Annotated in this window: 46 protein-coding genes and 2 pseudogenes (2 of these 48 running past the window's edge); 24 read left to right on the plus strand and 24 right to left on the minus strand. The window is 39.6% G+C overall.

Annotated elements, in window-relative coordinates:
* Positions 1-7,116, minus strand: partial view of a putative Ig domain-containing protein gene (locus ACN222_RS27440; protein ID WP_419756917.1) — the 5' portion only. Its footprint begins 2,136 nt before the window's first position; only the first 7,116 of its 9,252 coding nucleotides appear in the window; its start codon is at positions 7,114-7,116; its stop codon lies off the left edge, out of view.
* Positions 7,117-7,327: 211 nt separating this feature from the next.
* Here ACN222_RS27440 and ACN222_RS27445 point away from each other — a divergent pair, with 211 nt between their 5' ends.
* Positions 7,328-10,897 (plus strand): NB-ARC domain-containing protein, encoded by a 3,570-nt coding sequence (locus ACN222_RS27445; RefSeq protein ID WP_010999686.1) that lies wholly within the window; start codon positions 7,328-7,330, stop codon positions 10,895-10,897.
* 137 nt (positions 10,898-11,034) lie between these two features.
* Here ACN222_RS27445 and ACN222_RS27450 read toward each other — a convergent pair whose 3' ends face one another.
* Positions 11,035-17,928: a P-loop NTPase fold protein gene (locus ACN222_RS27450; protein ID WP_010999687.1), complete on the minus strand. Its 6,894-nt coding sequence runs from the start codon at positions 17,926-17,928 to the stop codon at positions 11,035-11,037.
* Positions 17,929-18,171: 243 nt separating this feature from the next.
* Positions 18,172-18,585: a hypothetical protein gene (locus ACN222_RS27455; RefSeq protein ID WP_010999688.1), complete on the minus strand. Its 414-nt coding sequence runs from the start codon at positions 18,583-18,585 to the stop codon at positions 18,172-18,174.
* 194 nt (positions 18,586-18,779) lie between these two features.
* Between ACN222_RS27455 and ACN222_RS27460 the strand changes: the two genes are divergently transcribed.
* The gene (locus ACN222_RS27460) at positions 18,780-19,697 is read left to right on the plus strand and encodes a restriction endonuclease (RefSeq protein WP_010999689.1); all 918 of its coding nucleotides are present in this window, start codon (positions 18,780-18,782) and stop codon (positions 19,695-19,697) included.
* A gap of 36 nt (positions 19,698-19,733) precedes the next feature.
* On the opposite strand, the gene ACN222_RS27465 is transcribed toward ACN222_RS27460, so the two are convergent.
* The 6 genes from ACN222_RS27465 to ACN222_RS27490 all read right to left on the minus strand — a co-directional run bounded on the left by ACN222_RS27465 (position 19,734) and on the right by ACN222_RS27490 (position 26,379).
* Complete coding sequence (locus tag ACN222_RS27465; protein WP_010999690.1) at positions 19,734-21,854, minus strand: KAP family NTPase; 2,121 nt, start codon at positions 21,852-21,854, stop codon at positions 19,734-19,736.
* Between the two features lie 219 nt (positions 21,855-22,073).
* Positions 22,074-22,232: a hypothetical protein gene (locus tag ACN222_RS27470; RefSeq protein WP_158303730.1), complete on the minus strand. Its 159-nt coding sequence runs from the start codon at positions 22,230-22,232 to the stop codon at positions 22,074-22,076.
* Positions 22,198-23,301 carry a hypothetical protein gene (locus tag ACN222_RS27475; protein ID WP_010999691.1) on the minus strand — a complete coding sequence of 368 codons (1,104 nt, stop codon included), beginning with the start codon at positions 23,299-23,301 and terminating at the stop codon, positions 22,198-22,200. The genes ACN222_RS27470 and ACN222_RS27475 overlap by 35 nt, the downstream gene beginning before the upstream one ends.
* Before the next feature lie 31 nt (positions 23,302-23,332).
* Entirely contained in the window at positions 23,333-24,133 is an 801-nt protein-coding gene (locus tag ACN222_RS27480) for a BRO family protein (RefSeq protein WP_010999692.1), read from the minus strand.
* A 105-nt stretch (positions 24,134-24,238) separates the two neighbouring features.
* A complete protein-coding gene (locus ACN222_RS27485) occupies positions 24,239-25,873 on the minus strand; it encodes a hypothetical protein (protein ID WP_010999693.1) in 1,635 nt (544 codons plus the stop codon).
* A 173-nt stretch (positions 25,874-26,046) separates the two neighbouring features.
* On the minus strand, positions 26,047-26,379 hold the full coding sequence (locus ACN222_RS27490; RefSeq protein ID WP_044523605.1) for a helix-turn-helix domain-containing protein: 333 nt from the start codon (positions 26,377-26,379) through the stop codon (positions 26,047-26,049).
* Between the two features lie 382 nt (positions 26,380-26,761).
* Between ACN222_RS27490 and ACN222_RS27495 the strand changes: the two genes are divergently transcribed.
* The 9 genes and pseudogenes from ACN222_RS27495 to ACN222_RS27535 all read left to right on the plus strand — a co-directional run bounded on the left by ACN222_RS27495 (position 26,762) and on the right by ACN222_RS27535 (position 32,747).
* Positions 26,762-27,763: a hypothetical protein gene (locus ACN222_RS27495; RefSeq protein WP_010999695.1), complete on the plus strand. Its 1,002-nt coding sequence runs from the start codon at positions 26,762-26,764 to the stop codon at positions 27,761-27,763.
* A 77-nt stretch (positions 27,764-27,840) separates the two neighbouring features.
* Positions 27,841-28,167, plus strand: coding sequence for a hypothetical protein (locus ACN222_RS27500; protein WP_010999696.1), 327 nt, complete (start codon positions 27,841-27,843; stop codon positions 28,165-28,167).
* 384 nt (positions 28,168-28,551) lie between these two features.
* Positions 28,552-28,758, plus strand: a complete 207-nt coding sequence (locus ACN222_RS27505; RefSeq protein WP_010999697.1) for a hypothetical protein — start codon at positions 28,552-28,554, stop codon at positions 28,756-28,758.
* Positions 28,759-28,867: 109 nt separating this feature from the next.
* Entirely contained in the window at positions 28,868-29,680 is an 813-nt protein-coding gene (locus tag ACN222_RS27510) for a hypothetical protein (protein WP_010999698.1), read from the plus strand.
* A gap of 74 nt (positions 29,681-29,754) precedes the next feature.
* Positions 29,755-29,949, plus strand: a complete 195-nt coding sequence (locus ACN222_RS27515; protein WP_010999699.1) for a hypothetical protein — start codon at positions 29,755-29,757, stop codon at positions 29,947-29,949.
* A gap of 6 nt (positions 29,950-29,955) precedes the next feature.
* Positions 29,956-30,210, plus strand: coding sequence for a hypothetical protein (locus ACN222_RS27520; RefSeq protein ID WP_010999700.1), 255 nt, complete (start codon positions 29,956-29,958; stop codon positions 30,208-30,210).
* Positions 30,207-30,665 (plus strand): DUF1392 domain-containing protein, encoded by a 459-nt coding sequence (locus ACN222_RS27525; RefSeq protein WP_010999701.1) that lies wholly within the window; start codon positions 30,207-30,209, stop codon positions 30,663-30,665. Before ACN222_RS27520 ends, ACN222_RS27525 begins: the two co-directional genes overlap by 4 nt.
* 296 nt (positions 30,666-30,961) lie before the next feature.
* Positions 30,962-31,597: pseudogene (locus ACN222_RS27530) on the plus strand (IS607 family transposase).
* A complete protein-coding gene (locus ACN222_RS27535) occupies positions 31,572-32,747 on the plus strand; it encodes an RNA-guided endonuclease InsQ/TnpB family protein (protein ID WP_231865606.1) in 1,176 nt (391 codons plus the stop codon). Before ACN222_RS27530 ends, ACN222_RS27535 begins: the two are co-directional and overlap by 26 nt.
* A 218-nt stretch (positions 32,748-32,965) precedes the next feature.
* On the opposite strand, the gene ACN222_RS27540 is transcribed toward ACN222_RS27535, so the two are convergent.
* The gene (locus tag ACN222_RS27540) at positions 32,966-34,177 is read right to left on the minus strand and encodes an RNA-guided endonuclease InsQ/TnpB family protein (protein WP_044523722.1); all 1,212 of its coding nucleotides are present in this window, start codon (positions 34,175-34,177) and stop codon (positions 32,966-32,968) included.
* A gap of 104 nt (positions 34,178-34,281) precedes the next feature.
* Here ACN222_RS27540 and tnpA (ACN222_RS27545) point away from each other — a divergent pair, with 104 nt between their 5' ends.
* The gene (tnpA, locus tag ACN222_RS27545) at positions 34,282-34,686 is read left to right on the plus strand and encodes an IS200/IS605 family transposase (RefSeq protein WP_010999706.1); all 405 of its coding nucleotides are present in this window, start codon (positions 34,282-34,284) and stop codon (positions 34,684-34,686) included.
* Positions 34,687-34,792: 106 nt separating this feature from the next.
* Here the strand turns inward: tnpA (ACN222_RS27545) and ACN222_RS27550 are convergent, their stop codons facing one another.
* Entirely contained in the window at positions 34,793-35,380 is a 588-nt protein-coding gene (locus tag ACN222_RS27550; RefSeq protein ID WP_010999707.1) for a PEP-CTERM sorting domain-containing protein, read from the minus strand.
* Between the two features lie 96 nt (positions 35,381-35,476).
* Positions 35,477-35,821, minus strand: coding sequence for a hypothetical protein (locus ACN222_RS27555; RefSeq protein ID WP_044523611.1), 345 nt, complete (start codon positions 35,819-35,821; stop codon positions 35,477-35,479).
* Between the two features lie 35 nt (positions 35,822-35,856).
* Between ACN222_RS27555 and ACN222_RS27560 the strand changes: the two genes are divergently transcribed.
* From ACN222_RS27560 to ACN222_RS27575, 4 genes are all read left to right on the plus strand, one after another.
* Positions 35,857-36,171, plus strand: a complete 315-nt coding sequence (locus tag ACN222_RS27560) for an alpha-ketoglutarate-dependent dioxygenase AlkB (RefSeq protein ID WP_231865599.1) — start codon at positions 35,857-35,859, stop codon at positions 36,169-36,171.
* Between the two features lie 318 nt (positions 36,172-36,489).
* Positions 36,490-36,693, plus strand: coding sequence for a recombinase family protein (locus ACN222_RS27565; protein WP_084789150.1), 204 nt, complete (start codon positions 36,490-36,492; stop codon positions 36,691-36,693).
* Positions 36,690-37,916, plus strand: coding sequence for an RNA-guided endonuclease InsQ/TnpB family protein (locus tag ACN222_RS27570; RefSeq protein ID WP_010999710.1), 1,227 nt, complete (start codon positions 36,690-36,692; stop codon positions 37,914-37,916). Before ACN222_RS27565 ends, ACN222_RS27570 begins: the two co-directional genes overlap by 4 nt.
* 162 nt (positions 37,917-38,078) lie before the next feature.
* The gene (locus tag ACN222_RS27575) at positions 38,079-38,240 is read left to right on the plus strand and encodes a hypothetical protein (protein WP_231865600.1); all 162 of its coding nucleotides are present in this window, start codon (positions 38,079-38,081) and stop codon (positions 38,238-38,240) included.
* A gap of 14 nt (positions 38,241-38,254) precedes the next feature.
* On the opposite strand, the gene ACN222_RS27580 is transcribed toward ACN222_RS27575, so the two are convergent.
* Both ACN222_RS27580 and ACN222_RS27585 read right to left on the minus strand, forming a co-directional pair.
* On the minus strand, positions 38,255-38,587 hold the full coding sequence (locus ACN222_RS27580; RefSeq protein ID WP_044523613.1) for a type II toxin-antitoxin system RelE/ParE family toxin: 333 nt from the start codon (positions 38,585-38,587) through the stop codon (positions 38,255-38,257).
* Positions 38,587-38,844, minus strand: a complete 258-nt coding sequence (locus ACN222_RS27585) for a ribbon-helix-helix domain-containing protein (protein WP_010999713.1) — start codon at positions 38,842-38,844, stop codon at positions 38,587-38,589. The genes ACN222_RS27580 and ACN222_RS27585 overlap by 1 nt, the downstream gene beginning before the upstream one ends.
* A 340-nt stretch (positions 38,845-39,184) precedes the next feature.
* Between ACN222_RS27585 and ACN222_RS27590 the strand changes: the two genes are divergently transcribed.
* On the plus strand, positions 39,185-41,074 hold the full coding sequence (locus tag ACN222_RS27590) for a DEAD/DEAH box helicase (RefSeq protein ID WP_010999714.1): 1,890 nt from the start codon (positions 39,185-39,187) through the stop codon (positions 41,072-41,074).
* 257 nt (positions 41,075-41,331) lie between these two features.
* Here ACN222_RS27590 and ACN222_RS27595 read toward each other — a convergent pair whose 3' ends face one another.
* From ACN222_RS27595 to ACN222_RS27605, 3 genes are all read right to left on the minus strand, one after another.
* Positions 41,332-42,555, minus strand: coding sequence for an RNA-guided endonuclease InsQ/TnpB family protein (locus ACN222_RS27595; RefSeq protein WP_010999715.1), 1,224 nt, complete (start codon positions 42,553-42,555; stop codon positions 41,332-41,334).
* Between the two features lie 250 nt (positions 42,556-42,805).
* Entirely contained in the window at positions 42,806-43,534 is a 729-nt protein-coding gene (locus ACN222_RS27600; protein WP_096637288.1) for a Bax inhibitor-1 family protein, read from the minus strand.
* A gap of 219 nt (positions 43,535-43,753) precedes the next feature.
* On the minus strand, positions 43,754-44,974 hold the full coding sequence (locus tag ACN222_RS27605; protein ID WP_010999718.1) for an ISL3 family transposase: 1,221 nt from the start codon (positions 44,972-44,974) through the stop codon (positions 43,754-43,756).
* A 577-nt stretch (positions 44,975-45,551) separates the two neighbouring features.
* Here ACN222_RS27605 and ACN222_RS27610 point away from each other — a divergent pair.
* The 3 genes and pseudogenes from ACN222_RS27610 (at position 45,552) to ACN222_RS27620 (ending at position 47,209) form a co-directional block, all read left to right on the plus strand.
* Positions 45,552-46,358, plus strand: coding sequence for a fatty acid desaturase (locus tag ACN222_RS27610; RefSeq protein WP_010999719.1), 807 nt, complete (start codon positions 45,552-45,554; stop codon positions 46,356-46,358).
* A gap of 16 nt (positions 46,359-46,374) precedes the next feature.
* Positions 46,375-46,593 (plus strand): annotated as a pseudogene (locus ACN222_RS27615) (dihydroxy-acid dehydratase); the annotation flags it as partial.
* Between the two features lie 166 nt (positions 46,594-46,759).
* Complete coding sequence (locus ACN222_RS27620) at positions 46,760-47,209, plus strand: VOC family protein (RefSeq protein ID WP_010999720.1); 450 nt, start codon at positions 46,760-46,762, stop codon at positions 47,207-47,209.
* Positions 47,210-47,298: 89 nt separating this feature from the next.
* Here the strand turns inward: ACN222_RS27620 and ACN222_RS27625 are convergent, their stop codons facing one another.
* Positions 47,299-47,754 (minus strand): hypothetical protein, encoded by a 456-nt coding sequence (locus tag ACN222_RS27625; protein ID WP_191036600.1) that lies wholly within the window; start codon positions 47,752-47,754, stop codon positions 47,299-47,301.
* An 83-nt stretch (positions 47,755-47,837) separates the two neighbouring features.
* Between ACN222_RS27625 and tnpA (ACN222_RS27630) the strand changes: the two genes are divergently transcribed.
* Entirely contained in the window at positions 47,838-48,242 is a 405-nt protein-coding gene (tnpA, locus tag ACN222_RS27630) for an IS200/IS605 family transposase (RefSeq protein ID WP_096637282.1), read from the plus strand.
* On the plus strand, positions 48,226-49,449 hold the full coding sequence (gene tnpB, locus ACN222_RS27635) for an IS200/IS605 family element RNA-guided endonuclease TnpB (protein WP_010999798.1): 1,224 nt from the start codon (positions 48,226-48,228) through the stop codon (positions 49,447-49,449). The genes tnpA (ACN222_RS27630) and tnpB overlap by 17 nt, the downstream gene beginning before the upstream one ends.
* Before the next feature lie 33 nt (positions 49,450-49,482).
* On the opposite strand, the gene ACN222_RS27640 is transcribed toward tnpB, so the two are convergent.
* The 3 genes from ACN222_RS27640 to ACN222_RS27650 all read right to left on the minus strand — a co-directional run bounded on the left by ACN222_RS27640 (position 49,483) and on the right by ACN222_RS27650 (position 51,186).
* Positions 49,483-50,034: a DUF1349 domain-containing protein gene (locus ACN222_RS27640; protein ID WP_010999722.1), complete on the minus strand. Its 552-nt coding sequence runs from the start codon at positions 50,032-50,034 to the stop codon at positions 49,483-49,485.
* A gap of 125 nt (positions 50,035-50,159) precedes the next feature.
* Positions 50,160-50,633 (minus strand): DMT family transporter, encoded by a 474-nt coding sequence (locus ACN222_RS27645; RefSeq protein ID WP_010999723.1) that lies wholly within the window; start codon positions 50,631-50,633, stop codon positions 50,160-50,162.
* 19 nt (positions 50,634-50,652) lie between these two features.
* Positions 50,653-51,186: a DMT family transporter gene (locus tag ACN222_RS27650; RefSeq protein ID WP_010999724.1), complete on the minus strand. Its 534-nt coding sequence runs from the start codon at positions 51,184-51,186 to the stop codon at positions 50,653-50,655.
* A gap of 69 nt (positions 51,187-51,255) precedes the next feature.
* Here ACN222_RS27650 and ACN222_RS27655 point away from each other — a divergent pair, with 69 nt between their 5' ends.
* Complete coding sequence (locus ACN222_RS27655) at positions 51,256-51,765, plus strand: MarR family winged helix-turn-helix transcriptional regulator (RefSeq protein WP_010999725.1); 510 nt, start codon at positions 51,256-51,258, stop codon at positions 51,763-51,765.
* A gap of 211 nt (positions 51,766-51,976) precedes the next feature.
* Positions 51,977-53,191 (plus strand): flavin monoamine oxidase family protein, encoded by a 1,215-nt coding sequence (locus ACN222_RS27660; protein WP_044523614.1) that lies wholly within the window; start codon positions 51,977-51,979, stop codon positions 53,189-53,191.
* A gap of 344 nt (positions 53,192-53,535) precedes the next feature.
* Here the strand turns inward: ACN222_RS27660 and ACN222_RS27665 are convergent, their stop codons facing one another.
* From ACN222_RS27665 to ACN222_RS27675, 3 genes are all read right to left on the minus strand, one after another.
* The gene (locus tag ACN222_RS27665) at positions 53,536-53,994 is read right to left on the minus strand and encodes a GNAT family N-acetyltransferase (RefSeq protein ID WP_010999727.1); all 459 of its coding nucleotides are present in this window, start codon (positions 53,992-53,994) and stop codon (positions 53,536-53,538) included.
* A gap of 165 nt (positions 53,995-54,159) precedes the next feature.
* Positions 54,160-54,999: an SWIM zinc finger family protein gene (locus ACN222_RS27670; protein ID WP_010999728.1), complete on the minus strand. Its 840-nt coding sequence runs from the start codon at positions 54,997-54,999 to the stop codon at positions 54,160-54,162.
* A 5-nt stretch (positions 55,000-55,004) separates the two neighbouring features.
* Positions 55,005-57,671: the 3' portion of a DEAD/DEAH box helicase gene (locus tag ACN222_RS27675; protein ID WP_010999729.1), read on the minus strand. It continues 501 nt past the right edge of the window; the window shows 2,667 of its 3,168 coding nt (coding positions 502-3,168); its start codon lies beyond the right edge, outside the window — the gene reads right to left on this strand; its stop codon occupies positions 55,005-55,007.

Here is a 57,671-nt window from a genome sequence, read left to right on the forward strand (position 1 = left end):
GTCATTAGTATCACTATTAGCCACCGTCAGGGTGAAGACATCACTTACACTTGCACCAGCATTGTCAGTTGCGGTAACTCTGATATTGACTGTGCCAACTGAGTTGTTAGTGGGTGTACCAATAAATGTGCGGGTGCTGGGATTGAAGCTTAACCAATTTGGTAAATTTGCACCGTCTGCTAATGTTGCGCTGTAAGTTAGGGCATCACCTGCATCTACATCAGTAAAGGTATTAGCTGGGATAGTGAAGGTAAAGGCTGTGTCTTCGGTTGCAGTTTGATTGGCGATCGCATTTGCTAGAGTTGGTGCATCATTAACAGCCGTAATCTCTAAAGTAATAGTTTGAGATGCTGTACCACCTTTGCCGTCACTGACGGTGTAACTGAAACTTCCAGCACTGCCATTGGCGTTGACAACTGAGACAAAAACTAAGCTTGTCAGTTGTTGAGTAGTTAGGGTTGTGTTAACAGTGACAACTGTGTTATCAGGTAAGCGAATTATGCCTTTGCTTGCTTCTGGAACGGCGGTTATAGTGATAGTTAAGAGATCGTTATCTGTATCAGTTGGGGTTGCGATCGCTAAAGGAGTAGTTACAGAATCTTCTGCAACTGGCAAAACTTTATTTGCCTGGGTTACAGGAGCCTGATTTGCGGAATTACCAAACAGTTTGTTTAAAATATCAGTACCAGAAAGGTTATCAACCTTTTCAATAAATCCTGTACCTGCACTACTGGAATTGAAGAAATTTATTATACTTAAATCACTTTCTGGGGTTGTGATACCATCTTGATTTAAGTCAATGAGTAGCGTGGTTCCAAGTCTTTGTATTCCGGCCGTACCAATAGTTGGTGTAGATAGCGAGAGATTGATATCTGTAAGGTCGAGAGTATCGTTTTCTCCGTCATCTTCAATTTTGCTGCCTCCAGCAGTTTGGGCTGCCAAGATATAAGTATCATTGCCTAAACCAGCTTTGAGAGTATCTGCACCGCCGCCACCTGTGAGTTTATCATCAAGATTGCCACCTAATAATTCATCACCGTAGCGAGTTCCAGTAATATCAAAACGTTCGATATTACTGTAGCGAACATGACTTGGCCCCCAAGTAGAAATTTCACCACTTCCGGTGGCTAAGTCTAAAGAGTTATAGCGAACGCCGATATCAACGTAAGAAGACAGAGCAAGGGAACCGTAAAGCCCGTGATTGCTTGTTTCATCACGATTAACTGTAGTAACGAGAGTTGCTTGTCCAGTTTTATAAGGATCTGCGACGTATAAGCCGTATGAACCATAACCTTGATTATCTGCATTAATAGCTTTGATAAACGCTACTTTTGCTCCATCAGCAGCTAACACTGGCTCAGATCCACCAACAACCCTAAAATCATAGCTTTCTGCTACTTGCTGAATTTCTGTACTGTTTGTGCTACTAACAGATAGGAAATATCTGTCTTGCCAGATAGCTTTTATTCCATCACTACTGGATAAGCTAAGATTGCCGTCCACTAATGATTTTACGACTGGAAGACTGGTACTGGTACTAGCTGACCAAATGCCATATTTTTCTCCTTGATATCCAGCCCAGATAATTTGAGAACCATTTTCTGAGAGAAAGCTTTTAGTAGAACTTTGGGTTATCTCGCGGATATTTGTACCATCCGTATTGGCAACCAAAAGTTGATTCCCATTGTTCCAAGAAACTTGACTGCCATCACCTGAAAGGGACAAGCTGTATATATAGCCGTTGATATTATTCAGATTAATCCTAATCTTTTCAGTTCCGTTGGTATTAGCTACATAAACCCGCCATCCGTCACTCCAAGCTATCTTTTCGCCGTCTGTTGAGAGCGCAATTTCAGTGGCAATTTCATCAATTTTTACAAGGCCACCAGAATCATCTATTTTTTTGATCCATAGACCATTAGCTGGGTCGTTATAGTTTATATACGTGTAATAAGCATAAGTTGTACCGTCAGCAGAAAGAGCAAATTTATCACTAACAGAATTGGTTTCTCTAATTTTTAGTGGAGTTCCCAAACCGTAGGCATTACCGATGAAAAACTTTTGAAGATAGTTACCTGATGTGCCAGAGAGAGTCCTCCAAGCTACGGCACGAGTATTTAAATTAGAGTAGTCCAACACTAAAACATCTGTGCCTGCACCGCCATCAACAACATCATTACCCCAACCCGGAGTCAGGGTATCGTTGCCGTTTCCTCCCTGGAGTGAATCATTGCCATCTTCACCGTTGAGGAAATCGTTGCCATCCTGCCCCCATAAGGTGTCATTACCAGCACCACCACTCAAGGTATCGTTACTTAACCAACCATCAATAAAGTCATCTGCCGCGCTACCAGAAATCGTATCATCGCCAACTTGTAATTTGCTGAGAATCTCAGCACCAGCTAAATTAGCGACGGTTTCAATAAAACCTGTTCCAGCACCAGTTCCAACAGTATCAAAGAAGTTGAGAATGGTGAGGTCAGTTTTGGAAGCAGCAATTCCGTCTTTGTTGAGGTCAATTATTAAGCTTGTACCAGCCCGTCTCATCCCGAAAATTCCTGTTGTTGGAACTGCTAAGGAGAGATCAGCATCTGTAATTCTTGGGGTATTCGTAGCGCCAGGATTCCTTGTTGTCAGCCTTAAAGTATCTGTACCCCCAGCATCCTCGATTTGACTTCCGCCAGCATTTTGAGTATCGAGAATATAAATATCATCGCCTAAGCCCGCTTTGAGGGTATCTGCACCACCGCCACCCATAAGTGAATCATCAAGGTTGCCGCCGAATAACTCATCGCCATAGCGAGTTCCGATAATGTCGAACCTTTCAAAATTGCTGTAGCGGATGCGACTTGGCCCCCAAGTGTAAATTTCACCGCTACCTGTAGCTGGGTCAAAGGAGTTATAGCGAACGCCAAGATCAACATAGCTAGATAAAGCATGACCTCGACCAATACCTATATTGGGTGAAGAAGCATCAATGAGAATTTGAGGCTCTATGCCATCTATGTCACCTACGTACAGAGAATAGTCGGAACCATTAAATTTAGTAAAAACAACTCTTCTGCTGTCTCCTGCTAGAGATTGTTGGGCAAATTCTCCAACTTCTTCGGTGTTAGGAACAACCCAGAAGCGAGAACCATCTGTAGTAGCTGCATAGAGATTGGTTGAAGCGTAGCCGGCTCCTTGATAACCTGCCCAAACAACTGTAGAACCATCAGCAGATATAGAGGGGTTAATATTATACCCATAAAGATTACCTGAAAGTTCTCTGATGTTAGTGCCATCTGTATTAGCAACCCATACCCCACCTGGGCCATACCCTCCATCCTGAGACCAAGTAATTTTAGAACCATCGGCAGAAAGATCGAGTTCACGAACACCACCGCTACCGGTAGGTATGTTAATCTGTCTTAAATTTTTACCATCAGCGTTAGCAATGAAAATTGTGTAGGTAAATTTGTTGTCGTTACGTTTACTACGTAACCACGCGATAGTGCTACCATCCTCTGAAATAGTCGCTAAGTAGTCACCATCGCCATAGCCAATGTTTATACTTAACTTGGTCAGTTGTCGAACTTGAGTTCCGTTAGTATTAGCAATCCAAATACTATCCCCTTGACTCCAAACAACTTTGCTGCCATCTTCTGAAAGCAGAGGTTGATAAACCTGATTATTAGGAATGACTCTCACGGCCGGGTCTGAGCTATGAATCTTCTTAACCCAAAGACCTTGATTGCCACTACCATTGCTTCCCAATATTCCAGAACCTGCAACCGTTAACCCATCTGCCGAAAGAGTAGCATGATAATTGCCAGATACATTTATATCAGTCTTGATGGGTGCGCCAATCCCATAAGCATTAGCGACATAGACAAACCAATCGCTAGTATTTGGATCTAGTTCTGACCAAGCGACAGCCTGCGTGGGTAAAGAAGAATAATCAATGACTAAGGTATCTGTACCAGTACCCCCATCAATGACATCATCTCCCCAGCCAGGGCTGAGTCTGTCATCGCCTGCACCACCACTAATAAAATCGTTACCCTCGCCACCATCAAATTCATTATTGTCCTCATCACCAATTAAGGTATCGTCATATCGAGAACCAACAATTTGTTCGATAGATTGAAAGACATCATCGGCTGCATCTCCCGTTGATACCTGAGTTACTAAGTTAATAGAGATAGCACTGGTAGCACTTGTATAACTAGCAGTATCAAAGCCTGCACCACCATTAAGGATGTCTGCACCTGCACCACCATCTAACCAATCATCACCATCATCGCCATAAACGAAATCATCCCTATCACCACCATAAAGACGATCCCAATCTGCACCTCCACGAATTGTGTCACTCCCACTACCTCCGTAGATTAAATCTTCTCCAGCACCGCCTTTTAAGTCGGCGGAAATTTCAATATCTGGTTTGATCTCAATAGTGTCATTTTTTGTACCGCCATCAGCAATTATCTTGCTAACACCACTATAAGTCTGTGGAATGTTAAACGCAGAAACAGTCAATTTTCCATCGGTTGTGAAAACGGTAAAAACTTCTGCACCATCTTCTGTGTTAATGATTTCACGGGCGGCAGCATTCGGCCCCATATTCAATCGCAAGTTGCCACCACCGATATCTGTTGCAAGGTGTAGCTGAGGAGGAGTTTCACTAACTTTACCGTAAGGGCCTAATAAGGTTACTTTAGGACTTTCGATCCTTTTAACAACTTTCCCAGCAACTTTTGCGTAAGCCATAAGATAGGCTTGCACTAACCCGGAAGCATCAAACATTTCAATGGGGTTATTGAGGAGTTGCACAAACTCATTTCCTCGTACTTTTCCATCCCCAGGTGTTGGATCTTTGAGGTTAAGACCAATAGTACCAATAATACCGCCTCCAGCCCCAGCCGATGCTGCTGCTACATTTACCTCTGCTGCTGCTTCTATCGCTGCGCTAACAAGAATTTGAGGTTTACCAGAATCATCAATAAAGAAACCATTAAAGATATCTGTTGGCTTTTGAGAATCCGAAAAATCTTTTAAACCCTTAGTATCATAGCCAAACTTGAGATCAACGGCAGTGGTTAGTGTTCCGGCAACATTAATCCCAAACACATAAATAATAGGAAAAAACTGATCGTACTTAAGAGTAAATTCTAAATCGGGTAAATCATAGGTGAATAAGTTGACATCTGGTTTTCCTAACAGCAAACCAAAGGCTTGAGATGGTTGAGTAAGAACAGGTATTTCTAATCCTGGAAGGCTGAGAAGGTTATCAAGATAACTTTTCTCCGAACTACCATCTGCCACCTGATCATTCCAAGCAGAAGCAGAACCATTGGTATTTGGGTTAACATTTTCAAGAGAAAAATTATTAGCACGAATATCTTGATTGCCAAAGTTAAAACTGCCTAAATTTATAGCTAATTGGCTAGATGGGGTGTCAACAAGTTTTCCAATTGCTTGGATTGCCTCAATAAACTGCTTATCTGAATCATCTATATATCCTGCTGCTTTGACAATATCTAATAGATTAAATTTGGTAATTTTTAAATCAATAGGAGTAGTTAGAAAATTAAGAACTTTATTAACAGGTTCTATAATTTTGCCTATGCGTCCAAAAATAGGACGAGTAAGATCATTGAAAAAAGAACCTAAATCTAACTGAACGTTATTAAAAGCGACATTAGGCAAAGTACCGAGATTTTGACTCTGACCAGGTTTAAAACTAGAATTACTAAACGACCAATCTAGGTTAAAATCAGTTTTAAGCGAAGGTAGAATGACAGAAGAGTTATTAAAGCCAGTATTTAGCTTTAAATTAATGTCTGCCTCCCCTGATAATTTAGTATCAATTAAATTTGCATAGTTAACAGATGTTAGTTCTGTTAGGCGTAATTGATTATCTGTATCTCGCAAATCAATTTTGAATACACCATCAAATTTTGTACCTGCATCTGTAGCAGAGAGTTCAAGAAAACCAAGTTTACCTCTAGCATTTAACCCTGGTAAAGAAGCTCCTAACTTAATATTAATTTCGTTCTCATCAGATGTATCAAAATAAAATCCATTTGTTTTGTTAACACCAAAATTAAACTTAAAATCATAACCTAATTGTGTGTTAGCATTACCATTAATACTTAAACCAATGCCAGGAATGCCTATATTACTATCTAACTGAGTAATAAATCCAGAAGCTGCTTTTCCTAAGTTTAGGCTAAATTTGAGGTTATCTGCTGTTTCAGTTATCTGAATGTCATTAATATCAATTCCGTTACCATTTATATCTTTAAGAATATTCTGTCCACCATTACCAAGGGCATTAAATAGTGCTTGCTGAATTGTTGAAGATGTAAATGTGTTTACCTGACTTAAAGAAGACTGAATAGTTGTTCTCAAATTGTTGAGAAATTGAACTTCGCTATTAGGTGCATGTTTTAGCTGTGTACCTAATAGCGGCAAACTACTGCCAAAAACTTGAGCGCTAACTGCCGCTTGAAGCTGAGATAATAGAGTATCTAGTCCGGTAGCTACCTCGTTAAGATTATTCCCACTGTAAGAACCGCTACGCTCAATTTCTACAGTTTGCCCATCAAGCCCGATCAATGCTTGATCATTTTCTAGTTTTAATTTTTGTAATTCTGTTTGGGTGAGTTGTTGTCCTCTTACTAAAGTAGAAAAAATTGCCCCTTCATCTCCAGGCGCATCTTTAGTATTGATTCTAGAATCAACCCAGTGACCAAATTCCTCTAACAGTACGGAGGCGATCACTCCTACATTCCCTTGATACTTACTAATAAACTCATGTGAAAGATAAATCTTATTTGTCGCTGTAGTAAAAGCGCCATTTACTCCCTTGATATCTGCTGCATGGCGAATCTCTATCTCAGGAAAATCACCAAAATTCCCAGTTAACCATGCTGTCCTTAAAAACTCAACCTCAACTCCTTCGCCAAAAGCTACTTCCATCTTTTGACTAAAATCAGGCTCATTGGCAAAGTTCTTTAAATCCCCTTTTGCTAGACATAACGCTTGTTCTAAGGCAGTTAACTGTGCGGGTTCAAGAATTAAAGAGGATTTGACAATGAAATTGTTGTTAGAGGTGTTTGCACTTTTCATCTTTGTAGCAGCTTTTGTAAATGGGAGGAGAATTAGCTCAGGTTCTTTGGTGGAAACTTTCCATCCGCAAATTCTACTACTGGGATTACAGTTAAAAGGTCAGAAAAGGTCGGAAAAAAGTCGGCTTTTATGGTAAATTTACGTAAACTTATTAAAACAATAAAAACTATAGTGCGAATATCATAGTTGACTTAGTATTTTTACGTGCTGAATGACGGTTGAAGAAGCGATCGCTCTAGTCGAGCAATTATTATCAGGAACACGCTTAACAAAAGTTCAAGAGATTGTGTTTCGCCAGTGTTGGGCAGGGCAAACGTACTCAGACATTGCTTTAGAGTCAGATTACGACCTTGGTTATATCAAAGATGTTGGCTCAGAACTGTGGAGATCGCTGTCTCAAGCTTTAGGTGAAAAAGTCACAAAAAAGAATTTATACACAGTTCTCAAGCGAGCTGCTAAACAAAATAGCATTAATCCATCCTCATCCTTACAGTTGCCCTCTTTGGCAAACTACACAGACTGGGGAGAAGCAATTGACGTTTCCCAGTTTTACGGACGTACTCATGACTTAGCAACCCTGAGTCGATGGGTTTTACAAGATAACTGTCGTGTAGTCTCGCTGCTAGGAATGGGAGGTATAGGTAAAACTGCACTCTCGGTGAAGCTAGCACAACAGTTACAAGGACAATTCGAGTATGTGATTTGGCGATCGCTACGCCACGCACCTTCTTTTAGTGACAAGCTGACCGAATGTATCAAAATTCTGTCTAATCAACAAGTTACAACATTACCTGCTTCCTCTCATGAACAAATTACTTATTTAATCGAATATCTGCGTAAATCTCGCTGCTTGCTAATTCTGGACAATTTTGACACCCTATTGCAGGACGGTAAACGGGCAGGTAGTTACCGTCAGGGCTATGAACCTTATGGTGAACTGTTGTGGCGCTTAGGAGAAACGCAACATCAAAGCTGTGTCCTGATTACCAGTCGGGAAAAACCTGCCCAAATTGCCGCCCTTGAAGGAGACGGTTTACCAGTTCGGACTTTGGCTTTATCAGGGTTAGAAGTCGCAGCCGGGCAAACAATTTTGACACTCAAAGGGCTATCAGGTTCCGAAGACCAAACTCGTCAATTAGTTGAGTGTTACGGTGGTAATCCACTGGCGTTGAAAATCGCTGCTACTTCAATTCGGGATTTGCATGAAGGTAGCATTGCTAATTTCTTAAGCGAAGGTACGACAGTTTTTCAAGGCATAGGTCATCTTCTAGAGGATCAATTCCAGCGACTGTCTACATTGGAACAACAACTAATGTATTGGTTAGCAATTAATAGAGAGAAAGTCTCTTCAACCAAATTACAAACAGCCTTTACATCTCCATTGTCTAAGCCCAAGTTAATCGAAACCCTAGAGTCATTACGCTGGCGTAGCTTGATAGAAAGCAATACTGGGCAGTTCACACAGCAACCTGTGGTGATGGAATATGTTACAGACAGTTTGGTTGAGCAAGTTTGTCAGGAAATAATCACCGAATCACCACAATACCTGCTCACCCATGCTTTGATGCAAGTCCAAGCAAAGGATTACATCCGCGATAGTCAAATTAATCTGATTGTCTGCCCTATTCTCAAGCAATTACAAATAACACTTGGTTCTGTTCATCAACTAGATCTGAAACTGGGTAGATTGATTAGAAAGTTGCAAAGTAAAGTTATAGAAACAGTGGGGTATGGTGGCGGTAATTTATTAAATTTATTAGCACAATTAGACACTGATTTAACTGGGTATGACTTTTCTGGTCTAGATATGCGCGAGTGTGATTTACGCACAGTAAACTTACACGCAGTCAACTTTACACAAACAACTTTTCGAGATTGTGTTTTTGCTGCTACCTTTGGTGGAATAACTAGCGTCGCTTTTAGTCGAGATGGATGTCAACTAGCTACCAGTGATACCAGTGGCGTAATTAATATTTGGGACGTTAACAATGGTAAACAGTTATTCAATTGTCAAGAACATAATAGTTGGATTTGGGATGTTGCTTTTAGCTCTGTAGCACCAGTTTTAGCTAGTTGCGGTCAGGATCATACAATCAAACTTTGGAACACAACTACTGGAGAATGCTTCAATACACTACATGGACACACTAGCATTGTCACATCAGTAGCTTTTAGCCCTGAAGGAAAACTGCTGGCTAGTAGCAGCTATGACCATAGCGTGAAGGTTTGGGATTTAGATACAGGCGAATGTCTACAAACTTTCTTAGGACATGATGCTTGCGTTTGGAGTGTAGTTTTTCATCCCGTAGGACAAATTTTAGCCACGGCTGGTGAAGATAACACAATCAAGTTATGGGAATTACAAAGTGGATGCTGTCTAAAAACTCTCCAAGGACATCAACACTGGGTAAAAACAATTGCTTTCAATTCGGGTGGGCGAATATTAGCCAGTGGCAGTTTTGATCAAAATGTCAAACTATGGGATATACATACTGGAAAGTGTGTGATGACATTACAGGGACACACAGGAGTTGTTACCTCAGTCGCATTCAACCCCAAAGATAATTTACTTCTCAGTGGTAGTTATGACCAAAGCGTGAAGGTTTGGGATAGAAAAACTGGCAGATGTTTAGATACGCTCAAAAAGCATACAAATCGGATTTGGTCAGTGGCTTTTCACCCCCAAGGGCATTTATTTGTCAGTGGTGGTGATGATCATGCAGCTAAGATTTGGGAGTTAGGAACTGGACAATGTATCAAAACCTTTCAAGGGCATAGCAATGCGACTTATACAATTGCTCATAACTGGGAACATAGTTTACTTGCAAGTGGGCATGAAGACCAAACAATCAAACTTTGGGATCTTAATCTTCATTCCCCGCACAAATCGAATGTAAATACTCACCCTTTTCGCATACTACAAGGACACAGCAATCGTGTCTTTTCTGTAGTCTTCAGTTCAACAGGACAATTGCTTGCTAGTGGCAGTGCAGACCGTACTATTAAACTGTGGAGTCCGCATACAGGGCAATGTTTACACACTTTACATGGTCATGGTAGTTGGGTGTGGGCAATTGCTTTTAGCCTTGATGATAAATTACTCGCTTCTGGTAGCTATGACCATACAGTGAAGATATGGGATGTATCTTCTGGGCAATGTTTGCAAACTTTACAAGGACATCCGGGTTCTGTCCTGGCAGTTGCTTTTAGCTGTGATGGCAAAACTCTCTTCAGTAGTGGTTATGAAAAGCTAGTTAAACAGTGGGATGTGGAAACAGGTTATTGCCTTCAGACTTGGGAAGCAGATTCTAACCGAGTTTGGGCAGTTGCTGTGAGTAGGGATAATCAATATCTTGCTACTGGTGGTGATGACTCGGTGGTGCGGTTGTGGGATATTGGCAAAGGGGTTTGTGTGCGTACATTCTCTGGTCATACTAGCCAGGTCATCTGTATTTTGTTCACCAAAGATGGCAGACGCATGATTAGCAGTAGTAGCGATCGCACCATCAAAATTTGGAATGTCTCTACAGGAGAGTGCCTTGCTACGCTACAAGCTCATGACCATTGGGTTTGGTCACTCTACCTAACCCCGGACGAGAAAACTTTGCTTAGTAGCAGTTGGGATGAAACCATCAAATGTTGGAATATTTCTACAGGAGAGTGCTGGCAAACATTGAGGCCAGCCCGTCCATACGAAGGCATGATTATTAATGAGGTGGTAGGACTGAGCCAAGCCCAAATCGCCACTTTAAAAGCGTTGGGGGCTTTAGAAGTGAACTGACAAACAACTACACCCGCGTCAGAAGTATTATCTCAAAAATGTTAATTTTATTTGCTAACTGTGCAAGCGAAATTATACTCAAGCTATTCAAATTCTGGTGGACAAAGTTCTGCAATCCCTAATTCCTAATTAGGAAACTAGAAATTTACTCCTTTTTGATAATCAACATCATAGCCGATATCACCAACGAAAGAAAAGCGACGGACAAAATCAAATATTTGTTTAATATCCTCTAATGTTAAGTTATCTGGAATTACTTTGTCTATATCATGTCGAAGTTTATTTAACTCTTCATAAAGATAGGAATGATGCTTATATTTATTTTCATGTTTTTGTAAAGATTCTCGGAAAAAATTTATAAGATTATCATTGATTGGCTGATTACGATATTCTTCGTAACGAGATTCAATATCTTTCAATAGATCGCGCATTAAATCAGGATAACGTCCTGAAAAAGCTAGTAAAGCAAGAATAGCCTGTTGTTCTTTTGCAGAAGATTTATGTCCTTGGATGCGATTGAGAACTTTAAATAGTTTATAAACATTGGTAAGTCGTTTGAGACTTCTGGGAGATAAATCTACTTCTTGACAGCACTGCACTAAGATATTAAATTCTTCTGGTGAAAATTCATTAAACTTATTACCACTGATACCACTATCTTGAATAGCTACTTGAGATTTAAGATATTGTCTTAAGGCTGAGTCAGCAATTGAAGTAACCCGATAGGGAATTTGAATAATTTTTTCCAAATAGTCAGCAGGAGAAGGACGACCTTGACTAGAAAGCACACCTTGATAATATTTTGCTAAAGCGCGATTGATATAGCGTTCGTCAATAGCAACTACGGCAATAAACAAGCGATTTTTGACCAGGAGTTGTACTGCTTCTAAAACTTGGACAACTGTATCAGGAGAACAGCGATCTAGGTCATCAATATATAATATGACTCTTGCTGGCCCGCGTGGAAAAGCTTTTTTCAAAAAGTCGATTTTAGCAGCGTAATCTTTACTATCTGCTGGTGGTGGTAATAACTTGTAACTCAAAGCAGCTAAGTCTTGTTTGACTTGGTGCATAATTCCTAGTCGCTTTTCGTAGCTTCCATTATTGATGCGAGCGCTGATAAACTCACCTAAAGAAGCATAGATATTTTCTGGTAGTTCTTGTTGTTGTTTTTCTAATTTATTTCTAAGTTCAAGGACTTCGCCTTCTAATTGCCTAATCTTTGCATTTTCTTCAGCTTGTTTTTGTTCATTGGCAATTTTTGTTTCCACATCATTAATTTTGTCATTCCTGAGTGATGCAAGTTCTTCATTAACTTCGATGAGTCTTTCATCTTGCTGGATGGCTTTTTCTATTCCTTCCTGGATAGATTCTTCTATTTCTTCCTCACGTTTTTTAACTAACTTTTGTACTCTTTCCTCTAACGCTTGCTCATATGATGTTTTATATTCATTAAGTGCAAGCTGAGTCTCATCGTACCATTTCTTACCTGTTGTCCATAAGGCTTGTAAAGTTGCGATCGCTGGTAACATAGGTGTAAAAAAGCCCACTACCTGCGCTATAACTTTAGAACTTCCAAGATTATTAAAAAATTGAATGCCAGCAGGTAGAAGGATAGCTAATAGTAAACAAACAAAAAATATAATAATTAATAATTTATTTTTCTTTGCCCATTCCCTAACACTATATAATGTTATGGATTGGTAATTATTACTAATCGCTACTGTGACTACTCCCTTTAGCCAAGAACTAACTTTAGTAATATCATCAGATTTAATATTAATTTTTAAGTTAATCTTTTTATTAACTTCTGCTTGTATTTTTTCATCAAAAATTTTATTGAAGCCTTGATCACCTAAAGTACGCTCAAGAACAACTGCGGAATATCCTAAAATCAAATGTATTTTTTTCTCGTTATCAGAAGGTTCAAGTTTCACCTCACTACTTTGTTTTTCTCTGATGTCTGCAACTATTTCATCTAGCCTAATCTGTAATCTTTGCTCTGCATTTGCTAATCGCTCTTGCAGGTCTTTATCCCGTTCGCTTAAATTAACAAGTAGATTTTCTTTTCGTACTTGAAGTTCCTTTTCCTTATTTATTAATTCTTCTTTCGTTTCTTTATAAGAGCGAATAGAGTCTCGCTGAGATTTAGTGAATATTTGCCAGAGATTATCTGGAAAATCTTGTTTCTGTTTAGAGTCTTGAAAATTTTGCAGTTGTTCTACTGTTAATACTCGTTCTAAAAACCAGTTTCTATCTTCTTCACTAACTTGATATAAAACCTGCCAAATTTTTGCACTATTTTCGGCACAGGGTTCAATTCCTACCTTAATTAACTGTTGTTCTAAACTAATTTGTCTATCTAATTCAAAAAAGATAGTCTGCATTAAACTAGCCCAAAGGTCAGATTTAGCATATGTCCAAGCATCAAACTTGATCTGGTAAATATGACCTACATAAGGGTAAAGTTCGTCACTACTAGGATTTTCACTCCAAGCTTCTTGTTCCGTAATTCCTTCACTACGAACTTCTAGTATTCGGTTTTGCATTAAGTGCAGAATGTAAGATTTACCGCCACCCCAACCGCCAAGAATACCCACAGCCACAGGTGGTTCTAAATCTCGCATTAGCAGCATATTAGCAAGGGCATCAATTTCGTCTTTAAGATTAAGTAAATCTTCATTTAAGTCAGTATCATTGCGAAAGCTACCTCCAATTAAAGCATCTCTATAAGTTTTTCGCAGGATTCTTAAAGAGCGATACCAAAGTTCATTAGGGATTTTACCTTTTGTCTGTTCTCGGTCTATTTCACGGATAATACGGATAGGTAAATGGGGTTTAAGAACAATTAAAATTTGACGTTGTTGCCATTGAGTAAGTGAATTTTCTAACTCTGACTGATTTTTCTCTGCTAAAAGTTCTTTTTTTGGTTTTATTTTTTCTAAATCTTTTAAAATCTCAGGTAATATCTCAGGCACTTCTATCGCTAAACGACACAAAAGTTCAAACCCCTGCACATAATTTTTTTGTGGTACAAAATCTTCTGTTTGATTTTTAAAATCTTGTGCTTGTCTTTTAGCTTCTGTTCGGACTTGAGGGAATTTACAAGCTAAGGCAATTAAACTTTTAACTCTGTAATACTCTTCTTGAATCTCTTGGGCTATACTTTGCGCTTCTAAAAAATTGTCTGGCTGGAGGTAAGGAACTAAACGTTCAAGATATTTGTATTGTAAATATGATATATTCAATTCTCGAATAGCTCTCAATGCTTTATGCTGTTTTTGTGGAGAATACAGAGCCAAGTCCGTTAAAATTTCTGTTTTTTCAGAAAGAATTGGGCTAACATAGGCTATGTCTACAATGTTTGAGCTAATACTATCAAATTCTTCATCGCTTAATTCTTGTGTCCAGAAATTTGTTAAAACCTTACATTTGGCACTTTGACTTTTAAAAGAATCAGCTAAATTTATTATTTTTGTCGAGTCTTCTTTAGACAAATTATGTAATAGAGATAAAGCACTAAGAATTTGAGCTTTATAATCTTCTTCTTTCAGATTATAAATAATTTCAAAAATACCGTTTCTGTCATGGTCAGGTAGTAAAGTTACTAACTCAGTTAAGATTTTAGTTTTATCCTGTTCATTCGTAATAATATTTTTAACTAAGCTGAATATTTTACTTATAATTGAATGAATTTCAGCCGTTTCATATAAATTATTTTTATGTCCTTTCCTTAAATTAATAGTTACATTATTAAGGATACAGGCTTTTAAAGTTAAATCTTGAATTTTATTTTCTACTATATCTACAGTTTGTGGGATTTGACTGATGTATAAATGTGGAATTAAATTACAAAGAGCTTGTGTCCGGTGATATTGTCCAGGAATTGATTTTTCTATTAAACTCAGGGTTTCTCTACGCAGTTCTCTAGGAAGGTAGGGAGCTAGATTACTAAAGGCTTCGGCTCGATAAGCAGGATGAAAAATATTTTCTGTAATGACACGTAATGCAGTAGGTATAAGCCCTGAAGAGAGACGAGGAGCTAATGCGCTAATAAATTTAGTTTTATCTGAATCATTTCTGGATTGTTTAATTATTTCTAAGGCAGCAGAAAATTGATAGCTAGAAATACGAGAAGCAACTTCTTCAGGAAAACGAAAGGCTGATTGATTAAGAGCTTTAATAAGATTTTGTTTCTGCTTAATTTGAAATATTATATCTAAAAATTGTTGTATAACTTGGGCTTCAGAGGGTAAATATGGAGCAATTGCAGCAATAGTATTAGCTTGTTGTAACTCATTCTCAGTTGCTTTTACTATCTCAAGTATTTTATAAAGTAATGGTAATCCAGATCCAGATTTTGGTAATTGAGAAAGTATAGATGCAAAATCTTGTGCTTGCTGATACTCACTATCAATATCTTTTGCTTTTTCAAGAGCTTGCTCTAACAATTTAATACACTCACGTTCTTTTAAGTGAGTTGCCAGAGTCACTAAATCATCAAATTGGCAAGATTGATACTGAAGATTTTCTGCAATTTCAAAAGCTTTGTCTAACGATTCTGGTGAGGATTTAGATAAATAGGGGATAACAACAGCTAAAGCCTTAGCTTTGCTGCTATCATTCTCAATCGCTTTTAATCTTTCAATAATTTCTAAAAAAAAAATTTTTACCTGATCAAATTCAGACAAGTGTGTAGCGACAAAAGCTAAGATTTCAGCACCTTTAAAAGTGTCATTTTTTATTGTCTTTGCTATCTCAATAACCTTTTCTTTTTGTTCAGTTTTGCTCAACAGAGGCACAATAATTTTAAGTTCGTTAGCCCGTAACAAATCGCTATAGTTAGCATCTAAAAGCATTTTTAGGGCTTCTTGTAGCACTTCTGAGCGTTTGGGTTCAGGTAAACAAGGTGCAGCAGAAGCTAAAGAAGAAGCTGTTGCAGAAAAATATTTTTGCAAAAATTCTGTTTGTTGCGGTTCTCTTAAGTAAGGAATAATAGCAATTCGATGTTTATGATGTGAATGATAGTATGTATTTTGAGCTATTTTAAGATATTGTTCTAATAATTCTGGTTCAGATTCAGAAAGTTGATAAGCAATAGCGGCTAAAGCTTCATCTTTTTGCTCATCACTATTAATTTTTTTAGCTATCTCAAGAGCTTTTTGTAGTAAACTTGGATTAAATTTACGTAATTGAGGAGCAACAGCAACTAGAGCTTGTGCTTTAGCAGAGTCATAGGTAGAAACAAGTTTTTCAATTATTTCAAGTGATTTGTCTAGTAAATGTGACTCAAAATCTGACAAGTGAGGAATAACTGCCACTAAAGCTCTAGATCGGGCATTATCATATTCAATTGTTTGTATTATTTCAAAAGCCTTTTCTAATAATTGTGATTTCGATTGAGGTAAGTGAGGTATAACAGCAAATAAGGCAACAACTTTACTAGCACCTTCTTTTATATTTATCGCTATTTTAAGAGCTTGTTGCAATAACTGAGGTTCTAATTTAGATAAGTGAGGAGCTAAAGCTACCAGTGCTATAGCTTGGTCATAAGAACCAAATTCAAGATTTTGAACTATATTAAAAGCTTTTTGTAACAGCTTTGACTGGGATTTAGATAAGTAAGAAGCAATAAAAACTAAAGTTTCGCTTACGCCACTTATGAAATTTGGCCAAATATTTTCAATTCTTTCTAAAATAAGATATAAAACTTCATTGCATTGAGTTTCTTTTAGGTGAGGTGCAATAGCAGCTAAGGCTTTTATTCTGTCATATTCTTCATTGGCAATTTTGTATGCTATTTCAAGAGCTTGCTGTAGCAATATTGGTTCAGATTTAGGTAAGTAAGGAGCAATAGCAACTAGAGCTTCACGTTGATAATCTCCACGTTCCAAATTATTTACTATCTCAAGGGTCTTTTCTAATAATTGAGGCTCAAATTCAGTTAATTGCGGAGCAATGATAGAAAAAATATTAACTCCATTCTCTATCTTTTCTGGTAATGCTTCCAAAGCTTGTTGAAAAACTTCTGTACGCTCATCTTTATCTAAAAGAGCAGCAAGATTTATTAATGAAGTGATATTTTCAACACTTATAAAGTCAGTGCTACCTCTAGTTTTTCTTACTAAATCAAGAGCTTTTTTTAAAATCTCTCTACGTCGAGGCTCATTTACATGAGGAGCAATAGTAGCTAATCCTTTGATTTGGTAAAATTCATTATTAATATTTTGTGCTATGGTCAGAAATTGTTCGATAATCTCTGAATCAATTTCCTTTAAATTAGAGGTGATAAAAGCTATAGCTTCAACTCCAGCATAGTAATTAATATTCTGCGTTATTGACAAGAGTTCTTGTAATAATTGTGGATTGATTTCGGTTATTTGGCTAGTGATAACAGTTAGAGCTTCAGCTTGTAAATAATCAACTTTTATGTTTTGTACAAATTTAAGGGACTGTGTTAGCACTTCTGTTTTTAGAGGTTTAGGCACATGAGAAGCAAGAGCGGCTAAAGTTTCTGCTAGTTCTGAAGGTCGTTCGTGATTCTCTATTACTAATAAAGCCTGTTTTAATATTTCTGTAGACTCTGGTATAGATAATTGAGTAACTATAAAAGCTAAGGCTTTAGCTTGGTAATAATTATTCTCAATATTCTGGGCTATTTTATAAACCTCTTGTATCCATTGCGGTTGAGACTTAGGCAAGTGAGGTGCTATCGTAATTAAAGCTTCTGATCGCAGTTTTTCATCTTGAATCCCCTGGACGATTTTGCAAGTTTTCTGTAGTATTTTTGGCTCAGATTCGGGTAAATAAGTAACAATAGCAGTTATAACTTTTTTAACTTGGTCAAACTCGTCCAAGCTCTTTGCAATGTCAAGAGTTTGTTGCAGTACCGTTGACTTTGATGGCAGTAACTCGGCAACAAAGCTGGTCAGTGCTTCTACTTTTTTCTCATCATCAGTAATGGTCTTAATATCTTTTAACCATTCCAATAAATCTTGACTCAATAAATACTGGCTTTGCTCTAATGTCATGTTTTGGATAATACTTTTAAATAGCCCTATTTACCAAGAATACCAATTTGTTTTGAAAGGTAATCATCATATTTACCTTTAGTCACAAACTTTTAATGATTCGCCTTAATACCCAGTGCATTTAAGTGAATAAGTATGTGCGACTGTTCAAATTCTTACCAATTTGTACTGTAAAGTAAAGTAGTATTTTACTATAGCGATAGTCACTAATTTTCTCAGTATCCTGTTGCGAACAAAGTCATATTACTCCCCCACCGGATACCGCCGCATCATCTCCGCCAACGCCACAGCCTCCCCATCCGCCGTGTACACCACCTCACCCGACATCGCAATCACAATCCGCTTCTGCCTCGCCCACTCAAACCAAGCGATCGCCCCCGACTTAGCCTGCTGCACCTCCGGTTTCCGTCCCTCCCGACAAGCAGCCACAAACACAGCCTCCGGTGACTTAACCCCCTTCCAAGTCCGCACTGCCTCCTTCAAATATGCGATCGCCCCCGGCACATTCTCCCAGTACCGCTTGACCGTGCGCTGAATCTCCCCGTTTAACCGAAACTGAGGGGTACAAGGAATCTCCCTCAACTGCTGCAATATTTCCTGAACCTCCTGCTGACTTGGCTGTACTGATTTATCTACAGGCTCAGGCAGCGATCGCACTTTTGGTGGGGCATCATCGCATCTGGTCTTGATTACTATCCGCTAGATCAGGACTTCTGCGTAAGAGCAATAACTTTACTGGCTTACTTATAAGCTTGTTGAGCTTGTGTAGACAGGAAGCCTTGAAGTCTGTTGCCAACTTAAGTATAAATTGCTATTCTCCAGTAAGATTTTACTCCTACTGAAAAGCCTGTATGCCCATCCCTGACTATCAAGCGATAATGCTACCGTTACTCAAATTTACCACCGACCAGAAGGAACACTCACTACAGGAAACAATTGATGCTTTGGCAGATCACTTCCAATTAACTGAAGATGAACGAAAAGAACTCTTGCCTAGTGGCCGTCAACCAACTTTTAATAATCGTGTAGGGTGGGCGCGTACTTATTTAAAAAAAGCAGGATTAGTGGAGTCAACTAAACGAGGCTATTTCCGTATAACTGATAGAGGAATCGATACAATTAAAACTAATCCTGTTGAGATTAATGCTAAAATTTTAAGACAATTTCCAGAATTTCTAGAATTTCAAAACTATACTCAACAATCAGAGGAAAGCACATCTAATGGTAGTGGGACTGAAATCAATACAACTCGCACACCAGAAGAAGATGTAGAGCTTGCCATTCAAAAGCTGACAAAAGAATTAGCATCAGATTTACTACAGATAATTAAAAATTCTTCTCCTGCTTTCTTTGAAAAACTGGTAGTCGATTTATTAGTCAAAATGGGCTATGGTGGTACTCGCAAGGATGCAGGCAAAACAGTAGGGCGTAGTGGCGATGGTGGAATTGACGGTATCATCAATGAAGACCGTCTTGGCTTAGATGTGATTTATATTCAAGCTAAACGCTGGGAAAATTCTGTAGGTCGTCCTGAAATTCAAAAGTTTGCTGGTGCTTTGCAAGGGTTTCGAGCTAAAAAGGGTGTGTTTATAACAACATCAACATTTACAAATGAAGCTAAAGACTATGTTTCAAGAATTGACAGCAAGATTGTTCTGATTGATGGTGAAATGCTTACTCAGTTAATGATTGAAAATAATGTTGGTGTTACGCCATTTACTGTATATGAAGTCAAGAAAGTTGATTCAGATTATTTTACGGATAGTTAAAGTAGTTTTTGAAGCAAATGGATGATTTAGCTTTTCTTATTCTTGCATCATTTTGTATTTTGTTATAAATTTATTTAATGATATCTTCAAATTTTCTGCTAATCTGCTTTGTTCAGTTAAATCTTGAACTCTAGCAATTACCTCATCTGCGCTTAAGTCAGACAATAACCATTGAGGAAAAATCATATCATTTTGTGCAATAGTAAGAAAGTTTTCTAACAAACAAATTAGTTTTTGGTCTTCCTTAAGAATTTCTTTTATCCATTGATTTACTTCTTCTACATTAGCTAAATCACGCCAAAAAGCTAGGATATGAAGCAATTTAGGTGCTTTAAGTAAACTTTCTTGTTGTGCAGCATTTCGTACTTTATCCAAAGCAAGCTTCTCGATTTCTTCTAATTGTTGTGTATTTACAACTCTTTGAGCTTCAGGCTTGTCTCTTCTATATTCATATTTTCCATGCTGCGACCCCAGAGATACAACTTGGTGTACTATTGTTGCAATTGCATGACCGTTAAATATGACTTTTTTTAATATTTGTCCTCTTTCTGATTTTTCAATTCTTTGCAAAAGTTGATTTATTAATAATTCTATTTCATATTCATTACCTATGGAAACAAAAGAATTGTTCTCATATTCAATGTCCCACAGTTGATCTCCAACTTCAAAAAAAGCCTGTAAAATAGGTTCTACATCATTTAAAGGAATATCTTTATCTACATAATCTCTTAAACGGTCTAGAAAAACATTAATTCTACTTATACCATCAGGACGCATCTGGGCAGATAATTCTACCAGTTTAGCTCCAAATGCCTGACAATTATTTGCTAAAGCTAATATAGCTTGCATTTCAGAAATAGATATATTACCTTCAGGAATCGCTAAACGAAAGTAAACAGGGAAAACATCTGCACTGCATATATGAAGATATCTTCGTTTATTTTGAAAATAATTATCTCCTAAAGTTATATTTATATTACCTGATTTTGGAAAAATTTTTGTTAATATAAATTTGACTGCATTTCTATCTCTTTCATTAATTTGATTAATCCAAGTGTTATGAAATTCCTTTATTTTTTCTTCGTCTATAATCCTTGGTACAGTTAAAAATCTAACCCCAAAAGTGAATAATTCTGGATTATTACGAATAATATTATATACAGTTGGGTAAAACAGCCTAATAGTTTCAATAGCAACGAAATCAACGAAATTAACTTCTCCTTTAACTCCTGGATATGTCACCATCAAGGTATTCGCTAAACGTAATATACTACGAGGTGTAGTAATAAAATGCTCTATTCCTTGCCAATAAATTTCTAACCAATATTTTTGGTCAAATAGTTCTTCTGGAGTACCAGAAATTATTTTGTCTAGTTGGCTATCAAATAATCTGGAAAGCTGTATTCTATCAGGAAGGGGCAGTTCAAAAGAAACCTGAACAATTTTCTCAAGATAAACTTCTCCATTTATTTTCTGTATTTCTTCAAGAGCTTTGATAACAACTTCTTTATCAAAAAGTAAAAGATAAACAACATTAGGAAAATTAGCAACTGCTTTAATTACCCGAAACAGTTGTCTAATCTCTTCAGCAGTCAATCTATCTATATCATCAATAACAACTAAAATACGTTTTTGCTGCTTTTTTAGTGTTTCTTCTATTTCCTGTTTTAATTTATGTATATCCTTTGGACTAATGACTGTTTTTACTGTTGCAGCAAAACCTTTTGTCCATAAACCTGGAACTGTAGAAACTCTCTCTGCAAAACTTTCTATCTGGTTTTTAAATTTTCTCCCAAGGGATTGCCATTTCTCGTATAATACGCCTGATAATTGCTCAAAAAAGCTTTTAGTAAGGTCTTCCTGCCCAGAAAACCACCAAGGATTATACGGCACAATTATTGGTTGTTCCTGCTCAGGCTTTTGCTTGAGGTAGTGTATTATAAAATTTAATAAAGTTGACTTACCTAAACCCCAAGGGGCATAAACTGCTATCACTAATCCATCTGGCGGAGACATTTTGCAGATGCTTTCTGCAAGATTCTTGGCGAATGGAGCATAACCTAATTTGTCATCTTTTGGGTCACTTAGAGGTTTATCTGCCGATAAAATATTTAGAGTATCAGGCTCCAAACTGAAGCTATCTTGCCCTTCAAACATACAGTTATGCTCACATGAAAATTTTCACTGGTTACAGTCTTAAATTTTTATCATGCTATACAGTAATGTTGAAACAAAATTAAGTTTTGCTAAATAATCGTGCAGATGCAAATTGAAACGCTGAGACATCAAAGCTGATATAGAAAATAGTAACGGATCTTTACAGCATTAAAGTAGGAGCATCTGCTAAAGTACACTCTTTATTTTTGATAGCGATCGCTACTCCTCCCACTTTAGCACCACACCATCGACTGCCACCAACCCCCACTGCGGACACTTCACCACCAGTTTCTTGATCACAATCCGCAAAGCTGGATCATCAGCCCAATACTCGCTCAAAAACTCATCCCCAGGATTTTCGCGCAACTGTTCTGCCATCTTCAATCACCGGATACCGCCGCATCATCTCCGCCAAAGCCACTGCCTCACCATCCGCCGTATACACAACTTCCCCCGACATCGCAATCACAATCCTCTGCTGCCTTGCCCAGTCGAACCAAGCGATCGCATCAGACTTAGCCTGTTGTGCTTCTGGTTTCCTCCTTTCCCTGCAAGCAGCCACAAACACAGCCTCCGGTGACTTAATCCCCTTCCAAGTCCGCACTGCCTCCTTCAAGTAAGCGATCGCCCCCGGCACATTCGCCCAATACCGCTTAACTGTACGCTGAATCTCCCCATTAAGCCGAAACTTTGGCGTACAAGGAATCTCCCTCAACTGCTGCAATATTTCCTGCACTTCCTGTTGACTTGGCTGTACTGACTTTTCTTGTAGATCAGTGTAATCATCACCAGAGTCTTCGTTATGAAAGCTTGACACGGCGGCGGAAGAATGGCCATCATGATGGTCTGTCTTGCTAGTCGAGTCATCTTGTTCTGGTTCATCAACGAAGTGAGTAACTTGGGATAACTCTAACTCTGGGGTTTGACAAATCACTTCCTGCTTGCATTCCAAAATCTCCGGTTTCACTTCCTCACTTTTTTCAAACTCAACAGCACTGTGTTGTTGTGAAGTGAAGTCTTTGAGAGGGAAGTCTTTGTTATGATCTGCTGTGTGTGAACAGATCGATATGTCCAAATTGCTCACATCGATCTGCTGATTTTGACAAATGCGATTCCACAAGGCTTGTACGTTCTCGACGTTAACCGTGAACCAGTTCGCCTGATACCATGTCTTTTCACTATGACGGCAGACATCAATCAACTTAAAATTGTCCCTCAAGTTAGCGATCGCTCGTCTGATGGCAGAAGGCTTGAGAAACGGTAGAGTTTCGCCCCAATCTTTGAGCGTCTTCCAAAACCAGCGTCTACCATCACGTTTGATGTGTTTGGAGATTTGACAGAAGTAATGAATCTGCTGGAGTATCATTGCTTCGGTTAAACCAATCTCTACGGCTAATAGTGGCGGAACCAAGAGAGGGGATTCTGGAGTGATTAATTTACTAGTCATATTTTTACTCAATGTCTAAATTACTCAAGTTCTAAAACGGCATATTTTCTTGGTCTTCCTCTGGAGCTTGTGACCAAAATTCTCGAAGTGCTTGGAGTTTCGCGGCTTGCAACCGTTGTTTTTCTTCGGGCGATACTTCACCGACTAACTGCGCTACTTCAGAGCGTTGATTCTGCTTCATCTGCTCGGTACTGATGGCGGGGAGTGCCACTGGTTCCGCTTGACCTTGCTGGGAGGGGCGGAAACGACGGCGACGGTACAAAAAACGAAAGTGGCGTTGATCTTGTGGAGGTAGCGATCGCCATACTTCGGCATCCCAGCCGGGGGGAATGAAGTCAGATGATGGTGGCAGCAGGGTTTGAACTTGCGCTTGCAGTTGTGCGATCGCCTGACCTTGTGCTTCAATTACCTTGTTCTGCTGTTCAATTGTTTCTAACAGTTGTGACAATAACTCTTGGGACTGTGGGGCTAACTCTGCCTCACGGGTTTTCACTGCAAAGTAATTCTGCGCTGCTGCTATCTCTGGTTTACGTGAATCCCCATTCATGGCTGTGAGGTAGCAACCATGACGAGAAAGCTTGAAATCATCTCCCGGCCTGCCTCCAGTACTTTTTGCCGGCATTGGCAAAAAGTGGTTCTCGCTCTCTTGACCGATGTTTTTACAAGCGGCGATCGCTCTATTTATGGCATCTTCAAGTCTTCGCCATTGCTGATAACCCAAAATAGGCATTAAATCACGGGCTAACCAATACTCAGTACCGTCATCATCAATTTTTCTGATTTGGTCAAATGGGCTATCAGTATTAGATTGGGCTGATGTGATTGCATTCATATTGACTCCAAATTTTGACGCATGGAACTCTCACCCAACGCTCAGGCTGGGTTTTTGTTTTGTGGGCGTTCGGCAATCGATGTCTAAAAAATCACAATCTACGGCTTACAACAGGCGCAACTCATCTTTGAAATAGCGGTCATTCTTTTTCGGTTTGTCTTGCCAATGCTCCCAAGCCACCCAAACCTCATCACCCAAATCCTCAATAACTTCACCCCTGGCGTTATACAAAGCACAGTAAATGTCGGCATGGGCAACGATAGAACCAAGGCCAATCACTTCAGAAGAACCAGACTCGGCAGGGGTTTCTTCAAGAACCATTGGTTCCGCAATGAGTGAGGATTCGGTTTTCTCCAAAGCGGTGATTAGCTCTGTCTCTTCTGTGGTTAACTCTGCCCAGTAGTCGTTTTTGATAACCTCGTATTCTTGGGCGACTGCAAGATACTCCATCCATGTACACCCAGGTTTAGATAACACCGCCCGAATATCGCTCACTGCTTGGGGAATGAGTTGCAACTGTTCGGCACGATATGCGATCGCAGATGGTGTCGGCTCACTTCCCAAAATCAAGGCCGCAGCTTGCAGAGCTTGGGTGTTGTTCATGGCGCTGGCAAGATTCCCCAAAGCTATACCCATGAGCCGTAAGCACTCCTGAGCGTTTTCCTTGGGTGGTTCTTGTGCCAGCAATCGCAAGTCAATAGTTTTATCTAGAGCTTGTTTAACCCCTTTGTTCAGTGCTTTAGTCGCCTGTTTGGTAAGAGTATTGCCCCATTCTTGAGCAGGACGTTGTTGTACAGCATTTTCTAGTTCCTGAATACGCTGCTTGAGTTGTTGGTTATCGTATTCCAACTGCCTCAAGGCTTCCATCTCGTCCAAGCGTTGCTGTAGCCGGATGTTTTCTTCCTTTTGTTGCTGAAACAGGTTTTGTAATGCGGTCAGTTGTTCTTGAACTTGTTCCTCGGCTTTGGTGTTGGCTTCAGACTGTATACCAATCCTCAGTTCTTGTTCCAGCCGTTCGAGTTCCTGTTGGTGCTGCTGTTTGAGTGCGCCAATCGCTTCAGCGTATTCTGGGGGAAGTGTTCTCTCTCTGGGGAAAGGAACACTCTTGGCATCCAAATCGGCGTTATTGAGCAGTTCCTTAGTACCATCAGCAAAAGTTACAATCTGCTGCCAGTGGTTCGGGGGGTCTGCTTCGATTGTTCCTGATTCTCCATGTCTGTGGTGAGTTGGTGACGTAACCTTGACTGTGGCAAATTCAGGAACCATTGGTTCTTGAATTTTAGGAACCACTGGTTCCTGAGTTTTTTGACGTGGGAGCCGGGGAACCACTTTTTGAGCCGCAGCAGCAAAGTCTGATTCGCTGGGTGAGGGATTCTCTTGAAGTGCGATCGTCACAGCCTGTTTTAGTTTCTCTGGTTCCTTGGCTAAACGAAGCAAGGGACGGGCTTGACGCTCATTCTTAATGTGCTGTCCCAGTTCGCCTACTGTGTCGATAACTCTCTTTGCACCCAACAGTTGGGTGATTCGTCGGTAGCCACCCCAGGCGGATAGTTCACGCTGGCAGTATTCTTTAAAATCAGCGTAGCCAGCTTCAAGGTAAAGTTCTTGATCACGCATCTGGAGAATCTCGCCTACAGCCTGCCACTCAAAACGGTCAATGGCAGTAAACGTTTCTTTGATGCCGGAGTTGAGAATACTATAGCTGGGTGCTGATGTTGTTTCACGGTCTAGTGTCAGCATAATGATTGCTCACTATTTGGTAAATGCACAAAAACAGTCGCGCACGCATAACCAAAGTGAACATTGATGCTGATCTTGGGGTTACACCAAAAATGTGTCAGCATTATAGTTAGCTCACTTTGTTGTCTAACGATTTGAGTAGGCGATCGCGTTGCTTGCCGGCGGCGATCGCTTTATGCTGCTATATCCTCTGCTTGGGATTTCTCAACTTTAGATTTTAAGTATTCTTTGACAGGAATAGGTTTAGGTTTGTTTGGTTTGTCTCCTGTAATTGTGCTGTTTGTATCGTCATCGGGAATAAAGACAATTAAATCTCCTGGTTGGCATTCAAGCGCAATGCAAAGGCCATTAAGCCTTTCCGCCGTTAATCGAGGCATTTCATCCGTTCGTCTTAATCTGTGAACGGAATTTTCGTCAATTCCTAAAGCTGCTGCTAAATCTTTATTCCTGATCCTTTTCTTTGCCATTATTTCGTTTAACCTCCAAGCAATCATTCGCTTGCCCATATAACACCTCCATTAGTTTAATCTCCACGTTGCATAGATAAATCGGCTTTTGAAATCTAATTACTACACAATACCACATATAAATAAAACTACGATTAGCTTTAAATAAACTACTCCAGAAGTAGTAAAAACTATTTTAAATGCTTGACTTTACCCTACGGCTGACGTAGGATAATAATTACGACAGAGGATAACAGTGCAATGCCTCTGCGATAAACAAAAACCGCACTCATGACAGAACCTTGAAAACTAAGTGCCATTAAGGCATCAGACCAACCAGAAGCAATCCATAATAAACTTCTGCATCAATGTGTCCGTGTCTTGATAAGACTCAATTCTTACTTACTGGCTTTGACTTTATGGCTACGCCAAATTTGTGTGAGTGCGTTGTGGCTTCCCCACAACATTAGTACCTAAAAACAAAGGCGATCGCTCGGTCTGGACAACTTCTGCGATCGCCTTTTACCCTTTAGTAAGGATCTTAATTATGACCTACATTGCACATAGACAGCAACCTGTTAGCGAACAAACCCTAGCCCAAGCTGAACTCGACCTGCACATCGTAGACCAAGCCCAAGCCGTAGCACCAGAAGACCTAACCACAGTCGAGATTAACCGCCACCACTACGAAATTTACGCAGGCAAACGACTCATCGCATATATTACATACGACAACACCGACTTCGTAACCCAACGCTGGGTGGTCATGGTTAACGGTGAAGAAAAGTTTCGTCATAATACCCAAGCATGGTGCTTCCGCTTCATCGACTGGCATCACAAGGACGGGACGCTCAACCCAACAGTCTCAGGCGAAATTCCAGAAGTCCCCACAATTTCCAAAATCTGTTTCTACGATCACGAAGCCCTCGTTGATGGTGAATTAGTAGCCAGTATCAGCTTTGACTCAGAGAATCACGAAGACTTATACTGGCGAGTCCTGGTCAACAACATCGAGATTTTCCGCGACACAACACCCGCCAGATGCCACAGTTATGTGAAACAGCAATACCAGCAAGGCACTTTACCAGTACAACAGCCATTTGTAGAACCCTGTACCACTGGCAATGAAATCATGGTGCAAATTGCCGATGAATGCGAGAAGCACGGGCTGGAACTGTTGGACGATGGGATTTATCGCAGTGATGTGAGATTGGGAGAAGTCGGTTGCACAGATAACCAATGGTGGGTTATCCGCACCGGAGAATCCCAGGAAAAAATACCCTGTGACTCCGCGATGGATGCTGTGTATTGGCTGTCAATGGTGGATGCTATTGAAGCTATGGACTGCGAACAATTGCTAGACCTGCCGTTTGATATGTTAACGGCTCACGACTGGCAGAGGCTTTTGGAGTATCAGCCACATTCTGATTTAGTCGCGGCTTAATTCTTACGTATGGCGATCGCTCTTTGTTCGATGAGCGATCGCTTCCCTTCATACCTTTATCATCACTAATCACAAATATGCAACCCACCATCAGCATACCCCAAGGCTGGGATTACCCACGATTCACCCTTGGTCAACGGACAAAGCAAGGGCTGATCATCGGCATCCAATACTACCCAGTCAATACTTTACTGGCGCATGAATACGGTGCAGGCTGGCGTTATTTTATTTTGACTGACAAAAACTCTGAAGAAGTCCGGTCTTATTTCGATGACCAAATCCAACAGCTTTCTGTGGCAGAACTTCAGGCGCAGATACAGGCGGAAGTTGAAGAGCATCAACAGCAAATCAAAGGACTTCAACAGCAATTAGCAGTGATCAGGGGAGGGTCAAGCGATGGCTAAAGCAAAGAAAAACGCCTCTGATTTAACTGCTACGAATTTGTTGTATTCCTTGCGTTGCCGTGGAGGTTCAAACCAATTCGCAATTCGCAACTCGCAATTCGCAATTATTATCAGCAAGAACTTGGCTTAATTAAGATGATCCTCAATTTATAGCCTAAATTTCATTTGCACAACGCAATTTGTTTTGACTTGTAACTTGAATAACTGATGAATTGGATTTACAAATTGCGAACTGCGAATTGTGAATTGTTGATCTGTGGTTTTGTGTTGGAACTTATCGAGCAAACGTAAGGAGTATTCAGGAGCCAAAGCAATTAAAAATCATAAACATTTTGGTTCCTGACTCTTAATTATCAACAAGTACAAGCAATAGGAAATAGTGTCATGAGCGAAGGTGAAGTTAGCCTAATCGATTTAGTTAGTGTCACTCAATATTTGTTATCCCAAATTGAGAAACATCCAGACTTTCTCAAACTGGAATACTACCCAGATTTAACAATTGGTGATGCTAAAACCGCACTGTCCTATATCAAATATGAGCTAGAGAACGAGCAACAGTTATCTGCTGCTACTACCAAGGCTTTTGATTAGAAGAAACTATCGCCTGAACGAGTGCTTATTTCAGGCGATCGCAGTTAGCAATAGAATCTTCTAGCAGAACTTGTATTTTCCCATACTCAGCAAATTTTAGAGGTTAAGAATGAATAACGAAATCAAACTAGGTCTATGCAATCCACCAGAACCCCTCTATCTATATGTAAAAAATGGGGAGTTAAGTGGTGAATCTTATCTCTGGTATCACTTCGACATTGAGAAAGAAAAAACCATACCTGTGCATCAGAAAGGTTTAACTGGTTACTTGTCAGAACTGCGAGTAACAGCAAAAGAGTATAGGGGGAAAGATAACGTTAAGCTTGACATTGTTATTGCCGCAGATGAAGTTTACATCATCCGCACTGGCATTGAAACCAACTTTGCGAAGACATTTTTACTCGCAGCATCTCAAGTTTACGACTTTTCCAAACCTCTAATTATTGCTGCTACAGCCGGAGACGAGAACGTTGTGTTTTGCCGATTATATGATGCAGCAACAAAAGTAAGAATACGCCGTGAATGGAATCCTCATGCTGATTGGGCATCACTTATTGCTGAAATTCAATCAAGATTAGGGGGCATATCTTCATCTGTTGGACTAGCACCAGAACAGCCCCCGCATCCCCAGGATTTGCGGGTGAAGTATATTCGCACTTTGTTAGATTATCCGCTTGATTTAGTCAAAGAGTTTCTGCAATTTCAAGATGCGACTAGCCCAGGGCAATTACCTGTAAGTAAAGTGGATGCTCTCATCAAAAATATGTGTTTCGCCTGGGCTGCTAATTACATTGATAACCCTAATGAAGCTGAGTCTTCATATCAACAAGTGATTAATGCTGTAGCAAATGGGGATGATGAATTAACAGCAATTAATCAATGGATGCAGCAAATACAAGGGGGTACGACTGGGACGGCTTAGGGACATTTATAGGAGTCATAAATCAGAGTGTTTGTGGCTCTTATTCCTACTTATTAAGTACACAGTATTTAACCATGAAAGTCATCGTTACTGTCGTTGAAACCATCACTAGTGAAGCTCACGTAGATATCCCAGATGAGTTAACCCAAGAAGCAATCAAGGAAGAAATTGTTAGTCGATATAACAGTGGTCAAATAGCAACTGATTTCAATATTGCTCAAGTCGATTTTGTATCTATCAGCGCACAGATTATTACGCAAAACGGGTAGAGGCGTATGAGTAAACAAATATCCGAATCACATAACTACAAATGCCATCAAATAGCCAACATTCTGCACCTCAATTTATCTACCGTCCGTCTTTGGATTAACCGGGGCTGGCTCAAGGCAAACAAGCGTTGTCCAAAATATTACGAGATTAGCATTTCTCATCTCAAAGAGTTTCTAGAAAATCCACCACATCAAATCCAAAAACGGATTGCATCTCTTGATTCCCAAACCATTAATTATTTGTTCGGTAAAAAAGTATGACAGAACAAATCACAGATTTAGAAAGATGTTGGTTTTTATCCCCACCTTGGGGTCAAGAAATTCCCCCGGTTGAAATCAATTTATCTGAAAAAGTCTACTTCAAAACTGATAGAACATTTGGCTACTGCTGTGGAGTGCAGTGGTATGGCGATTGCTGGAATTACATTATTGAGATCAAAAATGACTTCATCTACGCCACAAAAGATCAAATTATTGCCACCGGTAATATACAACCCAGCACTGTGAAAAAACCTTCTTTCGTGTTGGGAGAGCGGGTACTGTTGCAATTTGGCGATCGCGGTACAAAGCAAAGGCTAATTCTGGGGATTGAGTTAATCGAAAAGTCCTGGTTTTATCTGGTGGAGTTGGCATCACCTAGTTTTTCTGCATCATCCACCATGACCAATCGCTTTTCTTTGGTGCGAGAAGAAGACTTGGTGCGGGTGAGGGTCTGATGTTTTCAATGTTCGATAGTCAATAATTAGACGGCTCATCATTCTCGTGCTGCACCATAATTTAACGTTGCTGATTGAGGAGCAAGACCCACAGATTTTTGAACAGTTGATGGCTACGGCTTCCGATTGATTGCTGTGGATGGGGAAATTGCTTGGATTTGGCAAGAAAATAATCATTGAGCCACTCCACGAAATAAAAGTGCATGAAGTTGATCTCTAGTTAACGATTAACTGTACTTAACTAAACATTGCTGGACATTTCATGCTAGTATAAATGTATTAATACAAAAGTAGTAATGACTTACTATGTCCCAGCCAGAAAGCCACAATCAGTGTTTAGAGTAACACTTAAAACACTGCGGCGAGGGGAAGAATCAGGAAAGATTAAGACAATCAGAACCCCAAACGGACAGAGGAGATATGACATTGATTCCGTCCTACCAACTCAAAGAACAGACAAAGCAATCATCCTCTAGGGCAGGGTTTCTCGCCACACTCAACAGTCTGACCTGGAAAGACAAATACAGTTTCTTGTCGCTCGTTACCCCAGTAGTGAAGTCATCCAAGAAGTCGGAAGCGGACTCAACTTCCGAAGAAAAAAGTTACTTGCCATACTGGAACGAGTTCTCGCAGGCGATGTCAGAATGGTTGTGGTCTGCCATAAAGACAGATTATGCAGATTTGGATTTAAACTCATCCAATGGTTGTGCGAAAAATGCAATTGTGAACTCGTGGTTCTCAACCAAGCTCAGTTATCTCCAGAGCGAGAAATGGTTGAGGATATTCTGGCAATCATCCATGTCTTCAGTTGCCGACTGTACGGACTCAGAAAATACAAACAGGAAATCCGTAAAGGTTTGCACGCAATACCGGATGATATTAACACTAGAACAAGAGCAATTGTTAATGAAGTGGGTAAGGCTGAATCGTAAAACCTACAACATGGCAATAGCCTACCTCAATCAAAAGCAGGGATTTGACAGAACAGGGATTGGAGGCACAGGAAAACAAGCATTCAAGACCTTTTTTAAAGCCCACATCCGACCAGACTGGTTAAAAAATGAGCTACCCGCAGCGATTTTGGATCAAGCTGTTATGGAGGCATACTCAGCGTGGAGTACGACACAGCGCCATCCCAAAACTATTAGTAAGGGTAAAGACAAAAAGCCACATCCACAAGCTGGGTTGAAGATTGCCAAGTTTCGCTCTATTCGTGACTCATCGCAGACATTACAGTTTAAGATTGCATCTGATTTAAACAAAGGTCGATTGCTACCGCAGTACTGGGGTGAGCTACCAGCGTTTGAGTGTGTTGATAATGGTGTCAGGTTTTGCCCAATCTCTAATCCTTATACTCCAGAAGTCACATATAAACATAGTCGATTCTACATTTCATTACCAGAGGATGTAGAAGTCGTTGACAATAACAAAGATGCGTTCATTGCTTTTGACCCTGGTGTGCGGACATTCCTCACAGGTTTTGATGGTCAGAAGATGATTGAGTTTGGCAATGGTGACATTCATCGAATTGTCAGATTATGTCAATGGTTAGATAAACTCCGTTCATTCAGGGATTTATCTAAAGGTTTCAAGAACCGTCATCTGCGCTATCGGCTATCCCAAAAGATGAAGCGGGTAACAAGACGGATTCGCAATCTTGTGGATGAAATGCACCGCCAAGTTGCATCTTGGGTGGCCAAGAACTACAGGGTGATTGCCTTACCAACTTACGAAACATCTCAAATGGTTTGTCGCGCCGTGCGTAAAATCAAAAGCAAAACGGCGCGGTCAATGTTGAGCTTTGCTCCATATCGCTTCAGTCAAGTGTTAGAGCATCAATGTACCAGAAATGGCTCGGTTTTGATCCGGCACACTGAAGAATTCACCAGTAAGACTTGTTCTCGTTGTGGGCATATCCACTATTCATTAGGCGGACAAAAAATCTTTAAATGTTCCAATTGCGGCAATCATCTACCGCGAGATTGGAATGGAGCCTTGGGGAATTTCCTCAAGGCGTTGTGGGATACCACCTTGCTGAACTCAGCAAGCTTTGATTGCGTTCAGATGACAGTCTTTGTCTAGCAATGTCCAATCTTGAAGTATCAGTTCAGCAATCCGTATATATCTACGCTTGCCATGATCCAGTTGTTTTTGAAGGGCTGAAGGCGGCAGTTGAGGAGTTCTTTGCTCACCCGAACCCAACTGCTGCACTACGGCAGGCTGGCGCTTTCTCTAACAAAAAGCGAATGAAACTTGTTAAATAGTGAAAAGCAACCGCACAGTAATTGACACTCTCGCCGCTAACCGCAAAGCAGTGTAGCGGGAGATTCTTGCTTCTCAGAAACACGCTTTTTGGCACAAGTACCAACGAGTCTTACTGTTTCTCCGCAAGCTTGAATTTCTGCGTGTCCCGCAGTATTTGTTTCTAGTATTCTTATCCCTTCTGTCCTCAAGTTCCGTGAAGCATTTTCATCTCTGTCGTGGGTTGTTTGGCAACTTGGACAAATCCACTCACGGATACTTAAATTCAGCAAATTATTCTTATGACCGCAGCATGAACAAAGTTTTGAACTGGGAAAGAATCTGTCAACTTGAACAAATTTACCTCCTTCTCTTTCCAGTTTGTAGCTGATGAAATTAAGCAGCATACCAAAACCAGCATCATGTATTGACTTAGCTAATTTGGTACGTGCTAGACCTTTAACGCAAAGGTTCTCAGCTACTATGATTTGGTTATCATCAACTAACTTTCGTGAGAGTTTATGGAGAAAATCTTGTCTAGTGTTTGATATTTTTTCGTGAACTTTCGCAACTACTTTAATTGCTTTTCGTCTGTTGTTAGACCCCTTGACCTTACGAGATAAAGCTTTTTGTCTAATTCGCAGTCGTTTTGCATATTTTCTGGTGGGTTTGATTGGGTCAACCTTGTAACAAGTTTCACCATCAAACACAGTTATTAAACTGGTTAGTCCTAAATCAATTCCTGATATTTTGCCTTGCTTGTTGTTTGTTAAATCTTTGGCTTCAAATAAGAGTGCAGCAAAATATTTACCTGTACTTGTCTTGGAAACAGTTACAGATTTGATTTTGCTATTAATTTTTTTTGAAAGACTGACTTTAACAATCCCAAGCTTAGGTAGTTTTAAACCACTATCTTTAATCGAACAACTCTCAGGGAATCGGATGGACTGTTTAGAATGCTTGCTTTTGAATTTTGGAAATCCAGCACGTTTAGAGAAAAAGTTTTTAAACGCAGATTCCAAATTCTTGAGTGACTGTTGTAGAACGGCAGCAGTTGGTTCTTGCAACCATTCATAATCAGACAGTTTCTTCAACTGGGTAAGGTCTTTAGCCATCTGGCAGTAAGTCATACCTTTACCAGTTTCTTCATATTGAGTATTGGTTTTATTGAGGTAGAAATTCCAAACAAAGCGAGAACAACCAAAGCTTTTAGCTAAGGATATTTCTTGCTCTTTGTTTGGATAAATTCTGACCTTCAGTACGTCTAACATCAATATATTTTTGAGAAACTTATGAGGCAGTGTGGTCTTGGGGGTTTCCTCCATGAACAACTGCCGGTGGTAATATACTGCTTACCGCTAACTCTTGTCAATATATGTACCATCATGGTTTTAGGTCTGTTTACAGACTTAACGCTCATATCGTTTTAGTTGTGAAGTACCGCAGAAAAGCTATTAATGCAGAAATCCTAAACAGGTTGAAAGAAATAATCACAGATACCCTTAAAAAATGGGATTGTGAACTGTTAGAGTTTAACGGTGAACCAGATCATGTTCACATATTAATTGACTACAAACCAGATAAACCGCTATCAACATTGATTGGAAATATCAAAACAGTGAGTAGCAGGTTAATACGTAAAGAGTTCCCCTCGTTGGCTAAAAAATACTTCTACAACAAGCCTTACTTTTGGACTGGTGCGTATTTTGTGGCTAGTTGTGGTGGTGTCACAGTTGAGCAATTAAAGAATTACCTTGAGAACCAAGAACAACCAAAATAATGATTCGCTGCGCTCAATTTTATACTGGTCGCAATTCATCATCCCGTTAAGCTTCGCTGTAACGGGAGTCCTCTTGCTCCATTAAGATAGAGCGGATAGAGGTAATTCATGCTTCAGATTTCGTCTGACTAGCTTTTTTCGAGACAGCAATTGCACCAACTCCAAATAATAGACCTAGTAGGGAACTGGGTTCTGGTACTGATGTAGATGAAGAACTCAGGGTAATATTGGCAGCAGAATCTTGATAGATGTATGTTCCTGCCCGTCCCACTTCACCCGTCAAGCTAATTTCAGAGCTTGAAGTTCTTTCTAAGGTATATCTAGGAGCATCAAAAGCAATGCCAAAATCAACCACTAAATTCCAATTCGACCTAGAATCAAGCTCAAAATCAACATCTGGGGTTAAGTTACCGCCATTAGTAGATCCTGGATTCAAATTCAGGTCTAGATTGTTAACGTTCAGCTCCCAATCGCTCAAAGTCCCGTCCTTTGAGTAAACCACGAATCCCGAATATTCGCTCTCGAATGGCAAAGAGTTCGTAAGGAATGGGCTAGTAGTATCAACTAAGGTAAAATTACCTGAAAATTCTTGTCTAGTTAGAATTGCTCCCAGCACAGGAGTAGCATGAAATACGCTTGCAACTACCAAACCAATCACGGCAACGCTAACTTTGGGGAGTCGAACTTGATTCATGGATTGGGTATGGTATCTAAAATTGTTGAAGGTATGCTATCACATCCGTCAATGACCCGCCGCTAAATCTTTTTAGATTCTAGCGGCGGGAGGATGTCAAAGATTGATCGTGAGGATTTTTTTCTGGCTTTTTTTGTCGCTCAACACGACTGTATTGTAGGGTAATGTATCCGTTCCCAGAGGAATTGGCAGCTTAAAACTGGGGCTTTTATGATCGAGTTCCCCTAAATCAATGCTTTTCCTTATATCACCATCTGTTGCAAGATTCGCGGTAAGTTCGCCTTTATAATTTTCAATTAAAAAGTCTCTAAAGAAAACGACTTCCCCAGCATCAGGATCTATACCAAGGATGACCGTACCGCTAAAAGTTGCGCCTTTTCGTTCTTCATCAACCGTTGCCATTGGGATTTCCGAGGGGTTTTGACCGGACATATCTGCCATAAACTTTTTCCTGGACGAATTCTCAACAATTGAAAATGATTTTACAAGAGCGCTATGGGCGATCGCAAAACTCTCAGGACGTATTTCTGCATCGGTCTTGCAAATGTATAACCAAGTTACGGGAGTTGACCCTGCCATTGCATCCATCAGTCTTGGTGCAGTACGCAAATTTCAGATTAAGCCAATCTCTGGCAGACCCACAGACAGATTTCTGGTTGGAACACGGCAGCCTACTTTTGATGCACCCTGGTTGCCAATCTACGCATCTGCACCAACTACCGAAGACAAATAAGGTTGTTGGCACTCGTATCAATCTTACCTTTCGTCCACATACAGGCGGTAAAAGATAAGACCAAAAAATCCTAAACGGAGGTTTTCTGCATCAGCCTAATGATAGACGTTTATCAATTTGTATGAGGGTTAATTGCTTGGTTAATTAGAAAATATAATTTCTCAAACCATTACCTTACAATGCTTTCTGGCTTTAATACCCTAATTGATGAGAATACTTGCCCTTAGTTAGATTGTTTAAATCTGCGTTACAGGTTAGATTAACTCAAAATATTAGTACATGGGTACTGTTAAAGATTTAGCTCTCATTCATAAAACTTAGATATTTATCACACACTTTGGTTGCCAAACATAGAGACAGAATAACAAGATTCGGCTTGAATTATATTAAGCTTCTGTTATCAGCCACAGGTAAAAGACTAGAGATTGTGAATGATGCTGACAACGGAAAAGATGAGCTAATGCAGGATTTAGTTTCTGTAATTACCTCATTTGTGCAACGCATTTATGGATTGCGAAGAGCAAAGCGTAAAACGGAGAAAATCATAGCAGAACTGCATCGCAATGGAGCAGAAGAATGAGATTAGTAGAGCGTCATATTGTCAAAACAAATCATCAATTTTACAAAGAAATAGATGATTTAGCATGGCGTTCTAAGAATCTGTATAACTACGTCAACTATTTAGTTCGGCAATCATTCATTTTTGACGGTAAGTATCTCAATAATGCAGCCATATTCCATCTAGTAAAACACCATGAATCATACACAGCTTTGCCAAGAAAGGTAAGCAATCAAGTATTGATGGTGTTGCACCGGAATTGGAAATCATTTTTTGAGACACACAAAGCTTACAAGCAAAACCCGTCAAAGTTCAAAGGTTGTCCGAAATTGCCCAAGTACAAAAATAAAGAAAAGGGGCGAAATATCGTAATTTATGAACTTGGTGCAATTTCAAAACCGTTACTAAAACAAGGAGTAATCAAATTATCTCAAACTGAAATCCAATTTCCCACAAAAGCCAGCAACATTCAGCAAGTGCGCCTAATTCCCCAGTGCGGACAGTATGTAGTTGAAGTGGTGTATTTGCAAGACGCAACGCCACAACAATTAAATCCTGATTGGGTAGCTGGTATTGATATCGGATTAGATAATTTAGCGGCGTTAACTTCAAACAAGCCCGGATTCAAACCAGTTCTTGTTAACGGACGACCACTAAAAGCTATCAACCAACAATATAACAAAGCTAAAGCTCGTCTGCAATCTCAACTCAAGGGTAACGCTAAAACATCACGCCGGATTCAAGCATTAACTTGCAAGCGTAACAACCGGATTGATAATTATCTGCACAATGCCAGCCGATGGATTATTAATCACTTAGCTAGTGCGGGTATTGGTACATTGGTGATTGGTAAAAATGACCAATGGAAACAAGAAATTAATCTGGGTACAACAACTAATCAGAACTTCGTGAGTATTCCTCATGCGCGGTTTATTGAGCAGTTAAAATACAAAGCTGAATTAGTTGCTATGACCGTTTTGATTAACGAAGAAAGCTATACATCGGCTTCATCATTCTTGGACTTAGATCCAATCCCAGTTTATCAAGAAGGCGTGAAACATAGTTTTAGTGGCAAGAGAATCAAAAGGGCTTGGTACCAATCTGCTAATGGAAGATTTATCCATGCAGATATTAACGCTAGTCTGAATATAACAAGAAAGGTAGTCCCTGCGGCTTTTAGCTTAGGGATAGCGGGTATTGCAGTTTGCCCTTCTCGGATTACTCCGGGTAAAGTAGCGATTTAGGATATTTGTCCATAAATCTACTAACTGTCAGTCACTAATAATATAGATATACAAACTCAAGTTGCTGACACAACACCACTCCCCAGTAATCAGGGTATGGACGGGCAAGACAACCTCACTGATTCATGGTGGGGGCAGGTCAAATCTTACGCTACGCTTGCGATGCCACGGGTAGAGCATGGGGTGGATTCGGTCAGAGAGTTCCTCAGTACCCTTACAAGTGACGAGCGTTGGGGCGTGATGATGGCGATTGATGAAACACAGCCGCAGTTGTTTGAGCAGTTGGTGGCACAGGCTCCCGATTGGGTGCTTTGGTTGGGGTGAAGGGTTGGGTTAGCTTAAAGCTCTTCATCCAATTCACTAAGTATATTTGCTAAATCCCTTGCTCCATGAAATACCCGAAGAATTTCAATCGTAGTATTTTGAATACGATAAAAAACTAAATAATCCTGAAAATCCTTGACACGCCATTGTCGGATTTCACCTAATTTCGATACCACCAACTGCGTTACCTTCCCCATTCCAGGATTCTTTTGCAACTGAGCAAATGTCGTTTCGGCAGCATTTAAAAATTTAACAGCCACATCTGCATTCCCATTGACTAATATGTAGTTGGCTAGGTGCCGCAAATCTTCGGTTGCCCGGTCTTTGATGATCAACCGATAGTTCATCACTCACCTGAATCACTTAAGCTGTTCTCTCCTAAAATGGTGCAACGCAAATTCTGCCAGTATTCGGGTGTTACTTCCTGACCTGGAGAATCAATGCCTTCTTTCAAAAGTGCTTCTAAATTCGCTTGCGCTTTGTGTTTTTGGTCTTGTTTAACTAAAGCTAGGAAGTATTCGCCAATACTGTTATAAGCACCTGTCACCACTTGTGCCTCCACATAAACGCGTACTTCATCAGGTATATCAATATTGATATTCATTGGCTTTCAAGCATGACTACTCTAATTATTTTAGCCGACCCTTTCGTTACGGGTTGATAGGGAATAAAAGAGAATGAGCCGCAGTTGTTTGAGCAGTTGGTGGCACAGGCTCCCGATTGGATGCTGTGGTTGGGGTAAGTTTTGGATTTGGGGCGATGTATGCGGCAACGTCAGAGGCGAACGCGCCGAGGCTCAGATGAACTACCCCTGGCTACTTCTCCGAGGAAGGAAATTACGCGAAATTTGTTAAATTGTTAAAATATATTGAAAGCAGTCCTCAACACAAAATCACTCAAAAGACTCTAATTTTTTCTAGAACAAGGAGCAACAATTACTCTTCATGTTCAACCTGCGTGATTACCAACAAGATTTAATTTCAAAAACTTTTGCTGCGTGGTCTAGTGGAATTAGAAAGGTATTATTACAACTTAGTACAGGTGGTGGCAAGACAGTCATTTTTGCGGAGATCGCATCTAAGATGACAGCCCAAGGTGAAGGTGTATTAGTAGTTGCTCACAGAGAAGAGTTAATTCTCCAAGCAGCAGAAAAACTGACAGCCGTGACCAAATTGCAGCCAGGAATCATCAAGGCTGGTTACAAATCTACTGACTCGCCCCTTCAGATAGCAAGTATCCAAACTCTTGCTCGTCGTCAAACTTATCCATCTGCACAACTAGTCATTATTGATGAAGCTCATCATTCTAGTGCTAACAGTTACCGTAAATTACTAGACGCTTACCCCCATGCACTAGTTTTAGGGTTGACAGCCACACCAAGAAGAGAAGACGGATATGGATTGCGAGATATTTTTGATCACCTAATTTGCTCTGTGTCTACCAAAGAATTAATCACTTTGGGGTATTTAACAGACTATAAGTTAATCGCTGGTTTTAAATATTCTCGACATAAAGTTCCTCAAAAACGCGACTTTACTAGAAAAGAATTAGAAGAAGTTGCTTCTGACTACAAACCATCTGAGGTGTTAAAACAGTGGCAGAATTTTTGTGCTGGTAAGAAGACAGTAATTTTTGCTGTTAACGTTATGCACTCCAAACAAATTGCCGCAGCATTTTGCGCTGATGGCATCACCTGCGAACATCTTGATGGTGAAACGCCCCATAATGAGCGTCAAGCCATTTTAAACCGATTTCGTAGTGGACAAACACAAGTTATCAGCAATTGTGCAATTTTAACTGAGGGTTTTGATTGCCCCGACTCTAGTGCTGCCGTCATTGCTAGGCCAACCAGTAGCGTTACTCTCTGGTTACAGATGATTGGTAGAGTATTACGTCCTGCACCGGGAAAAGATTATGCCACTATCTTAGACATGACTGATAACTGGTTTCGGCTAGGTCGTCCCTGCGACAATAGAAAATGGAGCCTTGAGCCAGTTTCTTGCGACCCAGATACTCAAGGAAGCAGGTGTTGCCCTCATTGCCACCATGTTTTCAAACCAATGCCTAGTCTGATTCGCACCAAAGATTGCTTTAGTTATGAAAAAGCCGAATTTGTCATTCAATATGAGGTAGATTGCCCCAATTGTGGCAAATCTTTTAGATGGGTATTAGAAGAATCTTCTACTATAGAAAATTCTGGCGTGCCGATGATTATTTCTGAATCTGATATTCAGTTTAAAGAAGTACCACCCGAAGTCCGTCCATCTTTACTCACGCCAATTATTGAAGCTAAAAAGCGCAAGTTTAGAAATCAAGAAAAGAAATTAGTATTTTATGGTTTTACGGTTAGAGATTGGTTTTTAAATTGCCAAGAACTAACTCTTAGTGAGCTAAATTATGCTATTGAGCTACTTGAGTGTCCAGAACAAACATTTGAATTAAGTATAGAATCTTTAGTCTACCGTCTACGAAATGCTCAAGAATGGACAGACATCACCAAAATTATGTCTGAGCGTCCTGAAAGTATAAAAAAACTTATTTGGAGTAGATTATCCCATTACGAAAAAAATAAGTTTAAAAAGATGAAGGCTGATTATGAAAATCTGATTAATGAACTTCAGGATTGGTTAACTGAAGAAAATCTAGCATTAGTCGCGGATTATTTGTCAGATTGTCAAGACATCAGCATGATTTCTTCTTTGCGTGAAATTTATCACAAATTAATTATTAAAGCAGCCATTGACCGTGTATCTCAAGATAAACGCGACCAAATCAGTCAGTGGGTTGCACAATTAGAGAGGCGAACAGAATTTAAAAACTTGTATTTCAGTTGATATACATAATTGTGATTTGAAATAAAAAATGAGATTTTAACTCATGATATGGATTCAAAGCATAATCACTGATATTGTTTCTTTGTAGCTTTGAGGAAATCAATTTATTGAAGTATTTGATAAAAACTGGCAGAATTATCCCAGAAAGTAGCTTGAGAAATCATGCTTACTTGAGGCTTAACTTATCTACATATTCTACTATTAAACAATTGACATCCTCCCAGCACGCCACTACGTTTTGTGCGGGGATTCCCACATCACTGCGAGACTTTCCTCTTTCGCCGAGATGACTTACCTAAAGAAGTCGCCTTCTCCAAGCAGGGGTCAAACTCTCCAGAGGCGTGCTGAATTCCCGAATGTCCATCGGTATTTTTAAATAGTTCTAATCCTTTGTTAAGGATATTAATACTGGCATTTAAGTCACGGCAAGCAGTGTATGAGCAGTTAGGGCAAATATGTGTTCTGGTGCTGAGAGTTTTGTGGACTTGATGCCCACAATTCGAGCAATCGATACTCGTGTACGCGGGTGACACAGCAACAACAACTCGTCCATACACCTTGCCGAAATACTCCAGCCACTGGGTGAAAATACTCCAACTGGCATCAGAAATACTTTTCGCTAGTTTGTGGTTTTTCAGCATATTCCGCACCTGTAAATTCTCATACGCCACAAAGTCTGCCGACTTAATTACGCTCAGTGCTTTCTTAACGCACCAATCTTTACGCTGGCGTTGCAACTTCAGGTGTTTTCTACCCAATCTATTTCGTGCTTTAGCACGATTTTTAGATCCTTTGGCACAATGAGACAATCTACGTTGTGCCTTTTTTAATGCTTTCTCGGATTTGCGTAGAAACCGGGGATTCTCAACTTTGTTGCCATCACTATCTGTGTAGAAATGAGTTAGTCCAAGGTCAAGAGCAAGAGATTTACCAGTGGGTTCTAATTGCTCTTTTCGTTCGTGGTCAATGCAGAATTGGATGTATATTCCATCTGAACGACGCACAATTCTGACTCGCTTTATTTGTTTTACTTGATAGTAATTTAAGTCACGGGTTCCCCTCAATTTCATCGTTCCAATTCCCAACTTATCTGTGAATGTTATATAGTTGCGGCAATCGGATAGTGACCAACCACTTTGCTTGTATTCAACAGATGCTCTGGTTTGGAGTTTACGAAAACGAGGAAAACCCTTTTTGCCCGGAATCTTGTTTTTGCAATTATCAAAAAACCGTGCAATTGCTGCCCAGGCACGTTCTGCCATCGCCTGCCTTGCCGATGAGTTTAATTTTGATACCCAAGGAAACGCAGGATTATCTGACAGAACTTTCGTATATTTATTCAAATCGTAACCGTTCTTCGCATGACCATCTATCCAATAGCGCAAGCAAGAGTTTCTAACAAAAAGAGCAGTTCTCAAAGCTTCATTCACTTTGAGTAACTGCTCTTTTGTTGCTTTTGCTTTTGCTTCGTAGATTATCATGTGTTAGCTGAATTACTATCAAGTAGTCTACCATATTTACTATTAAAAACTCAACTATCCCTGGCACTTATCTCGCTACGCTCGATTTCGTTCCAGGGGTGTTTCGTTTTTAACCGCTACACGACCCCAGGTGCAGCGATAGCGGAACCTGGGGTCTTGTAGCGGTTAAGATAAAAAAACCGTGGTTAAATTTTTAGCAACCACGGTTTTTACTTGATAAAACTTTACTTGTGTTAGCGTCTACAGACAATTAATCGCGGCCATTGATGGCAATTAGCAACCGCAAGATAAAGACGAACAAGTTGATGTAAGTAAGGTACATCGACAAAGCAGCAGGCAGATATTGGTCATCGCTGTAAGTACGGGGCAAGATGTAGAAATCAACAACAGAAACCCCAACAAACAGGAATACTCCTAAACCGGAGATGGCGATTTCTAACCAATTTGGCGTGTAAACACCAAACATGGCAAACCCAAATTGGACAAGGCATACAACCAGCAAGGCGATAACGCCGAGATTGATGGTTTTTGTCAAAGCCATGCCATCTTGTTCAGAAAGATTTGAACCAATTTGACGAGCAGCAATAAAGGTAACGCCACAACCAAGGGCAGCTAAACCAATACCTTGAATGCCAACACCTTGGGATCTCAAAGCGACATAAACCAAGCCACTGAGAGTATACCCAGACAAGAGACTGTAAGTTGCCAGCAGGGGTAGTGCAAGACCCTTGTTACCTTTTTGGGCCACATTTTGGGCCACAAAGAACAAAATTAACTCTACAATCACCGCACCAATGAAGGTAGGAAAGAATATTCCGGGGTTAGTACGGATAACTCCCAAACCGCCGTAGGTTCCTAATGCGGTTAGCACCAATCCACCACCGACGTAGGGAAGGGCGTTGGCAATTACGTTTGGGCCAACGAGGGCGTGAGATTTAGCCTCACGGATAGCTTCACGAAAATTACTGGTATTGCTCATATTGAAAAACTGTTTTTTAGGAAAACGTTGTGCTTATTCCTATTGTTACCAATCTTTGCGGTTAATAGCCAAGGATTTAATCTTGTTGCAAAATCTGAAAGGTAGCTTCGTTGTTAAAAATTGGAATCCTCAGAGAATGATGATTCCACAGGATCTTTAATACTGATAGCATACTCTTTAGTGAGACAAGAGCAAGAATATCGGGTTCTTGCGCCTGTTTTATGGAGAATTAATACTAAAGTGCCAGTTTAATAAACTGCGTAAACGGAAATTGTTGAAGTTACGGAAACCATATCCAAGACGTTTAATCAGCTTAAGTTTATTATTAATACCTTCTACAGTACCACTGGTAGTTCTACCATCAAAATAACCAACTATTTCCCCAAACCATCTAATCATTGTTCCGATAGATTTGGGAAAAAGTAGCATGGCATCATACATCCAATCCAATAATTGAATGATGCTATCTCCCCAATATGTGTGAGATTCAAAGATTTGTCTAAATTTTTCTTTCAAGGAGTGCATCTTTGCTAGAGTTGGTGATACTTCTTGGACAGCTTTCAGTCTGATTTTTTGCTCTTCGTTTAACGAGTCTTCATTTTTAATCAAGCTATATTTACTTTTATTTAATCCCGCTAATATTCGTTCTTTTTCTGATTTATCTTCTAAAGACATTGCTGCTTTTTTCTCGGATTTACGTATTGTATCTAATTCATCATTTACCTGTTTCATCACATGAAACCTATCAGCAGTTATATTTGCATTGGGCATTAATTCTTCGACTAGACTTTTATAAGGAGACCACAGGTCTATACTCACTTCTTGGATTTGCTCAAGTACCTTTAATCCCCATCCTTTCATGACTTCACCGATTTCTTCTATCCTTCTTGTCTTCACTATCTCAATTGGTTTACGAGTATCTAAATCTACTATTACTGCCAGATAATTTCCTTGCCCTTTCACTAAGGCTATTTCATCTATTCCTAACCTTTTTAATCCTCTTAAATTTATCTTCTGTATTTGGGTTACTTGCCTTTTTAACATCGATTCTACTTCCTCATCACTGAGGTCGTTTCTTTTAGCCACGCTATGAATGTTGCTATTCAATACTTGCTCTACTATGTTAGCTGCTAATCTTTTTGTATATCCTTTGCTCTTTTCTACAAACTCTAGTTTCTCACTAAACACTTTTTTACACTTATGGCATTTAAATTGACGACGATTTATTTTTAACAGAACTGGTTTTTCACTCCACGGTAAATCGTGAATCATTCGCCAATGGTCTTGGTGTATACTTTGAGTTACATTTCCACAATTTGGACAGCTACAATGGTTGACGGCTTTTTCGATTGTGATAATTATTCCTGCTCCTTCCACTTCTTGACAATCTAACACTTTCGTCTCTGGTAGATTGAGGATTTGCTCTACGGGAAATTTCATAACTATCGCCGCCAATTCCTGTGCTTGATCTATAATTATCTTACTTTCGGTAATTAAACATACCTTCAAAGCTGTAAAGTATTGTATCTACTCTAGTTTAGGCTTCAATCTTTATAAATTTTATCCATTAATTTTCATTACTTTTTGCTTTCTCCATAAAATATCCGAAAGAACCGAATATCGTAAACTACCAATTTGATACCATTTCCCGAAAAATCTCATACAGATGTAAACTCTAAAAGCTGCTGCATCTAGGTTTTTTAATTGCGTTAGCGGGGCGGGGCGGGAACATCGTTGCGAATTGTGAATTAGTAAGACACTCCCTTTGAGTGGGCGCGACGGCAGCAAATCGTACTGGCGATATCTGATGGGGTCGTGTATATGCGCTTGGGGTAGGCTGTAGATTTACAACAGATAATGCGGCGATATCTTATAACTTAAAAAGTGGAAAATGAATTTTTGATTTGTTTTATTAAAGGATAAATCTGATTACAAATAAATATTTTATACTCCGCTTTAAATTATAAAAGCTTAATGTAAAATTCAAATAAGCAATTTATTTTTATATACGTATATCATGTACAAAAATAGTGGTAGATGTCTAGATGAGTATATGGTTAATGATGATGATGCTAGCCAATATCTGCGTGAATGTGCTATAGCTGCTCTTATAATAGTAGGAGCTTACACTTTATTTATAACTGAACTTATTTCTAGTTTAATTTTATTTATAATTGTTGCTGTTACTTTACCTCGTTGGATTATTAATGTCCATGAACTGCTTCATGCTAAAAGCAGCGAGCAGATAAATGGAATCATCAGATGTTTAGGAATTAGTCCTGTTCCACTCTCTATTTTTACATTAAGCTATCAGCAGATTCATGAAATTCATCTAGCTCATCATCGCCATGCTGCAACAGAATCTGACCCAGATGCTTACCATATTAGAGGAAATTTATTCCTTATCATATTAAACTCTTTGACTACACCAGAGCAAAGCTTTCTCCGTTGGGTGAAAATAAATGGATTTAGTCCTCAACTAGGGATTGATTTGCTAATTAAATTATTATTTTTAGTAATATTAGCTTTATTAGGTGGAAAAAAGTTTTTATTTTTTTTGTTATTTATCAGAATTGTATATGGACTAGGTGACTTAGTGTTTTTTCGTCTTGTTCATCATCAGAAAGGCGAATACGGAACATTTGAAATGAAACTTCCCAGTATTATTACAACATGGGGAGAGCGAATTTTTGGGCGGACTGTGATTCAAGCAACAATTAATCATGATGTCCATCATCAAAATCCTCGAATTGCCGCACATAATCTGGCAAAAGTTAGAGAACATATCATGGTTTCATGTTGCTCCAGAAGCAGCAGTGGGTAGTGCGTAGGCGTAGCCCGCCGTAGGCATCGCTCTTGTAGAAGAAGGCGATAGTATTACCATTGATGCACCTGCACGTCTCTTGCAGTTGAACATATCTGATCATGAATTAGCTCGTCGTCGTGCTAGTTGGCAACCTCCTGTACCACGTTACACTAAAGGCGTGTTGGCGAAATATGCCAAATTGGTATCTTCTAGCAGTATCGGTGCTGTGACAGATTTGGATTTGTTCAATTGATATATAGGAGACATCCCCAGAAATTAGGTTTTCACCAAGATAAGATAAAGGTTTCAGCTTCTTTTTCGGAGATGTCTAGGGTAATTGATACAGAGTTTTAAGATTGCAGAAAATGTAGTTAGCCTAAACTATAATACGTTTGTACTAACTTATCTCTGCAACAATTATGGCAGTTAAACCTATTCCATCCGGTTATCATACTGTTACACCGTATCTTTTTGTCGAAGGCGCAGCAACCTTAATCGAGTTTCTCAAACAGGGTTTTGCAGCCAAGGAAATTCGTCGTACTTTACATCCAGAAGGCAGCATCATGAATGCTGAAGTCAAAATTGGCGACTCAGTAATAATGTTGAGTGAAGCAAGGTGTGAATTTAAGCCAATGCCAAGCTCCATTTACCTCTATGTGGAGAATACGGACACAACTTATGACAATGCTCTCAAAGCGGGTGCTATTTCAATGATGCAGCCAAATGATGAATTTTGGGGCGATCGCCATGCGGCTGTGAAAGACCCAAACGGAAATTATTGGTGGATTGCGACTCATCAAGAGGATGTTTCATCCGAAGAAATTGAACAACGAATTAAAGTCTTATTTGGCAGCAAAGAAGAAGTTTAATTCAGCATCCCAACTATAGCAATCAGCTTTGATTTTTGACATCATCCCACCGCTATACCCACAAGGGTTAGCGGGGGACTATTTGCGAACTACGGCTCTATTCCTTCATCAATCCAAATCTGAAAATCATAGAAATGTTGAAGCGATCTCTTTAGCAAAAATCTTCCTTCAAGAACAATTACATCCACGTTAAAAAATTGATAATAATAGGTTTGCGGTATACCTGTAATTCCTGTTAAAAGCGTCGTTAAATTAATCATACGCTGATTTTTTAACGGCAGGATCAATTGCTGGAATAGAGCATCAAAGTTAAAAGCATGATGGTAAAAATGCGTTGCTGGATTCTCAGAATTAAATCGCTCAGTCGGGAGCTTATGCCAAGCATCTAAATTAATGGAAACAGCATGAACACTTTGCTCATTGAGAGCAATTATTAATTTTTCAGTAATATAACCTTTGCCAGAACCATCAATACCACTGACAGCAACTAAAAAACCTCTATCTACTGACAATTCTGCTTGCTTTTTGATTTCTGCAAGCCGCACACTCGTGACTTCTAGTCATGAGTTAGGCGCTCCATATTTCCATATTTTGTCTTACTATGGTCATGCACATGGTAAGATGAATTATGGAAGTAAAGCACGGTAGAGGTTACGTTTATGCAATTGAGTATCATATCGTATGGTGTGTTAAGTATAGGCATAAGGTACTGAAAGATGAAATAGCTGACTTTCTGAAAGAAGTTCTAGTTGAGACGGCAATTCTTTACAAATTCAAGGTTGAGAGTCTTGAGGTAGTAGAAGACCATGTTCATGTTTTAGTGTCTGCAACGCCTCAGCACACCATCCCTAATATAGTCAAAATGCTAAAGGGAATATCAGCTAGGAAATTGTTTTTAAAGTTTCCTCAACTCAAGAAAAAGCTATGGGGAGGTCATCTCTGGAATCCTAGTTATTTTGTAAGTACTGTTTCAGATAATACAGAAGCACAAGTCAAAAAGTACATAGAAAACCAAAATGCAGAGAGCGTTTAAAGTTACACTCATTCCTAATCACAATCAAGAGGTCTTAATCAATAAGAGTATTGGTTGTGCAAGGTTTGTGTATAACCACTTTCTGGCATTAAAGCAAGAGCTATATCAGTCCGAACAGAAAACATTAAACTATAACGCTTGTAGTCAACGTTTAACTTTACTCAAGAAAGAAATTGAATGGTTGAAGGAAGTAGATAAGTTTGCCTTACAGAATTCGCTCAAGAATTTAGAGACAGCATACAAAAACTTTTTTGCTGACTTAAAGAAGGTCAAAGGCAAAAAAGGAGTAGGCTTTCCCAAGTTTAAAAAGAAGCATGGTTGCAAGCAGTCTTACAAGACGAATTTAACAAACGGTAACATCCAGGTAATAGAGAATCGTTTAAAGCTTCCGAAGTTAGGGTGGGTGAAGTTTCATAAGTCCCAAGAAGTTACCGGAAAGCTTATAAACGTTACCATAACTCGGACTTCTTCTGGTAAATATGTTGCTAGTATTCTGTGTGATACAGAGATTGAGAAACATCCCCAAGTTAGTCAAAATATTGGCATAGACTTAGGCATAAAGTCTTATCTCGTTACTAGTAATGGGGAAGTCGTAGATAATCCCAAATATTACCGGACTCAAACTCGTAAATTACGTAAAGCACATAAAAAATTATCCCGCAGTGTAAAAGGCAGTACTAATCGAGTCAAAGCGAAAATCAAGCTGGCTCGTAGCTACGAAAGAATTACCAATCTCAGAGATGACTTTCTGCACAAGCTGTCAACTCGTCTAATCAAAGAAAACAGTATTATCTGTATTGAGGATTTGCGAGTTGCCAACATGGTAAAAAACCATAAATTATCATTGAGTATTTCAGACGCTAGTTGGTCTAAGTTCGTTGCCATGCTTGAATATAAAGCTTTTTGGCATGACAGAATTGTGCAGAAGGTTGGTACGTTTTATCCCTCCTCTCAGACTTGTAATCATTGTGGTTTTATCAACCCTTTGGTCAAAGATTTAAAGTTACGTGAATGGGCTTGTCCTGGTTGTAGTGGTTACAATTTGAGAGACAATAACGCAGCGTTGAACATATTAGGTGAGGGATTGAGATTAATAGCCGCCGTGGGTATCCCGGAGGCTCTAAACGCCTGTGGAGAACTCGTCAGTCCTGGAGCAATTCAGGCAGAGATCGTTGAAGCAGGAATCACGCGACTTCAAGTCGTGTGAGGTTCAAGATAGAATCAGCTAAATCTTGAATATTCATGATAATTTTTCGCCTTTTTTTGTTAATTGATAATCCTCAAAAATTACCTCATATCCATTTCCTTGTGGTGATGCACACATGATTCCGACTTGAATGTCTAGCGCGACTGGAAAATAAGCCATTCTAAATGGAACATAGCGAGAATATTCATCTAAATAAGCAATATGAATTGCCTCTTGGCATCGCTCAACCCGTACCTGAAAAATGTTAGGAGGATTTAACAGAGGTGTGAATGACCAATCTGAATAGTTGTGAGTGACAACAGCACTCAGATTTTGTACTCCATCTACATACTCAATCCCAGTTTTGATCCAATGTTGCTCGTCAGCACGAATCATAATTCCTGCTTGGTCGTATAAGTCTTTATAGTTTCCTTTTATCTTGACATCGACCACAAAATCTGTACTCACTCGGTCAAAATAGAAATGTCCGCTATCACGAATAAAACCATAGTGAGTTATACGCCAAAAATCTGTTTTTGGTGAGGTTGTAACTATAATTTTCTGATCTGAATGCGACCAATTAGGAGGTTCATTAAGCCATTCCATAGTTTTTATTGCAATTTTAGATGTAAAGGAATAAAGGGAGAAACGATGTTCCTATATGGTTGTGGAATTTTACTGTGAGTAACTGAATTTTAAAAAATCCCCGTCGTTCAACTTTATTTAAGGTACTACTTGAAGCTTTGGTCAGAATAGTTTTTGTCCAATTGATTAATTGCGATTGCTACTACTAATGTGGCTATTCCTAATATCTTGGGTGTGGTAATCGGATATTTAATAGCACAGAACCATCCCAACTGATCAATTACCAGTGACATAAACATCTGGCTAAAGACGACAACTAAAGTAGTTGTTGTTAAACCCAATTTAGGAACTATTAAGGTACTTAAGGTTACGAAGATTGCACCTAATAAACCACCTAAAAATGCCCACCAAGGAGTAACAGAAAGTAAGTCAAGTTTATAGGGTTTGAAAATACCAAGTACTAGCAGCAATGTGAGAATACTAAACCCAACTACAAAATTAATTGTTGCTGATGCTATTGGAGAGTCGAGTATTGTCTTTAATTGAGCATTAGCAGCTGCGCCAATTGTTGAAAAGCCACCAGCCGAACCAGCACCAAGTAATGCTAAGAAGATTTCCATAAGATGATATTGAAAAGTATTAGGTTGGTAGCGAAAGCAAAAAAATTGCCACAATTAACAGCCCCATCACAAGGCGACGATTAGCACTCAGGCGACGGCGGTTAACTCCCAACCAGCCAAAATGGTCAGTCACTAAGCCAGCGATCGCTTGTCCACAAATAATTAACCCCTGAGTTAAGGTAGTCCCCAAAATAGAGGTGAAATAAGCACTGGAGGTAATATACCAAACTCCAAATAAACCACCCATTAGACTCCATCGAGGAGCTTTGGCTAAAGCAGACCAATCTGGATGACCAAACCAACCTGTGCATAACAAACTAATCAATGCAATTGAGCCGACAAGGTAAGAAATATCTGCGGCTAGGGGTACAGAATTGAGCGATCGCGCTAATTGAGCATTGAGATTGCTTTGAATCGGCAAGATAGCACCGTTCAGCAATGCTAGTAGAACATACAAGTAGCTTTGACCATTAGGGACAGACCCCCGGAGAACTAGACGTATGGGTGTCATGGCTGTTGTTTTATGAGGAGAATAGAGGATGCCTGTAAACATATCTTGATATCAAGATACTTAAAATAAAGATAAAAGTCAAGAATCTCGATGTCAAGATAAAATGGCAATATGAACAAAGATCGAATTGACATCATTCTTGAGGAATGGCAACAGGAGTTGCCGCAGTTGGATACCTCAGCAGTAAGCATAACTGGGCGAGTACTACGAATTGCCCGTCTTCTGGAAAAACACCGAGAAAGTATACTGATTGAGTATGGCTTGAACGTGTGGTCATTTGATGTGTTAGCCACACTGCGACGACAGGGACAACCTTTTCGATTGAAACCGACTGAACTCTATAGTTTGCTCATGCTGTCTTCCGGCGCAATGACAAACCGGATTGACCGTCTAGAACAAGATGGCATAGTAATACGTGTCCGTGATGCAGAGGATCGGCGCAGCGTCATGGTGCAACTGACTCCCAAAGGAATACAGCTTGCGGATACTGTGATGCCTATTTTGTTTGAGAAAGAGAAACAGGTGTTATCTCAATTCACAGCTAATGAATTGCAATTATCCATCCCCATGCTGCGTAAGCTACTTATGTTACTTGAACAAGATGCGAAATCAGTATCTTAAGTAAATCGGATTTTAGGGGATATTGCCTGGTCAGACAAGGGTGGAAACTGGTTGAAAGTCAGTAAGCATGATTTTTTATGTATCGTTATGCCAAATTGACTTGATTGAGGATGTAAAGTTGTAACGCAAAGAGCGTTAAACTTAGATGCAGCACAGGGAATTTACAGGCTGTATTCATACAAGCTGTCGTTTGCCAATTAGTTTCATCTTTATGTTTAACCTGAATCGTCGTCAGTTTTTATTGCGGAGTACTCTCGCCATCGCCGCAACTGTTAGTTACGATCATGTACAAGCTCAAAAACCAAAATCCCCTGGGACATTGCCCAAGGGATTACCACGTCGAAAGGTGATCGTTGTCGGTGCGGGTATTTCTGGTTTAGTCGCAGCGTATGAATTAACAGCCGTTGGTCATGATGTCACCCTTTTAGAAGCAAGCAAACGTATAGGTGGTAGAGTGTTAACCCTGCGAGGAGCCTTTCAAGGAGAGGATTTATTAGAACTTGGAGCGGCTAGAATACCATCAAATCATCATTTAACCTTTGGTTATATCAAACATTTTGGTTTAAAACTTTCACAATTTGCGCCGGCAGACGGGAAATACCTGACCATCAAAGACGGAAAGCGTCTGTTAATTCCAGCGAAAGTACTATTTCAAAATCAACCACAAATCCGTCCCCAAGAGATTCAAAAACTGACGGATGGATTTGATTTACTTCCTAAAGCATTTGCCCAAGCATTGACAAAAGAAATTAAACTTGATGAGCCTGTTGCTCGGATTGTACAAACCTCTAATGGAGTTGAAGTGTCGTGCTTATCAGGGCAACGATATCTTGGTGATTATGTGTTATGCACTGTCCCATTAACCGTTTTAAACCAGATTACTTTCTCACCTGAACTATCTGAGGAAAAAAAACAGGCGGCGGCTGGAGGATATAACTATCGAGCAGCAACTCGTGGATTTGTAAAATTTCCTAACCGATTCTGGGAAAGAGAAAACTTAAATGGTTGGGGATTTTTCGACGATGAAGAACTGTGGCATACTACTTGGGACAGACCTGAAAAAACTGGCATTCTTCATGCTTATCTCAAAGGAGAAAAAGGTCTGGAGATCGATGGCTTTGAAGGGAAAACTCAGCAGCAAAAATTGCTCCAGCATTGGGAGAAGATTCTGCCTGGGGTAAGTAATTACTCTGTGCGCTCATATTTTCATTCCTGGACAAAAGATATTTGGTCAAAAGGAGGCTGGGCTTATCCTACAGATGAACAGGAAAAGAAACTATTTCCCGAATTAGGTAAGTCAGAAGGAAAAATTTATTTCGCTGGAGAACATACTTCCAAAACTAGAGGCTGGCTTCAGGGAGCATTAGAATCTGGACTTAAGGCGGCTCAAGAAATTCACTTTGCTGGCTCTACCGCTCCTCGATAAAAAGTAAAAATTCAGAACCCAGGCGGTCGCCGAGCGCAGTCGAGGTGATTCAGAAGCAATGCTCTAAGCTTGTCGAAGGGTCAGAATTTAGAAGTATTTAGCAAATAGACTCATCCGCAAATGGTAAATGCTTCAGTAACTGGGTTGGACGAATTTGGATGTGATAGGCGATCGCCAACCAAGGAACTATCGAGGCCTCTGCTGCTAATATTGAATGCGAATTTGAATACAGAATCTTTAACTGAATCAAACTATTTTGACCGAAAAAGCCAATAAATTGATTGTGATCTGAGCTTCGGAAATTCCGACTCTGCTCCAGAATTAGCAAATAGCTGAATCCTTATTCAAACTTCTCCATTCAGGAGCTTCGTCATTAGAAAACGCTCGTGTTTTTGATAGCCAACTCGATGATAAAGGCGTTGGGCGTTTGGGTTTTCAAAATCTACCTCCAGATGAAGGGCTTGAACTCCTAGACTATGGCAAATTTTCTCTGCAAACATCAAAGTCTGCGTACCAATACCTTGTCCTCGATGCTTTGGACGAATATAAAATTCATCTATAAAAGCATCTCTACCTCGGTATTCTAGGCTGTACCCTAACGTCAAAACAATATAGCCAATGACCTCATCCTCTTTCCTAATCAACCATATTTGTCCAAAAGAGTCATTACTCAAAAACTGTATGAGTACATGGCGATCGCTAGTTTTGTCAAATGGTAACTTTTCGGTTTCATGAAACTCTTCAACTAGTTCCAAAACAAGATTTAGATCGCAAAATGCGGCTTTTTGATAGTTAATATTCATAATATACCTTGCGCTTAGTTATCCAACAGTCCAAAGCTTAGGATTAATAATTCGCGTTGCATCGGTTTGAGAGGTAGGAGTGTCTAGCAATAGTGCAGAGGGCTTAAGCGCGTTACTGATTGTTCAGTTGGCTTGGTTCTCCAAAGCGATTAACCATCAAAACATTCATATTAGGCTTTGATTTTTAGTTTTGACTCTTTGATAAAGTTCTTCCATTGTTTCTATAAAGGAATTATCTTTGTGCCAGAAAGCTGGGAAGTCTCCTTCCTTTTTAACTAAAATTGCTGAAACTCCGCTATCATTGGCGACTTCAATAGTAGATGGTAAACGTTTTGCACCTAACCAAAACTCTCTTAAGTGTGGCTTGTCCGTAACAGTTTGTTTTTCAGGCGTTGTGTAAAAAGATTGACTCGGTTCAATAGCCCATTCTTGTTCATCTAAAACTGTAGATAGTGCTTTACCTAAAGGTGAATCAGCTAGTTTAGCTTGTAATTCTACTTTGGTAAGCCCCCTTAATTCAAATAGTAAAAAGGGGTTGCTATCAAGTTGAGAAGCTACTAAATAATAAACTCCAGCTATGTGCTTACAAGGGTTAGCATAATCTGGACAAGAACATTTAGTTTTAAAGTCATTGCTACTATGCGGTAATAAGTGTAACCCCATTTGAGAGAATATTTCTTCAATATTTTCAGGAACTTCGTTTAATAATAACCGCGAAACAATACTCGCTTTGGAAGAAATATTTTTGATGGCTTCATTCCAACGGGTTTTGGCAATGGGGGTAATTTCAATGACTATATTATATGTGGGTTCTTTGTAAACTCCAAAATAAGGATTCACTGAACCTCTAACTTTAGCTGTGATGATATTTTTACCAATATCAAAGCTTTTAACTTTACCACCACGAGCATAGGAGCGTCCTCTTTGTAGGCGACCATCATCGGTAAAATCTTCTAGTGCTTTGATAAAGCGATCGCCCCACCAAGTTCTGCTAAACTTATTCATAATATCTACTCCATAATTGTGCTTTTATTCAAGGCAATTAGTTTCTTAAAGGCTTCGTTATCTAATTCGGTTAGCCACGATTCATCACTACCAACTACGGCGGAAGAAAGTTTTTTCTTATCTTCAATCATTTGGTCGATTCTTTCTTCTAAAGTCCCAAGGGCGACAAATTTATGTACAAACACATTTTTTTTCTGACCTATGCGAAAAGCGCGGTCTGTGGCTTGGTCTTCAACGGCTGGATTCCACCAACGGTCAAAATGAAAGACGTGGTTGGCTTTAGTTAAAGTAATCCCCACGCCGCCAGCTTTTAGGGAAAGGACAAATACAGATGCTTCCGTATCAGGATTTTGAAAGTCACTAATCATTTGTTCCCGACGTTGGCGACTTGTACCCCCATGTAGGTAGTAGGTATTGCAATGTAAGTTGTGTTTGAGATATTTTTCTATTTGTTCGCAGACTTCTGTAAATTGACTAAATATTAAAAGACTTTCTCCTTCAGAAATGGCTTCATCTACCATTTCGACTAAGCGGGAAAGTTTGTGCGAGCGCTCCGGTAAAAATTCGCTATTATCTTGGAGGAACTGTCTGGGATGATTGCAAATCTGTTTTAATTTCATCAGCGTTGAGAGAATTAAACCTTTGCGTTGTATTCCCTCAGCTTCTTGCAATTTTTCTTCCACATCTCTGACTACCACTTCATATAGCGAAGCCTGTTCTTTGGTGAGGTTGGTATAGAGTTTTTGTTCAACTTTATCTGGTAAGTCTTTAATAATTGATTGGTCTGTTTTGACCCGTCGTAAAATTAACGGTTCAACCAGTTTCTTTAAGGTAGTCGATTTTACTTTATCGTTGTCCTTCTGGATGGGAATTTCAAAGGATTTGCGAAACTGTGCTTCTTTCCCTAAATAACCGGGATTGAGAAAATTAAAAATTGACCACAAATCAAGTAAGCGGTTCTCAACTGGTGTACCAGTTAAAGCTAGACGGTGTTTAGCACTGAGTTTGAGTATAGCTTTAGTCTGCGCTGCTTTGGGATTTTTAATGTTTTGTGCTTCATCTAAAACTAACCGTTGCCATGTCACACTATTTAGGAGTTTTTCATCTAAGCGAGCCAAAGTAAAGGAACTTATCACCACATCATGCTGTTGACAGGCGGACTTAAACTCCGCAGCATCTTGCAGGCGATCGCTACCATGATGCACCATAGTTTTTAAATGGGGTGCAAACTTAGCAATTTCTCTTTGCCAGTTACCAACAACCGAAGTCGGCGCAATTAATAATGTCGGTAATGGGGAACTTTGGCTATCTTTCTCCTGTACTAATCTCGCAATTACCTGCACGGACTTACCCAGTCCCATATCATCGGCTAAACAGCCATTTAATCCCAATTTTTCTAAATATTGTAACCAGGCTACACCCCGCTTTTGATATTCTCGCAGGTTGCCTTGCAAATTTAAGTCTTCAGAAATTGGCTCTAGCTGACTCTTATCTTGTAACTTTGCCATTATTTCTGATAAAGCTGCATCATATTCAATTTCCCAGTCATCTTCCCCTTGGGCGCTGCGTTGCATGAACTCTAACAAGCTCATTTGGGGCTGTTCATCGCCGTGGGACTGCCAAAATTCTAATAACTGCTGCATTTTATCCCGGTCTAATTCCATCCATTGACCGCGAAAATGCACTAGTGGTGCTTTAGTATTAATCAATTGTTCCCATTCTTGAGGTGTGAGAGTTTGCTCTCCAATTGCTAATTCATACTGATACTGCACTAGTGAATCTAAACCGAAATAACTTTTGCTTTCCCCTACCGTAGCAGCTACCTTGCGACCACTAGAAGCTTTGAGGCGGATTTTCGCACGACGACGACCAGCCGGAGTATACCAAGCCGGGACAATGACCTTAAATCCTGAGTCTTCCAACACCCAAGCACTATCTTTGAGAAAATCAAACGCCTCATCTAAACTTAGCTGCATTCCTGTGGGAGAGTCCGTTTCTAAACCTTGCCAAAGTTTGGGATACATTCTTGCTGCATAGCCTAAATTCAGCAGTAAATTAGTATCGAAATCTTTGCCAAACTCTTTATGTACACCAGCTTTGGTTTTGGAATTCATTATCCAGTAATCTGCCAAAGCTAATTTTAGAGACGGATCTTTTTTACTTGATACTAAAAATTGCATCTGCCAATTGTCAATTTGTTCAGCATCAGGTGAATGTAATTGGAAGCAAAGATGAAATGGTGATTCAGCTTGAGTACGGATAATCCTGTTTTTCCATCCCAACCACTGCTGATACTCTTGGAGAGCAGTATGGGTTTTGAGTGGGTTGTGTTTTTGGGGATAAAGACAATAGTGAATTAAAGAATCATCAATTTGTTTTTCAAATGCTGCGGTCAATGGTGTCTTACTCACTAAATTATTAAGCAGATACTCGCTGAAGTGGCGTAATAGAGTTTCTGGAGCAAAAAATTCTAATTTATCAGTTTGTGTGCTGTTACCTGCTACACAAATCAATGGCATATATTCAATATATTTTTGAATATTGGCTTCGTATTGCTCGGAAATTATTTCCCAACCAGCATATATTTCAAATCCTGGGGGTGGTTGTTTAGGTTTTTTCTTTGTAGTCGCTGCGTTCGCTCTATATTTTAAAGATGGAATATATTGATCCTT

The organism is Anabaena sp. FACHB-595 (assembly GCF_048568275.1).
Taxonomy (GTDB): domain Bacteria; phylum Cyanobacteriota; class Cyanobacteriia; order Cyanobacteriales; family Nostocaceae; genus Trichormus.

Excerpts from the sequence above, each read along its gene's own strand:
- ACN222_RS27550 (WP_010999707.1), bottom strand. The coding sequence starts at position 35,380 with ATGAATCAAGTTCGACTCCCCAAAGTTAGCGTTGCCGTGATTGGTTTG.
- ACN222_RS27560 (WP_231865599.1), top strand. The coding sequence starts at position 35,857 with ATGATTTTACAAGAGCGCTATGGGCGATCGCAAAACTCTCAGGACGTA.
- ACN222_RS27485 (WP_010999693.1), bottom strand. The coding sequence starts at position 25,873 with ATGCTGACACTAGACCGTGAAACAACATCAGCACCCAGCTATAGTATT.
- ACN222_RS27515 (WP_010999699.1), top strand. The coding sequence starts at position 29,755 with ATGAAAGTCATCGTTACTGTCGTTGAAACCATCACTAGTGAAGCTCAC.
- ACN222_RS27620 (WP_010999720.1), top strand. The coding sequence starts at position 46,760 with ATGGCAGTTAAACCTATTCCATCCGGTTATCATACTGTTACACCGTAT.
- ACN222_RS27610 (WP_010999719.1), top strand. The coding sequence starts at position 45,552 with ATGTACAAAAATAGTGGTAGATGTCTAGATGAGTATATGGTTAATGAT.
- ACN222_RS27505 (WP_010999697.1), top strand. The coding sequence starts at position 28,552 with ATGAGCGAAGGTGAAGTTAGCCTAATCGATTTAGTTAGTGTCACTCAA.
- ACN222_RS27595 (WP_010999715.1), bottom strand. The coding sequence starts at position 42,555 with ATGATAATCTACGAAGCAAAAGCAAAAGCAACAAAAGAGCAGTTACTC.
- ACN222_RS27590 (WP_010999714.1), top strand. The coding sequence starts at position 39,185 with ATGTTCAACCTGCGTGATTACCAACAAGATTTAATTTCAAAAACTTTT.
- ACN222_RS27570 (WP_010999710.1), top strand. The coding sequence starts at position 36,690 with ATGAGATTAGTAGAGCGTCATATTGTCAAAACAAATCATCAATTTTAC.
- ACN222_RS27475 (WP_010999691.1), bottom strand. The coding sequence starts at position 23,301 with ATGACTAGTAAATTAATCACTCCAGAATCCCCTCTCTTGGTTCCGCCA.
- ACN222_RS27465 (WP_010999690.1), bottom strand. The coding sequence starts at position 21,854 with ATGTTTGAAGGGCAAGATAGCTTCAGTTTGGAGCCTGATACTCTAAAT.
- ACN222_RS27670 (WP_010999728.1), bottom strand. The coding sequence starts at position 54,999 with ATGAATAAGTTTAGCAGAACTTGGTGGGGCGATCGCTTTATCAAAGCA.
- ACN222_RS27450 (WP_010999687.1), bottom strand. The coding sequence starts at position 17,928 with ATGACATTAGAGCAAAGCCAGTATTTATTGAGTCAAGATTTATTGGAA.
- ACN222_RS27650 (WP_010999724.1), bottom strand. The coding sequence starts at position 51,186 with ATGTTTACAGGCATCCTCTATTCTCCTCATAAAACAACAGCCATGACA.
- ACN222_RS27540 (WP_044523722.1), bottom strand. The coding sequence starts at position 34,177 with ATGTTAGACGTACTGAAGGTCAGAATTTATCCAAACAAAGAGCAAGAA.
- ACN222_RS27655 (WP_010999725.1), top strand. The coding sequence starts at position 51,256 with ATGAACAAAGATCGAATTGACATCATTCTTGAGGAATGGCAACAGGAG.
- ACN222_RS27490 (WP_044523605.1), bottom strand. The coding sequence starts at position 26,379 with ATGGGCAAGCGAATGATTGCTTGGAGGTTAAACGAAATAATGGCAAAG.
- ACN222_RS27525 (WP_010999701.1), top strand. The coding sequence starts at position 30,207 with ATGACAGAACAAATCACAGATTTAGAAAGATGTTGGTTTTTATCCCCA.
- tnpA (WP_096637282.1), top strand. The coding sequence starts at position 47,838 with ATGGAAGTAAAGCACGGTAGAGGTTACGTTTATGCAATTGAGTATCAT.
- ACN222_RS27580 (WP_044523613.1), bottom strand. The coding sequence starts at position 38,587 with ATGAACTATCGGTTGATCATCAAAGACCGGGCAACCGAAGATTTGCGG.
- ACN222_RS27585 (WP_010999713.1), bottom strand. The coding sequence starts at position 38,844 with ATGAATATCAATATTGATATACCTGATGAAGTACGCGTTTATGTGGAG.
- ACN222_RS27640 (WP_010999722.1), bottom strand. The coding sequence starts at position 50,034 with ATGGAATGGCTTAATGAACCTCCTAATTGGTCGCATTCAGATCAGAAA.
- tnpB (WP_010999798.1), top strand. The coding sequence starts at position 48,226 with ATGCAGAGAGCGTTTAAAGTTACACTCATTCCTAATCACAATCAAGAG.
- ACN222_RS27645 (WP_010999723.1), bottom strand. The coding sequence starts at position 50,633 with ATGGAAATCTTCTTAGCATTACTTGGTGCTGGTTCGGCTGGTGGCTTT.
- ACN222_RS27480 (WP_010999692.1), bottom strand. The coding sequence starts at position 24,133 with ATGAATGCAATCACATCAGCCCAATCTAATACTGATAGCCCATTTGAC.
- ACN222_RS27520 (WP_010999700.1), top strand. The coding sequence starts at position 29,956 with ATGAGTAAACAAATATCCGAATCACATAACTACAAATGCCATCAAATA.
- ACN222_RS27510 (WP_010999698.1), top strand. The coding sequence starts at position 28,868 with ATGAATAACGAAATCAAACTAGGTCTATGCAATCCACCAGAACCCCTC.
- ACN222_RS27535 (WP_231865606.1), top strand. The coding sequence starts at position 31,572 with ATGAAGTGGGTAAGGCTGAATCGTAAAACCTACAACATGGCAATAGCC.
- ACN222_RS27665 (WP_010999727.1), bottom strand. The coding sequence starts at position 53,994 with ATGAATATTAACTATCAAAAAGCCGCATTTTGCGATCTAAATCTTGTT.
- ACN222_RS27575 (WP_231865600.1), top strand. The coding sequence starts at position 38,079 with ATGCCACGGGTAGAGCATGGGGTGGATTCGGTCAGAGAGTTCCTCAGT.
- ACN222_RS27445 (WP_010999686.1), top strand. The coding sequence starts at position 7,328 with ATGACGGTTGAAGAAGCGATCGCTCTAGTCGAGCAATTATTATCAGGA.
- tnpA (WP_010999706.1), top strand. The coding sequence starts at position 34,282 with ATGTACCATCATGGTTTTAGGTCTGTTTACAGACTTAACGCTCATATC.
- ACN222_RS27660 (WP_044523614.1), top strand. The coding sequence starts at position 51,977 with ATGTTTAACCTGAATCGTCGTCAGTTTTTATTGCGGAGTACTCTCGCC.
- ACN222_RS27600 (WP_096637288.1), bottom strand. The coding sequence starts at position 43,534 with ATGAGCAATACCAGTAATTTTCGTGAAGCTATCCGTGAGGCTAAATCT.
- ACN222_RS27460 (WP_010999689.1), top strand. The coding sequence starts at position 18,780 with ATGCCCATCCCTGACTATCAAGCGATAATGCTACCGTTACTCAAATTT.
- ACN222_RS27500 (WP_010999696.1), top strand. The coding sequence starts at position 27,841 with ATGCAACCCACCATCAGCATACCCCAAGGCTGGGATTACCCACGATTC.
- ACN222_RS27555 (WP_044523611.1), bottom strand. The coding sequence starts at position 35,821 with ATGGCAGATATGTCCGGTCAAAACCCCTCGGAAATCCCAATGGCAACG.
- ACN222_RS27605 (WP_010999718.1), bottom strand. The coding sequence starts at position 44,974 with ATGAAATTTCCCGTAGAGCAAATCCTCAATCTACCAGAGACGAAAGTG.
- ACN222_RS27470 (WP_158303730.1), bottom strand. The coding sequence starts at position 22,232 with ATGGCAGAACAGTTGCGCGAAAATCCTGGGGATGAGTTTTTGAGCGAG.